Source organism: Pseudomonas lini (assembly GCF_030812475.1).
Lineage (GTDB): Bacteria > Pseudomonadota > Gammaproteobacteria > Pseudomonadales > Pseudomonadaceae > Aquipseudomonas > Aquipseudomonas lini_A.
The window spans coordinates 1-55140 of record NZ_JAUSSR010000024.1 but is presented as its reverse complement, the minus strand read 5'-3'; the positions used below and the strand labels follow the sequence as shown (position 1 = coordinate 55140).

Sequence of the window (55140 nt, the reverse complement as noted above, 5' to 3'; positions counted from 1 at the left end):
TCACCCTCAACGGCCTGACCACCACCACCGACTACGCCTACGAAAAGTGCCCCAGCGCCTTCGCCGGGGAAACCGTGCTGCAAACCACCGAAACCTGACCGGTTTCGACCATGGGGTCGACGGCAAGTACACAAAAAAGGAAGTGACCCTGGAGCACTCGCTGCTGCACGGCGAACCCTTGCTCACCCGCGACGACAACGACGTGGAAATTCGCTACACCTATGACAAGTTGCTGCGGGTCACCTGCGAAACCGTGGCCCCGGGCACCGACTACGTGGCCTCGCGCACTTACCGCTATTTCCTGACCAACGATGATGGCCAACAGGCCAGCCAGGAGGCCACCGACGTCAAGGGCGTGCAAACCCGAACCCTGTTCGATGGCCTGAACCGGGTGATCCAGGAGCAGCGCCAGGACCCCGACCACCGTACCGGCGCCCTGGCGCAGGAGTTTCGCAACACCTATTCCGCCAGGTATGACGCGCTGGGCCAACTGGTAGAGGAAATCGAGCTGGACTGGCGCAGCGCCGACACAGAGGACGATCTGGAGCTGAAAAGCCAGTACCGTTATGACGATTGGGGCGAGCAACGCAGCGTGGTGCGTCCGGACGGGGTCGAGGAACACGAGGTCAGCGACCCGATCAACCAGACCACCACGACCTGGATCGAGGGCATGGGCAAGACCGTCACCCACAACAACCTGTTTGAAAAGCCCGACAAGATCCAGCGGTACAGGGAAGGAGACGATCCGAGCGATGACAAGGTCGTGCCGTACAGCGAGCACCTCTATCACTATGACGGCCTGGGACGTTCCGCCTATGAGTTCGATGCCCAGCGGTACAAGACAGCTTATGCGTATGACGATTTTGACCGTATGGTCCAGAGCACATTGCCAGATGGGGCCGTTGTAGAACGTCGTTATACGCTTCATAGCAGTGAAGACCTGCCCGTCTGGATTGGCGTCAATGCAAAAGAATTGGGCGAGCAAGAGTTCGACGGTCTCGATCGTATGGTCAAATCGATCACCGGGGGCCGTGTAACTACCTATAGTTTCAAACCGGGCGAGACTCAACCCTGTAAAGTCAAACGTCCGTCGCTCGTGGAAGTCAACTACGAATATGTGCCGGCCTTGGGTGAGGAGCCGATTAAACGTACCACCGTCGGTATTGCAGGTAGCGCCGCAGGCATCGCCGCAACCTATACATACGATCTGCAAAATGCTCGCCTGGACTGCAGTGAAGAAGGCGAGTTGAAACTTTCCCGTCAGTACTACACCACGGGGGAGATAAAGAGCGAAACCCGGGAACAGCCAGGCCTCGAGCCGTCCACGATGTTCTATCACTACAGCCGACAAGCCCGACTGTTGAAGTACGTCGATGTACTTGAACAGGATCAAATCTATGACTACGAGAAAAGTAGCGGCCAGCTGATGGGTACGAGCCTGGGCACTACCGCTTCCACGTTCACCTACAACGCCCAAGGCCTGACCGAGAGCATCGAAACCACGGATGGACCGCTGAGCCTGAAAATCAAGCTGACGTACGACGATCAGGGCCGCGAAATATTGCGCGAGTTCGATTTTGGCAAGGACAGTGACGGCAAAGATAGAAAACAACAACTGAGCCAGGCCTACAACGTCGTCGATCAATTGGTCCACCGCACTTTGACGGAAGGTGAGACTGTCTTGCGTGACGAAACCTATAGTTACGATGTTCGCGGGCGTCTTGAACTGTACACCTGCACGGGGACGCAACAACCCCTGGACCCTTACAACAAACCTATCGATATGCAGTTATTCATCTTCGACGAACTTGATAACCTGATACAGGTGCACACCACGTCTCCTGATGGCACCAACGTAGCTGAATACTGCTATAACAATCCGAAAGATCCAACGCAGTTGAGTACTGTGAACAATGATCATGACGATTACTGGCCCAAGGAAATCAAGCTGGTTTACAACGACGACGGCAATTTGGTGTCCGATGAAGCAGGGCGCACACTCGGCTATGACGACCTGGGCCGTTTGATCAGTGTCAGCGGGCTGCCTGGTGAAACGCCGAGTGGTTATACGTACGATCCTCTGGATGTGCTTGCCAGCCAGAATAAAGAGCGTCGATTTTACCAGGAAGGTAACATTCACACGCTGCAGCAGGGCCCGGACAGCAGCACAGTCGTGCAAGCCGGCGGCAGGGTGCTCGCGCACCAGGGCGGTGCTGGCCCAAAGTTCTGATGCTGGCCAGTGATGACAAGAACAGTGTGTTGTGTGAAGCGGGGCCAGGCTTGGTCAATGACTTCGCTTATTCAGCATACGGTCATCGCAGCGGCGAGCACCCGGCGAGTACTCATCTGGGGTACAACGGCGAATTGCGGGAAGCGCAAACCGGTTGGTATGTGTTGGGGAACGGACACAGGGCTTTTAATCCGTTATTGATGCGGTTTCATAGTCCGGACAGTTGGAGTCCATTTGGGGACGGTGGGCTGAATGCGTATTCGTACACGATGGGTGATCCGATTAATTACACGGATCCATCTGGGAATTCTAAATTGGCAGTCTTGTTCGGGGTGCTTATGAATAGTGGTGATGATGTGATGAGGGGATCGCGAGCAATGGCTCAGAGTTCTCGCGGTGTCAGCAGTCTTGCATCAGGAGGAACCTCTTATACACCCGGTCTCGTCAGTCTCGAAGAGTTTCTAAGCCAATACACAGTGTACACCGGCTCTTCATCAGGGCTAAGCGTTCCGACTCAGGTCCCCGCTGGTTTGCCGCGTTCTACAGGCCCACATGGCGTACCGAGTAGATCATCACAGTTCGCATCACCTGCTACACCAGGATCAAGTCGAGGTCCGGACTTGAGTCGGCAACTAACGTTTGCGCCTGAAGAACGCGTCGTACCACGGGTAAAAGAGGCTCCCAAGGCTCAACCTGTTCCCAATATCGCAAAGGCACCCAAAGAAGTTACGGTCAAAAAATATAACAAAATGAATGTGTTTGAGAGGGAAGCCTATGAAAAAAGAGGGGGGATAGTACCTGAAGGTGGGAAATTACACGCGGGACCAAAGAGAACAGCGCTCGACGTGCGCCGGCCTGATAGAGATAAATATAAGTACAACGACTAACCGTTGGCGCGCAGTCTAAAGCAATACCCGATTTGTCGCTGAGCAACTCACGAAATAGCGCAAGACACCACTATCAATACTGGTAGTGGTGCTTGCCGGGAGAACAACCATTAGTGACCGGCAATGGTGGGGATTATGCTGAATTGGATCCGGTACAAGACCATAGGCTTGGTCAGTACGTTTCATCCATTCAGGATTTTCATTATCTCAACCCACTCACCCGCGCAAACTCCACCAACCCACCGTCATGGCCAAGTCCCAACTTGTCCATGGCGGTACGTTTTTGTCGGCTGATGGTTTTCTCGCTGCGGTTCAGTTGTGCTGCAATCTGTCGTCCTGACAACCCCTGGACGAACAACCGCACAACTTCCAGCTCGCGCTCTGAAAGGTTGATCATTGGTTCGGCGGAGCCCGAAGCGGGTAACGACTTGGCATTCAGAATTCTACCGAAGGCAGGGCACAGATATCGACGCCCTTTTGCCACGGTGTATGCCGCCTGTTTCAACTCGCTCAAGGGGCTGCGCTTGTCGAACAGACCGCGAACCCCTGCATTCAGCAATGCCTGCAGCAGCGAAGGGTTGCGCAGCATGGTCATCACAATCAGTGGTATTTGTCCGAAATGGCGTTTGAGGTATCCCATCAATGCCAAACCATCCGGCAATCGCCCGTAGGGCATCGAGTAGTCGCTGATCAGCAGATCGCAGGGAGTGCGATGCAGATGATCGATCAACTCATCGGCGTCGTGCGCTCGGCCAACAATGGAGAATGTGTTGCCGAGGGCCATTTCAGCCCCCAGCAGCACCACGGGGTGGTCGTCGGCGAGGATGATGCGTAGCGCTTTGTCCGGCTGGTGCCTGTGCGTTACCGGCATGTCGTCACAAGCTTTTGCGCGCAGAGGGGTGAAGTCTGTGGTGTGTTCCATATTCATTAAGGGGTCTCAACAGGGTCGTTTAACGCTGACCGCTGCAGAGGAGCCGGTTCAAGGCGTTTGAATCAAGCCTTGCTCCAGCGCCATGACCATGGCGATCCAGCGCGATCTCACGCCGAATTTTCGGCGAATGTTACAAAAGTGATAATTCACACCGGCCTCGGTGCAGTCGACGATCTGGGCAATTTCCCAGGACGATTTTCCAATGGCGCTCCATTGCAAGACTTCCTTCTCCCTGGCGGTGAGCTTGATGGCCTGGGGGTGGTTGCACTCCTGCGGCTGGAAACTTGCCTGGGCAGGTGATGACCGGACTGGAGCGGTGGTTGAGCGGTACATGATTAAGTCTCCCATTCATCATCATTGACGGCGTGGGCGCGGCAGAATCGTCCTACTTTATAAAGGCATGGTTCCCGCGGCCGTCCTTCAGACCCTTGTGGCAGGGCTGTAGGCACGGTCTCCTTATAACGCGATTGGGTCGTCTTGGAACCTGTCACAAATTACAGGTGTGGACTTTAAATGAACGTTGAGGAAAGAGCTGTCAGCTGATGTGACACCGCATGTAGGATTTTTCCACTCATTCCATTTTTCTGCAGCTTTGGAAATCAACATTATGATTTGCCGGGTTTTTTGCGAGAGGTCAAACAGGGAGTAGGCGGTGCAGGCGATGCCGCTGGAAGAGCCGGTACGGCCATCACCAGGCATCGAAAAAAAATCCTGGGAGAATGGATGAATAGAGGGCGGCACCGTCGAATTAGCTGCCAGGGTGGCGCGTTTGGTGATTTGATATAGGGTTGAAATCAGGATTTCGCGCGACTGGAGAACTACATGCGCTATTCAGGCTTGACCCAACGCATCGCCGGTGAAGGCGCTGCGGCCTGGCATATTCATAACCGCGCGCTGGAATTGCGCGAACAGGGCGTCGATGTACTGCTGTTGTCAGTCGGCGATCCGGACTTCGATACACCCTTTCCCATCGTCCAGGCCGCCATCGACAGCTTGCTGGCTGGCGATACCCATTATTCGGAAGTACGCGGCAGTCGGGGGCTGCGCGACAGCATCGCCCGGCGTCATCGACAGCGAAGTGGTCAGCCGGTGGGCGCCGATCATGTGATTGTGATGCCCGGCGCGCAATGTGCGGTGTATTCGGTGGCGCAATGCCTGCTCGATCCGGGCGACGAGGTGCTTGTCGCCGAACCGATGTACGTCACCTATGAAGGCGTGTTTGGCGCGATCGGGGCCAGAGTGGTGCCGGTGGCGGTGCGTCCCGAGAATGGCTTTCGGGTTGACCCCGCGGATGTCTCGGCCCGTATCACGGCTAAAACCCGGGCGCTGGTGCTCAACAGTCCCAACAATCCTTCCGGGGCCAGTTTGTCGCGCAAGCTCTGGCAGCAACTGGCCGCACTCTGTGTTCGCCACGATCTGTGGTTGATCAGCGACGAGGTCTACAGCGATCTGTTGTACGAGGGCGAGCACATCAGCCCGGCCAGCCTGCCGGGCATGGCCGAGCGTACGGCGACGATCAACAGCCTGTCCAAATCCCACGCCATGAGCGGCTGGCGGGTAGGGTGGGTGATCGGGCCGAAACCCTTGGCCGATCATCTGGAACACCTGTCCCTGTGCATGCTGTTCGGCATTCCGGAGTTCGTGCAGAAGGCGGCGCAATTGGCGCTGGACGAAGATCTGCCGCAAGTGGCGATGATGCGCCAGGAATACCGCCAGCGTCGCGACCTGGTGTGCGCGAGCCTGAGCGAGTGCCCGGGGCTGCGGCCGATCCGTCCCGATGGCGGCATGTTCGTGATGGTCGATGTGCGCCAGACCGGGTTATGCGCCCAGGGCTTCGCCGAGCGGCTGCTGGAGGGATACGGCGTGTCGGTGCTGGCCGGGGAGGCGTTCGGGCCGAGTGCGGCGGGGCATATCCGGATTGGGTTGGTGGTGGATCTGGTGAAGCTGGCGGATGCGTGCCGGCGGATTGCGTTGTGTGCGGCGGATCTTCTGGAAGCGCGGCGGGCTTGAAGGTTTTGGGTTGTCAGTGCCGGCCCTTTCGCTGGCAGGCCAGCTCCTACAAAGGATCTGCGGCGTACACAATATCTGTGTTCGATGCAGACCCCTGTAGGAACTGGCTTGCCAGCGAAGACTTATCTCATAAACGCTGGATCCATCAGACCTTCCACGCTCGCACATTCACCAAATTAGCCGGCCGCTCCCCAGCCAGCGCCGCCAGCAGGTTATCCACCGCACACTTCGCCATCGCCTCCCGCGTCTCATGGGTCGCCGAGCCAATGTGCGGGGTGGCCACCACATTGTTCAACTGCAACAACGGCGATTCAGGATTCAACGGCTCGCGCTCGAACACATCCAGCCCGGCCGCGCGGATCTGTCCCGTGCGCAGCGCCTTGATCAAGGCCGCTTCATCCACCACCTTGCCGCGGGAAATGTTGATGAAGATCGTCTGCGCACCCATCAATGCAAACTGTTCAGCGCCGATCAGCCCTTCGGTTTCAGCTGTCAGCGGTAGCGTCAGGCACACGAAATCAGCCTGCTGCAGCAGCTCCGGCAAGCTGCGGTATTGCGCATCGAAGCGCTGTTCCACCGCCGGTTTCGGCGAGTGGCTGTGATAGATGATCGGCATGCCAAAACCAAAGTGTCCACGCTGGGCCAGGGCCTCGCCGATTCGCCCCATGCCGATGATGCCCAGGGTTTTGCCGTGCACGTCGGTGCCGAATTGCCCAGGTCCGACATTACGGGTCCACTCGCCGGCGCGCACCACGTTGGCCAGTTCCACGACTCGCCGGGCAGTCGCCAGGATCAGTGCGAAACCGGTATCGGCGGTGGTTTCGGTGAGCACGTCCGGGGTGTTGCTGAGCAGGATTCGCCGTTCGCTCAGGTAATCAATGTCGTAGTTGTCGACGCCCACGGAAACGCTGGCGATCGCTTCAAGGTGGGGCGCCAGATCCAACAGCCCAGCATCCAGTTTCAGGCTGGCACCGAGCAAACCGTGAGCCCGGGGCAGGGCTTCGCGCAACCGCGCCAAGCCGGTGGCGTCGAGGCTTTCGATCAGGGTCACTTCAGCCTGCGCCTGCAGACGCGCCATCAGCAGCGGCGACAGTTTCTTGTACAGAACAACCTGCTTTTTCATGGTGGTCATCTCAATCTCGATTCAGGAATGGGCCGCGGTAGGGCGTGTCAGTGCGACCCCGGGCCGCTCCCGGTCACTGGCGCCGGGCTTGAGGAAAATCGTCAGCACCACCGATAGCATCAACGCGCCGCTCATCAACAGGTAGGACGCGCCAGGCGAACCGGTGGAGCTGTTCAGGTAACCGACCAGATAGGAACCGCCGAACGAACCGAGGGCACCCATGCTGTTGATCAGTGCCATGGCGCCACCGGCGACGTTGGCGGGAAGGATTTCCGGGACGATGGCAAAAAACGGCCCGTAAGGCGCGTACATGCACGCGCCGGCAATCACCAGCAGGGTGTAGGACCACCAGAAGTGTTCGGCGCCCAGGGCGTAGGAGCCGTAAAACGCAATCGAGGCGATAAGCAGCGGTGGCCAGACGAAGCGTTTGCGTTTTTGCAATTTGTCCGAGCCCCAGGACACTAGCAGCATGCCGATCACGGCGGCCAGGTACGGCAGCGCCGACAGCCAGCCGGCTTCGATCATGTCCATTTGCGCACCGGCCTTGAGGATCGACGGCAGCCATAGCACAAACCCGTAGACGCCGATGCTCCAGCAGAAAAACTGCAGGGCGAGGATGATCACTTTGGGCGAGCGGAAGGCTTCTGCGTAGTTCTTCACCGCCTTGATGCCCACCTGTTCGGCGGCCAGGGCGCTTTCCAGGTCCAGCTTTTCCTGGTCGCTGAGCCACTTGGCCTGGGCCGGACGATCATCGGCCAGGCGCCACCAGATAAACGCCCAGAGCACCGCCGGCAAGCCTTCGATGATGAACATCCAGCGCCAGCTGTAATGCTGCACCAGGTAACCTGACACCACCGACATCCAGAGCATGGTCACCGGGTTGCCCAGGATCAGGAAGGTATTGGCGCGCGAGCGTTCGGCACGGGTGAACCAGTGGCACAGGTACACCAGCATCGCTGGCATCACCGCGGCTTCGACCACGCCGAGCATGAAGCGGATGACGATCAGCCAGTAGGCGTTGGAGACGATCCCGGTCAGGGTCGCCAGGCTACCCCATAGGATCAGGCTGACGAAGATCAGTTTCTTGACGCTGTGTTTTTGCGCGTAGATCGCGCCCGGTACCTGGAAGAAAAAGTAGCCGAGGAAGAACAGCGCGCCGAGCATGGATGACAGGCCGGGGGTGATCATCAGGTCCGCCGCCATGCCGGAGGCGGCGGCGAAGCCGTAGTTGGCGCGGTCCAGATACGCCAGGCTGTAGGTGATGAACACGATGGGCATGATGTACCACCAGCGGCGGGCGGCGAGGGTTGCGGTTTTCATGGTGGTGCTCCTGAGCTTGTTGTTTTTGTCGCAGCAGGTAACGGTTTTAGATGTTCAGTGACTGTGCGGACCTCATCGCGGGCAAGCCCGCTCCCACAGGTTTCGAGTGATGCGCATGAACCTTTGGTTCACCGCAACTATCTGTGGGATCGGCGGTGCGAGGATTCGACTTGCCCGCGATGGCGGCCTCAAATTCAGCGGTTAATTCCAATCGTGTGGGCAACCCCTCCATATCCCCTCGACTCTGCACCGCCCGGCTGCCAATCCAGTTGGCGCGCTTCACGGCGTCGGCAAAGCTGTGATTTTCCAGGAGGGCGCTGATCATCCCGACGGCGAACCCGTCGCCGGCTCCGACGGTATCGACTACGGTCGCCACCGGCACACCCGCGACAAAGCCCTGATCATGATGGGTGCGGTAATACGCCCCGTGCGGCCCCAGCTTGATCGCCACGGCTTCGGCGCCCTGGTCGAGGTAAAACGCCGCGATGTCGGCAGGGTCTTCGAAACCGGTCAGCAGCCGACCTTCGCTCAAGCCCGGCAGCACCCAATGGGCGAGGGCGGCGAGGCGGTTGATCTCGCTGATCATTTGTTGCTCGCTGGCCCACAGGCTCGGGCGCAGGTTCGGGTCGAAGGAAACGCTGCGCCCGGCCTCGCGCATGCGGGTCATCAATTCGAAGGACATTTCCCTGGCGCTGGCAGACAGCGCCGGGGGAATGCCGGTGGCGTGCAGGTGCCGGGCCTTGAGCAGCTCTGGCACGATTGACTGCGGCGACAGGTGACTTGCCGCCGAACCGCGGCGGAAATACTCGACCACCGGGTCGCCGCCGTCGTCGGTGCGGGACTTGAGCTGGAAACCGGTCGGGTGCGCGCTATCGATGGCGACGTTGCTGCAGTCCAGGCCTTCTTTTTCCAGGGTGTCGATGACGAAGCGACCCAGGGAATCGGCACCGACGCGGCTCAACCACGCCACCTTGAACCCCAGTCGCGACAACCCGATGGCGACGTTGTTGTCGGCGCCGGCGATGCGTTTATGGAAATGACCGACCTGAGCCAGTTCACCGTTCTGCTCGGCGACGAACATCGCCATGGTTTCCCCAAACGACAGGATATCGAAGTCAGACATGAGCGCGCTCCAGGCGTGGTTGGCCGAGGCGGGCGAGCGTCGCGACGTGCTGGGTGGTCAGTTGCAACAAATCCTCGCCTTGCAGCGGATATTCCGCCGCCCGCATCACGCCTTGGGCCATGTGTCGCAGCAGTTGTTCCCACAGCTGCAGGTCGCTGGCGCAAGGCGGTATGGCAACCAGCTTGCCGTCGGCGCGGCGCGTTACGGCTTTGCAGTGCACATAACCGACGTGGCGCCCGAGCAGCCGCGCGGCGTTTGCGGCCGACTGATCCTGCCAGTGCCAGTTGCCGACATCGAATGTCATCTTGATGGGCAACTTATGTTGCTCGACTTCAGTGAAAAATCGTTGGAATGGCTCGATTCGGCCGCCGTGCAGGGTTTGATCGTTTTCCACAAACAACCGCACGGCGCTTTTGCCTAGTATGTGAGCCAAGGTCTGAAGGTCGCTGTTATCGGTGAAATAGCCCAGTGACACTTTCAACCATTTTGCGCCAAAGGCCTGGGCGCGTCGCAGGGTGCTGATCAGTTCGGGATTGGGTTTGGACTGGCCGGCCAACCACAGTTCCATCGGCGAGGAATACACGCTTTCGAGGCCTTGGGCCCGGGTGGTATCGGCCAGTTGCACCGGATCTTCGACGGTCAACAGTTCTTCGCGCCATTCGATGCGCGTAGCGCCGGCGGCGGCCAGGATGTCGATGAAACTGCCTTGGCCGCGCTGGCGTACCAGGTCGGCGCCGTAGCTGGACAGGCTGATGGAGACGGGTGGTTTATTCATTGTTATTGACCTCTGAAACCGGTTTCATTTTTGTTCAAAAAAAAGGGCTGCTGAGTCTTGTAGCGTTCTTCAGGGGCCCTTCGCGAGCAGGCTCGCTCCCACAAGGGTCTTCGGTGGACACAGATTTTGTGTACGACAAAAAGACCACTGTGGGAGCGAGCCTGCTCGCGAAGGGGCCCGGACATTCACCAGAAATTTCCAAGCGTCGACCCCCGCACAATCAACCGCGCTGAAAAATCCACAGTCCGCACCGGCCCGTCATCCCCGCGCAACCGCTTGAGCAAACACTCGAACGCACTGGCACCAATCTGCGCCGTTGGCTGGGCGAGGGCGGTGATGCCGCTGCCCACCAGCGGGTACCAGTCCAGGTCATCGAGGGCGATCAGGCCGACATCCTCGAACAGGTTGCACTGCAAATCGCGCAGCGAATGGGTGCTGGCCAGCGCCGCAATACCATTGGCGCAGAACAGGGCTTTCGGCCCGGGGCCTGGGTTATCGAGGAACATTTTCAACTGCGCCGTCAGTTCACTGCCGGTTTCGATAAGCGTGCCGCGAAGGGCTGGACGCCGGGCAATTTGCGTCTTGAAGCTGCTGACCCGCTCGATTCGCGAACTGGTGCCGTCGAACGGTTCGGTGACCAGCAGCACGTCGCGGTAGCCGCGATCTTCAAGGTGCGCGAGCGCCATCTCGACTGCTGCCGGGTTGTCCAGCCCGACCAGATCGCTCTCCAGTTGCTCGACTTTACGGTCTACCAGCACCAGAGGCATTTCCCGATGCAGTTCGCGCAATTCGTCGCGATGATGGCCGAGGGTGTTAACGATCAAACCTTCGATGTTGTAGGAGCGCAGCAGGGCCAGGTGCTGGCGTTCCTGCTCGTCATCGCGGTCAGTGTTGCACACCACCAGGCTGTAGCCATGCTGACGGCAGGCGGTTTCCACCCCGTGCATCACGGCAATCGAATAAGGGTTGCGGATATCGGCTACCAGCATGCCGATCAGGCGGGTGCGCCCGCGTTTCAGACCACGGGCCATTTGGTTCGGGCGGTAGCCCAGTTCGGCAATCGCCTGCTCGATGCGCAGGGCGATCGCATCGGAGAGCAGGGCGCGGTCTTCGCCGATGAACCGCGAGACGCTGGCCTTGGACACCTTGGCATGTTCAGCCACGTCGAGCATGGTCACACGGCTGCGCTGGGCGGCGGAGAAATCGTTCACGGTCTGAAACCTTCTTATTGGATTTATAAGGTTTTGTGCAGAGCACTGAAACCGGTTTCAGAAGACACCAAAAAGGAATCCGCCGTCAAGTGCCTGATTGATCGAGGAGCAAAAAATACTGATGGGTGGCAGTCAGTCGTGTAGTGGCAATGTAGACGCCTTCGCCGGCAAGCCGGTTCCTACAGGGTTTGGCGTGACCCTGTAGGAGCTGGCTTGCCAGCGAAAGCTGCCTCAGGCCAACACAGTCAGCCAGGTCGATCCCAGCAGCAACAAGGCCATGCAACGGTTGAAACGCTGCATCGCTTGTGGCGAGCGCAACCAGCGCGTCGAACCGGCGCCGAGCAATGCCCAGACCCCCAGGCACGGCAGGGAGATCAGGAAAAAAGCTGCGGACAAATACAACACATGGCCAAGGCGCTGTTCGCCGTTCCCGGCGAACACGCTGACAACGGCCAGCGCCATCATCCAGGTTTTCGGGTTGATCAATTGCAGACTGGCGGCTCCCACCCATCCGAGGCGAGCGTCGCTGTCATTCGTTTCGAGGCCTTCAGCGGGGGCGCAGAATGTCTGCCACGCCAGATAACTCAACCAGGTCACGCCCACCCACTGCATCGTCGATTGCACGATGGGCAGCGCGGTCAACGTCGAACCGGCTCCGGTGCCGACCAGCAGCACAATGGTCGCGGCGCTGGCACAGGCGCCGAAGATGATCGGCACCGCCGCTGCCAATCCATATCGGGCACTGTTGCTCAACACCAGGATATTGGTCGGGCCGGGGGTGATCGAGGCCACGAACGCAAATAACAGGAAGGGCAAGAGCGTCGGGAAAGAAGACAACATCGCAGGCAACTCCGGTGAAAATCATTGAACACGATCTTCACAGTTGCCGGGTTATCTGTCTGGAAGATTTGAGCAGCGCTTGCGATACAGTGCGGGCGTCAGGCCGTAGGCGCGCACGAACCAACGGCCCAGATGGCTCTGATCGGCAAACCCCAACTCCATGGCCACCGTCGCCGGTTGCTCACCCCGGGCCAGCATTCTACGAGCTGTAGCCAGGCGCAGTTGCACCAGGTAGGCGTGGGGTGCGATACCAAAAGCTGCCTTGAACGCGCGGGTCAGGCGGAAGCGATCGACGCCCGTTGCCGCAGCCAATTGATCGAGACCGATGTCGTATCGAGCGTTGGCGTGCAGATACTCCCGAGCCCTCTGCGCCACCAACGGCAGCCTTGGATCCTCGCCATAACGAGCCCGCCAGTGCAGATGACCGGTCAGGCGTTCGAGCAGCCCGTCGAGTGCGGTCTGGCGCACGATCTTCAGCTCGCCCTGATGCAGGGCTTCAAATGCCAGGCTTGTGGCATGGGCCAGACGCACGTCAGTGGCCAGGGTATTGGCGAAACTCAATTGACTGTTGTCGGGAGCTTTGTCGAACACCGTAATGAGTTCACGCTGCAACCACTGCGGATCGAGGTACAGCATGCGATAGGTGAAGCCGTCCTCGGTCGGTGCTTCGCCGTCATGGATATCACCGGGTTCGAGCAGAAACACCTTGCCCGGGGTACTTTGATGTTTCGCCCTCCGACAGTGAAACTGCTGAACCCCTTGCTCGGTAACGCCCACCAGATAGCTGTCATGCCAATGGGGGTCGTAGGCGTGGCCTCTGAAATGCGCGCGCAGCGTCTCGATGCCGGTGTCGGCGTCCTGGGCCAGGTCGATCCAGTTGTGAGTGGTCATGCTGCACCTGCGAAACGGATTGCCGGGGTATTGAACGCCTGTGTCGAGGGTGGCGGCTAGAACGTTTGTGCACGGATCAGTTGAACAGGCCTGCCGCGATGTTGATCGAGAAGCCGAGGATGGCCGTATTGAACACAAAGCCGATCAGCGACTGTGCCAGTACGATCTTGCGCAACTCCCGGGTCGCCACCCCTACATCCGCGGTCTGCACCGCCACGCCGATGGTGAACGAGAAGTACAGGAAGTCCCAGTAATCAGGGGTCGTCAAACCTTCGGCAAAACGCAGCCCCGGGTCTTTGCCGTCCCAGGTGTAGAACAGTCGTGCGTAGTGCACGCTGAAGATTACCCCGATCAGCAGCCAGGAGCCAATCACGGTCAGCGCGGTGAAACCGTAGTGCAGCAGCTTGCGGGTGGTTTCCAGGTCCCTGCTGCCGGCCAGTTCGAAGGCAATGGTCGCCAGGCTGGCAATCGCGGCGATGCACACGACGAACAGCACCAGCCCGGCGTTTTCATCCTCGACTTCGGCAATGCGCTTCACGTCGGGCGCTTTGGCGCGCGCGGTGAGCCAGAACATCAGGATCAGGTAGGTCCATACCCCGGCATTCCAGCCGAAGAGGATTTTGCTGATGATCGAATCGGCAGGTGCCAGGATGCCCACGGCGATGCCGAGCGTGGCGGCGGCGGACAGGCGCGGGTGGGTGCGGGCGAGGAGGGGCATGTTTACTCGAAGGGCGAGGGTGTGTAAACACCATAGCACCACAGTCGTGAAGCCCACACACCCCCCTGTAGGAGCTGGCTTGCCAGCGAAGGCGGCCTCAAGAACGATGTGTTCCAGGGCCCCTTCGCTGGCAAGCCAGCTCCTACAGGGGGGGGGGTGTGGGCTAGATATCGTCAGGGCGCTTGCGCACCAGCTTCATCACCACCACGAAAAACACCGGCACAAACAGCACCGCCAGGGTCGCGGTGATCATCCCGCCAATCACTCCGGTGCCAATGGCCTGCTGGCTTGCCGAGCTGGCACCCGTGGCAATCGCCAGCGGCACCACACCGAGGATGAAGGCCAGGGAAGTCATGACGATAGGCCGCAACCGCAACCGCGCAGCCTGCAGCGTGGCGTCGATCAGGTCGTGACCTTCGTCGACCAGGCTCTTGGCGAATTCGATGATCAGGATCGCATTCTTCGCCGAAAGGCCGATGATGGTGATCAGCCCGACCTTGAAGAACACGTCGTTGGGCATCCCGCGCAGGGTCACGGCCAATACCGCACCGAGCACGCCGAGCGGCACCACCAGCAACACCGAGGTCGGAATCGACCAGCTTTCATACAGCGCCGCCAGGCACAGGAACACGATCAGCAACGACAGCCCGAGCAGGATCGGCGCCTGGCTGCCGGACAGGCGCTCCTGCAGCGACAATCCAGTCCATTCCTGGCCCAGTCCCGCCGGGCCAAGCGCCACCAGCCGTTCGATTTCCGCCATGGCCTCGCCAGTACTGTGGCCCGGTTTCGGTTCACCGGAAATGCTGATCGCCGGGTAGCCGTTGTAGCGAGTCAATTGCGCCGGGCCTTGCGTCCATTTGGCCTGGACGAAGGCCGACATCGGCACCATATTTCCAGCGCTGTTGCGCACATGCATATTCAATAGATCGGCGACCTGGCTGCGCTGATCGCCTTCGGCCTGGACCACCACCCGCTGCATTCGCCCCTGATTGGGGAAGTCGTTGATATAGGCGGAACCGACCGCGGTGGACAGCACGCTGCCGATGTCGGCAAAGGACACCCCCAGCGCGTTGGCCTGTTTGCGGTCGACCTCAAGCTGCACCTGCGGCGCTTCGGCCAGGGCGCTTTCGCGCACGTTCATCAGGATCGGGCTTTTTTCAGCGGCCGCTAGCAGCTCGGTGCGCGCCTGCATCAACGTGGCATGGCCGAGGCCGCCGCGATCCTGCAGGCGGAACTCGAAACCGCTGGAGGTGCCGAGGCCATCCACGGGCGGCGGCAGCACGGCGAAGGCCACGGCGTCCTTGACCTGGCTCAATGCGATATTGGCGCGGTCGGCAATCGAACTGGCCGAATCGTCGCTGCCGCGATCGGACCAGTCCTTGAGCGTGGTGAACGCCAGCGCCGCGTTCTGGCCGCTGCCGGAAAAGCTGAAACCAAGGATCACCGTGCTGTCGCCGACCCCGGGTTCAGTGGCGTTGTGCGCTTCGATCTGCTCGACGACCTGCACCGTGCGGTTCCTGCTCGCGCCCGGCGGCAGTTGTACGTCGGTGATGGTATAGCCCTGGTCTTCCACCGGCAGGAACGAGGAGGGCAGGCGACTGAAGCAAATACCCAGGCCGATCAACAGCACGCCGTAGATCAACAGGTAGCGACCGGTGCGTTTCAATGCATAGGCGACCCAGCCCTGGTAACGCAGGGTCAGTTGTTCGAAGCGGCGGTTGAACCAGCCGAAGAATCCGCGTTTTTCATGATGCTCGCCCTTGGCGATCGGCTTGAGCAAGGTCGCGCAGAGCGCCGGGGTCAAGGTCAGGGCGAGGAAGGCCGAGAACAGGATCGAGGTCGCCATCGACAAGGAGAATTGCCGGTAGATCACCCCGACCGAGCCCTGCATGAACGCCATGGGAATGAACACCGCCACCAGCACCAGGGTGATGCCGATGATCGCACCGGTAATCTGCTGCATCGCCTTGCGCGTCGCCTCCTTGGGCGACAGGCCTTCGCTGACCATGATCCGCTCGACGTTTTCCACCACAACGATCGCATCGTCCACCAGGATGCCGATGGCCAGGACCATGCCGAACATGGTCAGCACGTTGATCGAGAAACCCAGGGCCAACATGGTTGCGAAGGTGCCCATCAGCGCCACCGGCACCACCAGGGTCGGAATCAGCGTGTAACGGATGTTTTGCAGGAACAGGAACATCACCGCGAACACCAGCACCATCGCCTCGACGAGTGTGTAGACCACCTTGGTGATCGAGACCTTGACGAAGGGCGAAGTGTCGTACGGGATCTTGTATTCCACATTGGCCGGGAAGTAGCGCGCCAGTTCATCCATCTTCGCCCGCACCAGCGTCGCAGTGCTCAGGGCATTGGCGCCGGGGGACAATTGCACGCCGACCGCGGTGGATGGCTTGCCGTTCAGGCGCGTGCCGAACTGGTATTCCTGACTGCCGATCTCGACCCGCGCCACATCGCCGATGCGCACGGTAGAACCGTCGGGGTTGGCTTTGAGCACGATGTCGGCGAATTCTTCCGGGGTCGACAGCTGGCCCTTGACCATAATGGTCGCGGTGATTTCCTGGGTGCTGCGGGTCGGCAGATCGCCAATGCTGCCGGCCGACACCTGGGCGTTCTGCGCGACGATGGCGGCGTTGACGTCGGCCGGGGTCAGATTGAATCCAATGAGTTTGCGCGGGTCGATCCAGATGCGCATCGCCCGTTCCGCACCGTACAGCTGGGCCTTGCCGACCCCGTCCAGGCGCTTGATCTCGTTCATCACGTTGCGCGCCAGGTAATCGCTGAGCGCCACGTCGTCGAGCTTGCCGTCGCTAGAGGTCAGGGTGATCAGCAGCAGGAAACCGGCGGAGACTTTCTCCACCTGCAAACCCTGCTGAGTGACCGCTTGCGGCAGGCGCGACTCGATGACTTTGAGGCGGTTCTGCACATCGACCTGGGCCATTTCCGGGTTGGTGCCCGGCTGGAAGGTGGCCTTGATCGTGGCGCTGCCAAGGCTGCTTTGCGACTCGAAATACAGCAAATGATCGGCGCCGTTGAGTTCTTCCTCGATCAGGCTGACCACGCTCTCGTCGACAGTCTGCGCCGAAGCGCCCGGGTACACGGCATAGATTTCGATCTGCGGCGGGGCGACATCGGGGTACTGCGCCACCGGCAACTGCGGAATGGCCAGGGCACCGGCCAGCAGGATAAACAGGGCGACCACCCAGGCGAACACCGGGCGATCGATAAAGAACTGCGGCATAAAAAAGCGTCCTGCTTACTGACCAGAAGCCTGGGCAAGGGGAAGAGGGGTGTCGTCGATCTGCACTTTTTCGCCGGGCTTGGCGTGTTGCAGGCCTTCGACGACGATGCGGTCGCCGGCCTTGAGGCCGCCGGTGACGATCCAGCGATCGTTCTGCACGGGACCCAGTTCCACCGGCTGCTGGCCGACCCGTTGTTCGGCGTCGAGCAACAGCACCTGCGCGATGCCGGCGCTGTCACGCTGGATGGCCCGTTGCGGGACGCTGATGCCTTGCTGGTTCACCGCTTGCTCCAGGCGCACGCGAACGAAGCTGCCCGGCAGCAAATCGAGGTCCGGATTGGGGAACTCGCTGCGCAGGATGATCTGGCCGGTGCCCGGGTCGACCGTGATGTCGGTGAACAGCAACTTGCCCGGCAACGGATAGAGGCTGCCATCGTCCTGGATCAGCGTGGCCTTGGCCTGGCCCTGGCCGACCTGCTGCAGTTGGCCGGAGCGGAAGCTGCGGCGCAGGTCGTTGAGTTCACGGGTCGACTGGGTGAGGTCGGCGTGAATCGGGTTCAACTGCTGGATCAAGGCCAGTGGCGTGGTTTCATTCTGCCCGACCAGGGCGCCTTCGGTGACCAGCGCGCGACCGATGCGCCCGGAAATCGGCGCGGTGACGGTGGCGTAGCCCAGGTTGAGTTTCGCCCGCTGCACCGCGGCCTGGTTGGCGGCGACGTCGGCCGCGGTCTGGCGCACGGCCGCCCGGGCGTTGTCGTAGTCCTGGCCGCTGATGGCATTGCCTTCGATCAACTGGGCGTAGCGCTGCTCCTGCAAGCGCGCCTGGAAGGCATTGGCCTGGGCCTTGCGCAACGCGGCCTCGGCACTGTCCAGGTCTGCCTTGAAGGGCGCCGGGTCGATGCGGAACAGCACGTCGCCCTGTTTCACGTCGCTGCCTTCACGGAAGGTCCGTTGCAGCACCACGCCGGCCACGCGGGCGCGGACTTCGGCGATGCGCGGCGCGGCAATGCGCCCGCTCAATTCGCTGCTGATCGACAGCGGCCTGGCTGAAAGGGTCTCGATGCGAACCGTGGCCAGAGGCGCCTGCTCTTCGGCAGTCGGAGCCTTGTCGCAAGCGCTCAGCGTCAATGCCAGTGCGATGAGGCTGAGCCTGGCAAGCAGGTTGTTTGACATGTAATTACCCCAATAATGACCCCGCCATCCTACGGGGAGGCGAGGAGGGTAGCGGTGAAGCTTTGTAGGTGCTGTGTGAAATTGTGTAAGGGTTTTGCACGGGGGTGGGTGAGGGCGTATATCCTTTGCAGCTTGAGACTTTTTAGCGCCTGTCAGGCCGTCTTCGCGAGCAGGCTCGCTCCCACAGCGGTTCAGAGGTGTACACAGAGTTTGTGTCCAATGAGATCCCTTGTGGGAGCGAGCCTGCTCGCGAAGGCGGTCTGCCCGGCGCCACAGCACTTTCTGGAACACCCCCATGCCCAACATCCTCCTGGTCGAAGACGACACCGCCCTCGCCGAGCTGATCGCCAGCTACCTGGAACGCAACGGCTATTGCGTCAGCGTGATCGCCCGCGGTGACCACGTGCGCGAACGGGCCCGGCTCGATCCCCCGGACCTGGTGATCCTCGACCTGATGCTGCCGGGGCTCGACGGCCTGCAAGTCTGTCGTTTACTGCGCGCCGATTCGGCCATGCTGCCGATCCTGATGCTCACCGCCCGCGACGACAGCCATGACCAGGTACTGGGCCTGGAAATGGGCGCCGATGACTACGTCACCAAGCCCTGCGAGCCGCGGGTGCTGCTGGCCCGGGTGCGGACCTTGCTGCGGCGCAGCAGCCTGGGCGAACCCCAGGCCGTCAACGACCGCATTCTCATGGGCAATCTGTGCATTGACCTGTCCGAACGCACCGTGACCTGGCGCGGGCAACTGGTCGAACTGTCCAGCGGCGAATACAACCTGCTGGTGGTGCTGGCCCGGCATGCCGGCGAAGTGCTCAGCCGCGACCAGATCCTGCAACGCCTGCGCGGCATCGAATTCAACGGCACCGATCGTTCGGTGGACGTAGCGATTTCCAAATTGCGGCGCAAGTTCGGCGACTGCGCCGGCGAGGCGCGCAAGATCAAGACCGTCTGGGGCAAGGGCTACCTGTTCAGCCGTTCCGAGTGGGAATGCTGAGCCGATGTTCAGAATCCTCTTTCGCCTGTACCTGGTGACCATCGTCTCGTTCAGCGCGGCGATCTACCTGGTGCCGGACCTGGTGATCAAGGTTTTTCACGAGCGTTTTCTCACCTACAACCTCGACTATTCCCGAGGGCTGCAGACCCTCATCGTCAAACAGTTCCATTCCGTCCCCCCGGCGCAATGGCCGGCCCTGGCGGCTGAGATGGATAAAGAGTTCCAGCCGCTGCATATCGTGTTGAGCGGCAACGACGACGCCGACTTCACCCTCGATGAGCGGCAGCGTCTGCAGCGTGGCGAGAACATCGTGCGCATAGGCGACTGGGGCTGGCGCACCCTGGCGGTGTCGCCGCTGAACGAGCGCACGGTGGTGAAAATGGTGGTGCCGCCGGACCCGACGGACGTCAGTTTGCTGTACTGGAGCATCAACGTGCTGATCGGCGCGACGATGCTCGCCTGCCTGTTGCTGTGGCTGCGCCCGCACTGGCGCGACCTGGAGCGCCTCAAGGGCACGGCGGAGCGCTTCGGCAAGGGCCAGTTGAGCGAGCGCACGCAGATCTCCGCCAGCTCCAACATCGGCAGCCTGGCCAACGTGTTCGACACCATGGCCGGCGACATCGAGAACCTGCTCAACCAGCAGCGGGACTTGCTCAATGCCGTCTCACACGAATTGCGCACGCCCCTGACGCGCCTGGATTTCGGCCTGGCCCTGGCGCTGTCGGACGACCTGCCGGCCGCCAGCCGCGAGCGCCTGCAAGGCCTGGTAGCCCACATCCGTGAACTCGATGAGCTGGTGCTGGAGTTGCTGTCCTACAGCCGCCTGCAAAACCCGGCGCGGCTGCCCGAGCGGGTCGACGTCTCGCTGGATGAGTTCATCGACAGTATCCTTGGCAGCGTCGACGAAGAACTGGAGTCCCCCGACATCGTCATCGACGTACTGCTTCACGGCCAGCTCGAACGCTTCAGCCTCGACCCGCGCCTGACCGCCCGCGCCCTGCAGAACCTGCTGCGCAACGCCATGCGCTACTGCGAAAAACGGATTCAGATCGGTGTGCAGGTTGGCCCGAAGGGGTGTGAGATCTGGGTTGACGACGATGGCATTGGCATTCCCGACGATGAAAGTGAGCGGATTTTCGAACCCTTTTATCGCCTGGATCGCAGCCGGGATCGCGCCACGGGCGGGTTTGGCCTGGGGTTGGCGATCAGTCGCCGGGCGCTGGAGGCCCAGGGCGGAACGCTGACCGTCGAGGCATCGCCGCTGGGTGGAGCGCGATTCAGGTTGTGGTTGCCGACGCCTGTCTGATCGTCGTCTCAACAACCCGACCAAGGGTCTGTCGATGACTTGTGCAGCAGTGATCGACACTATACTGTATATCCAAACAGTACAGGCCTGCTCCCATGGAACTTATCGACAAGCTCGGCATTCTCGCCGACGCCGCCAAGTATGACGCGTCCTGCGCCAGCAGCGGCGCGCCGAAGCGCAGCTCCGAGGGCAAAAGCGGCCTGGGTTCGACCGATGGCATGGGTATCTGCCACAGCTATACCCCGGACGGGCGCTGCGTCTCGTTGCTGAAGATCCTGCTGACCAACTTCTGTCTCTATGACTGCCAATACTGCGTCAACCGGCGTTCCAGCGACGTGCCTCGCGCCCGGTTCACCCCGGAAGAAGTGGTCACGCTGACCATGGACTTCTACCGGCGCAATTGCGTCAGCGGGCTGTTTCTCAGCTCCGGGATCATTCGCTCGGCGGACTACACCATGGAGCAGTTGATTCGCGTGGCCAGGCTGTTGCGTGAAGACCACGAGTTCCGCGGTTACATCCACCTCAAGACTATTCCCGAAGCCGACCCCGCGCTGATTGAGGAAGCGGGGCGTTACGCCGATCGATTGAGCGTCAACATCGAATTGCCAACCGATACCAGCCTGCAACACCTGGCCCCGGAAAAACACCTGGGCTCGATCAAGCAGGCGATGCAAACGATCTTCACCGGTGAACAAACCGTGCTCAACGAACCGCGCGCACCCAAATTTGCTCCGGCCGGGCAGAGTACGCAGATGATCGTCGGTGCCGACGACACCGACGACAGCACCATTCTTCACAGCGCCCAGGCGTTGTACGGCAACTACCGTTTGCGTCGAGTCTATTACTCGGCGTTCAGTCCGATCCCCAATAGCCCGAAGAGCGTGCCACTGGCCGCACCGCCGCTGATGCGCGAGCACCGTTTGTATCAGGCCGATTTCCTGCTGCGCAGCTACGGCTTCACGGCGGGCGAATTGTTCCAGGGGCCTGGACATCTGGCACTCGACATCGACCCGAAGCTGGCCTGGGCACTGGAGCACCGTGAGGTGTTTCCGCTGGACCTGAACCGAGCCGAGGCGTCGATGATCTCGCGAGTTCCGGGGATAGGCCTGCGTACCACCGAACGGCTGGTGGAACTGCGTCGTCAGCGGCGGATTCGCTATGAAGACCTGGCCCGCATGCGCTGCGTGCTGGCCAAGGCCAAGCCGTTCATCATCACCAGCGATTACCACCCGCAACAGGCTGAGGTGACGAGCCACTTGTTGTATCAGCAACTGCGCGACCGGCCGCAACCGCAGCAAATGGGTTTGTGGGGATGATCAGTCTCGATTGCGACGACTTGTTCGACACCTGGCGTACACAGGCTCGTTGGCTGCTCAGCCATGGTGTCGACCCGAGCAGGGTGAGTTGGGCCAATGAAGGCGTGGCCGACTTGTTTGCCAGTGACAATGAACTGCCCGAAACCCAAGGGCCGTATCAGGCGCGCGTTCCCAGAGCGCTGTTAGACACCCTCGAGCGTGCCGCTCGTTATCGTGGCGATCAGCGCTGGAGCCTGTTGTACGAGGTGCTGTGGCGGGTCAGTCACGGTGACCGCTCCGCGATGCTTGCAGGGGACAAGCTGGGAAGTGAATTTAACGGGAGAATCAAGCAGGTACAGCATGAATCTCATCATTTACATGCATTCGTACGCTTCGTCGCGTTACCGGAAAACGATGGTCCGCACTACGTCGCCTGGTACGAGCCGGCCCACGATATTTTGCGCAGTGCCAGTGAGCATTTCATCGGTCGAATGGGCCGACACCGCTGGCTGATTGCAACGCCTCGGGACGGGGTTTATTACGATGGCGAGCAGTTGATCCACCAACGGCAATGCCCGCTCGAATGGCAGCAACTGGCGCAAAATGTCGAGGATCCGCACAGCGACATGTGGTTGACGTATTACAGCCACATCTTCAATCCGGCGCGGCTGAACCCGAAAGTCATGCAGGGGCATTTGCCGGCACGCTTCTGGAAAAACCTGCCCGAGGGACCGCTGATACCGGGATTGATCACCCAGGCGCGGACCGGCAAGCAGCAGGACGGTCAGGCCATTGGCATCAAGGGCAGGGGCGGCAAGCGAATCTCTGCGCGAATCATCGGGGGGTGACCTCGATGCGTAAAAAAGCCCCCCATTGCCAAGGCAATGGAGGGCTTCGATGCAATGGGAGTCAGATCAAACCTTGACGATCCAGCCTGCCGGCGCCTCGACGTCACCGGTCTGTACGCCCGTCAGCTCTTTGTAGAGCTTCTGGGTGATCGGGCCGACGTCGGTTTCGCTGTGGAACACGTGCAGCTTGTCGTTGTAGCTGATGCCGCCGATCGGCGTAATCACGGCGGCAGTCCCACAGGCGCCGGCTTCCTTGAAGTCGGACAACTTGTCGATGAACACGTCACCTTCGATCACTTCCAGGCCCAGGCGCGATTTGGCCAGTTCGATCAACGACAGGCGGGTGATGCCCGGCAGGACCGACGGCGAGTTCGGGGTGACGAACTTGTTGTCGTGGGTGATCCCGAAGAAGTTGGCCGAACCGACTTCCTCGATTTTGGTGTGGGTCATCGGGTCCAGGTAGATGCAGTCGGCAAAATGCGCCTTCTTGGCCTGGGAGCCCGGCATCAGGCTGGCGGCGTAGTTGCCCCCGACCTTGGCCGCACCGGTGCCTTGCGGGGCTGCGCGGTCGTAGCTGGAGATCAGGAAGTTGTGCGGGGTCAGGCCGCCCTTGAAGTAGGCGCCCACCGGGATGCAGAAGATCGAGAAGATGAACTCGGGGGCGGTACGCACGCCAATGTTGTCACCCACGCCGATCACGAACGGACGCAGGTACAGCGCGCCACCGGTGCCGTAAGGCGGGATGAAGCGCTCGTTGGCGCGGACCACGTCCTTGCAGGCTTCGATGAACTGCTCGGTGGACACCTGCGGCATCAGCAGGCGCGCGCAGCTGCGCTGCATGCGCGCGGCGTTCTGGTCCGGGCGGAACAGGTTGATCGAGCCGTCCTTGCATCGATAGGCCTTGAGGCCTTCGAAGCATTGCTGGCCATAGTGAAGGGCAGTGGAGCCTTCGCTGATGTGCAGCACGTTGTCTTCGGTCAGGGTGCCTGCGTCCCACTCGCCGTTACGCCAGTGCGACAAATAGCGCTTGTCTGTCTTGATGTAGTCAAAACCCAGCTTGTCCCAATTGATGCTTTCGTTACCCATGACACCCTCTATCGCTTAACAACCGCCGAAACGGTTCAAGGCTTCTGACGTTTTTCTGATGGGGACAACAATACTTCATTCCGGGGCCTTTTCGCAGCCCGGACTATCGGGTGACTGGCATATAAATGATGTCGCCCTCGAGAATTCGCGAGCAGGCTCGCTCCCACATTCGATCTCTGTAAGCCATAGAGCCTGCAAACACCACAAATCCTGTGGGAGCGAGCCCGCTCGCGAAGAGGCCATCAGCTACGCCAACAATCCCCTTGATTCACAAATGCAGCGCATGCCCCAACGCCCGCAACGCCGCTTCCTGCACCGCTTCGCCCAAGGTCGGATGGGCATGGATCGTCCCGGCGATGTCTTCCAGCCGTGCGCCCATTTCAAGGCTCTGGCCAAACGCCGTCGACAACTCCGACACACCCACGCCGACCGCTTGCCAACCGACAATCACATGATTGTCACGCCGTGCCACGACCCGCACGAAGCCGCTTTTCGATTCCAGTGTCATCGCCCGGCCATTGGCCGCAAACGGAAAGCTCGAGACAATGCAGTCCAGCCCCGCGGCCCTGGCCTCGTCCGGCGTCTTGCCGACCACCACCAGTTCCGGGTCGGTGAAGCACACGGCAGCGATGGCGGTCGGATTGAACTCTCGGGATTTACCTCTGATCAGCTCGGCCACCATCTCGCCCTGGGCCATGGCCCGGTGCGCGAGCATCGGTTCGCCGCTCAGGTCGCCGATGGCGTACACGTTGCGCATGCTGGTCTGGCAGCGGTTATCGATCTTGATCGACGAGCCGTTCATGTCCAGGTTCAGTGCTTCGAGGTTCCAGCCCTGAGTGTTGGGTTTGCGGCCGACAGCCACCAGCACCTGATCGGTTTCCAGGTTCAGGGTGTCACCGTTCGGGTCACGAACTTGCAGCGCATTACCTTGTGAATCAAAGCCTTCCACGCTGTGTTTCAAGTAAAGCTTGATGCCGAGTTTCTTCAGTTCATCCTGCACCGGCTGAGTCAGTTCGCCGTCGTAGGCCGGCAGAATCCGATCCTGCGCCTCGACCACACTGACCTCTGCACCGAGCTTGCGATAGGCGATTCCCAGCTCCAGACCGATGTAACCGCCACCGACCACGACCAGTCGTTTCGGCACGGACGTCGGCGCCAGGGCTTCGGTGGAGGAGATGATCGGCCCGCCAATCGGCAGCATCGGCAGGTTCACGCTTTTCGAACCGGTGGCCAGCACCAGGTGCTCGCACTGGATCCGCGTGTCGCCGACTTCGACCGTCTTGCCGTCGATAACCTTGGCCCAGCCTTGGATCACCTGAACCTTGTTCTTCTTCAGCAGCGCCGAGACGCCAGTGGTCAGGCGATCGACGATGCCGTCCTTCCACTCGACGCTCTTGCTGATGTCGAGGGTCGGCGCCGAAACGCTGATGCCCAGCGCCGAGTGCTGGCTGTGATGCTGAGTCTGATGGAACTGCTCAGCAACGTGGATCAGCGCCTTGGACGGAATGCAGCCGATGTTCAGGCAGGTACCGCCTAGCGATTCGCCTTCCACCAGGATGGTCGGGATGCCCAGTTGGCCGGCACGGATCGCCGTCACATAGCCGCCAGGGCCGCCGCCGATGATCAGCAGCGTAGTGTTCAAATTCTGCATGTCTTACTCCACGAACAAGGTGGCGGGTTGTTCGAGCAAGCCACGAACGGCCTGGATAAATTGCGCCGCGTCCATGCCGTCGACTACGCGGTGATCGAAGGAGCTGGAAAGGTTCATCATCTTGCGGATCACTATCTGGCCTTTGATCACCATTGGCCGTTCGACGATTTTGTTCACACCGACGATCGCCACTTCCGGCAAGTTCAGCACCGGAGTGCTGACGATGCCGCCCAACGCGCCGAGGCTGGTCAGGGTGATGCTTGAACCGGACAGCTCATCGCGGCTGGCCTTGCCAGTGCGTGCTGCTGTGGCCAGGCGCGAGATTTCCGTGGCGCTGTCCCACAGGCTGCGCGCTTCGGCGTGACGCACCACCGGTACCATCAAGCCGATGTCGGCCTGGGTGGCGATGCCCACGTGCACCGCGCCGAGGCGGGTGATGACCTGGGCTTCGTCGTCGTAACGGGCGTTGATCTGCGGGAAGTCGCGCAGGGCGACCACCAGCGCGCGGACCAGGAACGGCAACAGCGTCAGCTTGCCGCGGGTCGCGCCGTGTTTTTCGTTCAGGTGCGCGCGCAACTCTTCCACGGCGGTGACGTCGATTTCTTCGACATAGCTGAAGTGGGCGGCCCGCTGGGTGGCGTCCTGCATGCGCTGGGCGATCTTGCGGCGCATGCCGATCACCGGGATCTGTTCTTCATCGGTACGCTGGATGTAAGCGGCAGCCGCGGACGACTGTGGTTGCTGACCCTGGGCCAGATAGGTCTCGAGGTCTTCGTGCAAGACGCGACCGGCAGGACCGGTGCCACGCACCAGACGTAACTCGATGCCCAGGTCCAGTGCATGTTTGCGCACGGCCGGGGAGGCCAGCGGGCGCTCATGGGCCTCGCGAGCAACCATAGGGCCCTGGCAAACGGCGGCTGGACGCGGCGCCGCAACCGGTTTGCTCTCTGCCACCGCTTCAGCTTTCGGCGCTGCAACCGGCATTTCTTTCACTGCAGCCGCGGCGGGCTGAGCGGATTCTTTAACGTTGCCCGCGCCTTCGACTTCAATGCTGATCAGGATGCTGCCCACCGCCATGACTTCGCCAGGCTGTCCGCCCAGCGCAATCACCTTGCCATGCACCGGGGACGGGATGTCGACCATCGCCTTGTCGGTCATGACATCGGCCAGCACCTGATCTTCGACGACCATGTCGCCGACCTTGACGTGCCACACCGACAATTCAACTTCTGCAATGCCTTCGCCAATGTCCGGCATTTTAATAACGTGCGTGCCCATTCAGACCTCCATGACCCGTTTCAACGCCGCGCCCACTCGGGACGGCCCAGGGAAATACGCCCACTCTTGCGCGTGCGGGTAGGGGGTGTCCCAGCCGGTGACGCGCTCGATCGGCGCTTCCAGGTAGTGGAAGCAGTGTTCCTGCACTAGGGCCACCAGTTCGGCGCCGAATCCGCAGGTGCGGGTCGCTTCGTGAACGATGACGCAGCGTCCGGTTTTCTTCACCGACTTGACGATGGTGTCCAGGTCCAGTGGCCACAGGCTGCGCAGGTCGATGACTTCCGCGTCGATGCCGGTTTCTTCGGCGGCGACTTGCGAGACGTAGACGGTGGTGCCGTACGTCAGGATGGTCACCGCCTTGCCCGGACGGGTGATGGCGGCGACGTCCAGCGGCACGGTGTAGTAACCGTCCGGCACTTGTGCGGCCGGGTGTTTCGACCACGGGGTCACCGGGCGATCGTGGTGACCGTCAAACGGGCCGTTGTACAGGCGTTTTGGCTCGAGGAAGATCACCGGGTCATCGTTTTCGATGGAGGCGATCAGCAGGCCCTTGGCATCGTAAGGGTTGGACGGCATGACCGTGCGCAAACCGCAGACCTGGGTGAACATCGCCTCGATGCTCTGGCTGTGGGTCTGGCCGCCGTAGATGCCGCCGCCGCAAGGCATGCGCAGGGTCATCGGCGCGGTAAACTCGCCGGCCGAGCGATAGCGCAGGCGGGCGGCTTCGGAAATGATCTGGTCCGAGGCCGGGTAGACGTAGTCGGCGAACTGGATTTCGGCCACCGGCCGCAAACCGTAGGCGCCCATGCCCACGGCGACGCCGACGATGCCGCTTTCGGAGATCGGCGCGTCGAACACCCGGGAGGTGCCGTACTTGGTCTGCAGGCCTTCGGTGCAACGGAACACGCCGCCGAAGTAGCCCACGTCCTGGCCGAATACGACGACGTTGTCATCACGCTCAAGCATCACATCCATGGCCGAGCGCAGGGCCTGGATCATGGTCATGGTGGTCGTGGTCATGGCGGTATCCAACTGAATATTGCTGTTGTGATCGTTCATGTCAGATCCCCAACTCCTGGCGCTGGCGCTTCAAGTGCTCCGGCATCTCTTTATAGACGTCTTCGAACATGGTCGCGGCGCTCGGAATCTGGCCACCGGCGAGGGTGCCGTACTGCTCGGCCTGTTTCTGCGCGGCGATCACTTCGGCTTCCAGTTCGGCGCTGACGGCGAGGTGTTCCTCTTCAGACCACTGGCCGATTTTCACCAGGTGTTGCTTGAGGCGCGCAATCGGATCGCCCAGCGGGAAGTAGCTCCAGTCGTCGGCTGGCCGGTATTTGGACGGATCATCGGAGGTGGAGTGCGGACCGGCGCGGTAGGTGACCCATTCGATCATGGTCGGACCCAGGTTGCGCCGGGCACGTTCGGCAGCCCAGGCCGAGGCGGCGTAGACCGCGACGAAGTCGTTGCCATCGACCCGCAGGGAAGCAATGCCACAGCCGACGCCACGTCCGGCAAAGGTCGTGGCTTCACCTCCGGCAATTGCCTGGAAGGTGGAGATCGCCCACTGGTTGTTGACCACGTTGAGGATCACCGGCGCCCGGTAGACGTGGGCGAAGGTGAGGGCGGTGTGGAAGTCCGATTCGGCGGTGGCGCCGTCGCCGATCCAGGCCGAGGCGATCTTGGTGTCGCCCTTGATCGCCGAGGCCATGCCCCAGCCCACGCCTTGGATGAACTGGGTGGCGAGGTTACCGGAAATGGTGAAGAAACCGGCGTCCTTGACCGAATACATGATCGGCAACTGGCGGCCCTTGAGCGGATCGCGCTCGTTGGACAGCAGCTGGCAGATCAGGTCCACCAGCGGCACGTCCCGCGCCATCAGGATGCTTTGCTGGCGATAGGTCGGGAAACACATGTCGTCGATGTTCAACGCCAGGGCCTGACCGCTGCCGATGGCCTCTTCGCCGAGGCTCTGCATATAGAACGACATTTTTTTCTGACGCTGGGCGACCACCATGCGGTTGTCATAGATCCGCGTCTTGAGCATGGCGCGCATGCCTTTGCGCAGGATCTCCACCGGCACGCCTTCAGCCCATTCGCCGAGGGCGTTACCCTGGTCGTCGAGCACGCGAATCAGGCCCTTGGCCAGGTCGGCGGTTTCGGCGGGTTCGATATCGATGGGGGGTTTGCGCGACAGGCCGGCATCGGTCAGACGCAGGTAGGAGAAGTCGGTTTTACACCCTGGACGGCCCGAAGGTTCCGGAACGTGCAGGCGCAGCGGTTCGTACGCTTGGTTCATGGCTTCTACGCTCGATCTTGTGAAATTCTTGTAGTGAGCTGACCTTCATTCCCTGTAGGAGAATTCTTGTCCTACAACAATCATAGGCCGGGCCAAGGAGAATATTTCTCTGTCTTTCGTTGCACTTGCAGTCATTTGAGGATAAAAATTCTTCATAAACATAAAATCACAGGTGTTTTTGTCTCATGCGCAAACTGGACCGTACCGATATCGGCATTTTGAACAGCCTGCAGGAGAACGCGCGGATCACCAACGCCGACCTCGCACGCTCGGTCAACCTGTCGCCGACACCCTGTTTCAACCGGGTCAAGGCGATGGAAGAACTGGGGCTGATTCGCGAACAGGTCACCCTGCTGGATGCCGATCTGTTGGGGCTGCACGTGAATGTGTTCATTCATGTCAGCCTCGAGAAACAGGTGGAGGAGGCCCTGCAGCATTTCGAAGAGGCGATCTCGGATCGCCCCGAAGTCATGGAGTGCTACCTGATGGCCGGCGACCCGGACTATTTGATCCGGGTGCTGGTGCCGACCATTCAGTCGCTTGAGCGCTTCATGATGGATTTTCTGACCAAGGTGCCGGGGGTGGCGAACATCCGGTCGAGCTTTGCGCTCAAGCAGGTGCGCTACAAGACGGCGCTGCCGTTGCCGGCCAATGGGTTAACGCTGGCCAACTGACTGTAAACCACCGGTTCATACAAGACCGCAACCCTTGCCAGCGAAGGCGGCCTCAAGCCTTGCAGCGCCCATGACGACGCCTTCGCCGGCAAGCCGGCTCCTCCACCGGGTCAGAGTGTGTTCAGGGGGATTTTCAGGTAGGTGATGCCGTTGTCTTCTGCCGGCGGCAAGTTCCCCGCTCGCACATTCACCTGGATCGCCGGCAGCAACAGCGTCGGCATGCCCAATCCCGCGTCGCGCTGGTTGCGCATGGTCACGAATGCAGCTTCATCGATGCCGTCGTGGATATGAATATTGCTTTTGCGTTGTTCACCCACCGTCGTCATGCACCGGGACTCGCGGCCCGCGGTGGGGTAATCGTGGCAAACGTAAAGACTGACGCTGGCGGGGAAGGCCAGCAGTTTGCGGATCGATGTGAACATCTGGCTGGCATCACCCCCAGGGAAGTCGCAACGGGCGGTGCCGACGTCCGGCATGAACAGCGTGTCGCCTACCAGAATCAGCTGGCCGTCGACCAGGTAGGCCATGTCCGCCGGCGTGTGGCCGGGCACATGCAGGGCCGTGGCCTTGAGGTTGCCGATCATGAATGACTCGTCCGGTGCGAACAGGTGATCGAACTGCGAGCCGTCGACGGCAAATTCGGCTTCCAGATTGAACAGGGTCTTGAACACGTCCTGAACCTTGCCGATGGACTCACCGATCGCGATCTTGCCGCCCAGTAGCCGGCGCAGATAGGGCGCGGCGGACAGATGATCGGCGTGGGCGTGGGTTTCCAGCAGCCATTGCACCTGCAATTGATGCTGGCGGACGAAGGCGATGAGCCGGTCAGCCTGGGACGTGTCGGTGCGCCCGGCGGCGGGATCGTAGTCGAGCACCGGATCGACGATTGCGCATTGACCGCCGTCGGCTTCGTAAATCACGTAGCTGTAGGTGGACGAGGCGGGGTCGAGGAAGGCTTCAATCAAGGCGGGCATGGTGGTTTTTTTTTGGGAGGACAGACCATGAGGGTAGTTTCATTTTCCCTGGGTTGACCACCCCCGTATTAATTCTGTTAATGAAAAAAGCTGCATGGGCTCTATCCTGTCACTCAATCGATACCGGGCGTTCCCGGCTTTCTTTCGCGGATCATGAGTGCTTTATGCTGTTGGCAGGTTTTTTGGGCGTGGTGATGGGGCTGGTCCTTGGATTGACCGGCGCCGGTGGCGGGATTCTTGCGGTGCCGGCCCTGGTGCTGGGGTTGGGGCTGACCATGACCCAGGCGGCACCGGTCGCGCTGCTTGCGGTGGGCAGTGCGGCGGCGGTCGGTGCCATCGATGGTTTGCGTCACGGTCTGGTGCGCTATCGCGCCGCGCTGTTGATCGCCTTGCTGGGGGCGATTTTCTCCCCGGTGGGCATTTTCTTCGCCCATCGGTTGCCGGAAAAAATCCTGATGATCCTGTTCAGCCTGCTGATGGTCATGGTCGCCTGGCGCATGCTGCGCCGTGAGCGCCAGGAGCCAGGGCCGAGCGACCATGGCCACGCCAACTGGGGCCAGAAGAACTGCATGCTCGATCAGCAGACCGGGCGCTTTTCCTGGACCGCCAAATGCACCGCGACCCTGGCGGCACTCGGTGCAGTGACCGGGGTCGTCTCCGGGCTGCTCGGGGTGGGCGGCGGTTTCCTGATCGTACCGGCCTTCAAGCAACTGACCGACGTGCAAATGCGCGGGATCGTCGCCACTTCCTTGATGGTGATCAGCCTGATTTCGGCGATCGGCGTCTTCGGTGCGTTCCACGCCGGGGTGCGCATCGACGGGTCGGGTGCGGTGTTCATCGTCGCCAGCATCGTCGGCATGGTCATTGGCCGCACACTTTGCGCGCGCGTCCCGGCCCGGCTCTTGCAGATCGGCTTCGCCAGCATCTGCCTGGTGGTCGCCGCCTACATGCTGTTCAAGGCGAGCGCCTAGAGGTACCGGTTCCTGTGGATGCCAGTCGGCTCCACAGGCGTACGTCTTAAGTGGCGAACCTTGCCAGCGGGCAGTCTTACATCGAATTTGCCGTGCTCTACCCGCCACTCCAAAGCATCTGCAAACCAGCGCCAAGGCAGCGTATGACGCCGCCGGTCCACTTTCGATAATCGCCTCCGACATCAAGTCCCCCGTTGCGGAGCGCTCCATGCACAACAATAAGAACTTCAAGCATCGTTACTTGCCTGCCTTTTTCGCCAGCCTGTCGACCCTCGGTTTGAGTGCCATGGCCGAGGCCGAGATCATGCTGTACGACAAGGACCAGACCACGTTTTCCACCGACGGCTACGTCAACGCCTTCTACGTCAATAGCGATGTCGACCGTGCCGGCGAGCAGTACGACCGTCGGCAGTCGCGGGTCAAGATGGGCTTTTTGCCCAACTACCTGGGCTTCAACATGGGCAAGCAGGTCGATGACCTCAAGCTCGGCGCCCGTGCTTCGTTCTGGGTCACCATCAACGATAGCGAAACCAACGGCACCGACACCGCCATCGACGTGCGGCAGTTCTATGGCACGGTGGCCAACCCGCAATGGGGCGAAGTGCTGATCGGCAAGGACTTCGGCCTGTTTGCCCGTTCCAACATCCTGCTCGATGAACTGCTCGCCGGTTATGGCCAGGTCAGCGATACCCTGGGGTTGGTGGACGGTGGCGGGGTGTCGTTCGGCAACATCGGCACCGGTTATCCGTATCCGTTCCCCACTTCGCAGATCACCTACCGCACGCCGGTGATGGACGGCCTGCGGGTGGCGGTGGGGATCATGGACCCGGTGGACACCAACGACAGCAGCCCGACGGGTAAGGCATACCAGGAGAACCCGCGCACCGAGAGCGAGATCACCTATCAGTTCGACCTCGCCGGGGCCAAGATCTACAGCTGGGTCAACGGCAGCTACCAGACCTCGGACAACACCGATTCCACAGTTGAATCGGTCACCTCCAAAGGCGTCGGCTACGGCGTTCAGGCGAAAATGGGCGGTTTGTCGCTGACCGGGTCCGGCTTCCAGGCCAAGGGCATCAACCCGTTCTTCACCAACAACGCCGGCGAGCCGACCCTGCGCAATGTCGACAGCGACGGCTACCTGCTGCAAGGCTCATACAAATTGGGCAAGAACCGCCTGGCCTTGTCCTATGGCAAGACCGAGGACGACGGTAACGGCGTGGTCGGCAGCGGCGCGGATTATGAGACCCGCGGTGTTGCGTTGTTCCATGACGTCAACGACAACCTCAAGTTGGTGGCCGAGTACAACCAGTTTGAAATCAATGGCCATGACACCAGTGACCAGAACGAAGACACCGATACCTTTGCGGTGGGAGCGGTGTTGACCTGGTAACCCAGGAACTGGCATCACGCAGATCCCCTGTAGGAGCTGGCTTGCCAGCGAAGGCAGTGTGTCAGTCAACGAAGATGTTGAATGTTAAGCCGCCTTCGCTGGCAAGCCAGCTCCTACAGGGGATCTGCAGTGTTTTGCAGATCCGGTCTCATCCCATCGAACCGCCAGACCGCTACCCAAGTAGCATAGGTCGCCCCCCGCAGCCTTCGTACACTCAATCCTCATATACACGCACCTGCGGGAGGCGACGATGCAGCAGGTCCAGAATGAAGGTGTGGTCAGTGCCATGTCCCAGGCCACCGATGCCGGGCAGGTGGCCCAGGAGCTGGCGCGGCAGTTGTTGCATCCCCATCTGGGCTTCGTGCTGTTCTTCTGCTCTGCCGAGTACGATTTGCAGGCGCTGGGCCACGCCCTGGAGCAAAGCTTCGGCGGCATTCGCCTGGTGGGTTGCACCAGCGCCGGGGAAATCACCCCCCTGGGCTACGGTCGCAACTGCGTGACCGCGGTGGGCTTCGATCATCGCCATTTTTCCATCGACGCCGAATTGATCTGCGAGATGGAGCGCTTCAGCCTGATCGACGCCCAGCAGATGGTCGAGCGCCTGGTCAGTGGCTGTCGCAGCAACACTGTGGCGCCGATCAAGGGCAACAGCTTTGCCCTGACTTTGCTCGATGGCCTGTCCAGTCGCGAAGAAATGGTCCTCGCGGCCTTGAGCGCGGCCTTGGGCGACATCCCGCATTTCGGCGGCTCGGCCGGCGACGACAACTACCTGACCCACACCCACGTTTATTTCAATGGTGAGTTTCACAGCGGTGCGGCAGTGGTGGTGCTGGTCAATACCTGGCTCGACTTCGAGGTCTTCACCACTCACCACATCCTGCCCCGGGCTGAGAAACTGGTGGTCACCGGGGCCGACAGCGCTTCGCGCCGGGTGTTCGAGCTCAATGCCGAACCCGCCGCCGAGGAGTACGCCCGGCACATCGGCGTCCCGGTGGCCGAACTCGATCACCGGGTCTTCGCCGCGCACCCGTTGGCAGTTCGGATCAACGATCAGTATTACGTGCGGGCGATCCAGCAGGTGCATCCGGACCTGAGCCTGAGTTTCTACTGCGCGGTGGAAAATGGCATCGTGCTAACGGTGATGACCCCGGGGCCGATGCTGCCCAACCTGCAACACCTGTTCGAGGGCTTGCAGGAACGTCTAGGCGACCTGCTGCTGACCATCGGCTGCGACTGTTTTCTCAGGCGCCTGGAGCTGGAAGACGGCGGGCACCTGGAGCAGATCGGCGGCTTTTTGCGTGACCAGCGGGTGATGGGTTTCAACACCTACGGAGAACAGTTCAATGGCATGCACATCAACCAGACCTTTACCGGGGTTGCCATTGCCCGAGACCGGTCCCCTGGACGCCGCTGAACTGCAGGCGCAAATCGCCAGCCTGCAGCATGACAACCACAAGTTGCAGCGGATCAACAGTGCGCTGATCGAACGGATCGAGTCCGGCATCACCCGCGGCAACGACCCGTACGCGGCGTTCCAGCATTCGGTGGTGCTGGCCGAACAGGTGCGCGAGCGCACCGACGCCTTGAACCAGGCCATGGCCGAACTCAAGTCGGGCAACCACTTGCTCAGCGAAGCGCGCCTGCGGGCCGAGACCGCGCACCAGCATTTGATCGATGCCATCGAGAGTATTTCCGATGCCTTCGTGTTGTTCGATGCCGAGCAGCGGATCGTGCTGTTCAACAGTCGCTTCAAGGCGTTCTGGGGCAACAGCCGGGTGCGGATCAACGCCGGCATGCGCCTGGCCGAGGTCAAGCGGCTGATGAGTGCCACCGGGCTGTTCACTGAAGAGCCCCGGGGCCATGCCGATGAAAACCTGCTCTATCGCCTGCAGGACGGCCGTTGGCTGCAAGTCAGCGAACGGCCGACCCAGGAGGGCGGGCGGGTCATCCTGTTCACCGACATTACCGACGTCAAACTCAGCGAGACCATGCGCCGCGAACAAGCCGTGGCGCAGAAATCCCATTTGCTGCAACGGGCGGTCGATAACCTGTCCCAAGGAGTGGCGATGGTCAACGCCGAAGGCATCCTGGAGCTGTGGAACCGGCGTTTTCTTGAGTTGAGCGGTCTGGCCCCGGTGGCAGCCCACCGGCCGTTCGCCGAGGTGATCGCCGACAGCGAGCTGAACCTGCTGACCCCGGCCAGTCGTGATGGCAACGGGCGGCCGGTGCAGGAATGCGAGCAGCGCCTCTATGATGGCCGGGTCTTGGAAATCCGCACCCATCCGTTGCCCACCGGTGGCTTCGTCAACACCTTCACCGACATCACCGAACGCTACCAGCATGCCGAAGCCCTCAGCGAAAGCGAGCGCTGGATTCGCCTGATCACCGACCATGTGCCCGCGTTGATCGCCTACCTCAATGCCGATCTGGTGTACGAGTTCACCAACAAAGTCTACGAAGAGTGGTACTGCTGGCCACGGGGCGTGATGCTCGGTCAGAGCCTGCGCGAAGTGCACAGCGAGCAGCATTACCAGCGCCTGGAAGCCTATGTGGCCCGGGCGCTGGCCGGCGAGAGCGTGACCTTCGAATTTGCCGAAACCAATATCAATAATCAGGAGCGCTACATGCTGCGCTCCTATGTGCCCAATCGCCTGGCCAGCGGCGAAGTGGTGGGGATCTTCGTGCTGATCCGCGACATCACCGAACGCCGGCGCACTGCGGAGGCCTTGCACCAGGCCTATCAGAATCTGGAGCTGAGGGTGCGCGAACGCACGGCGGAATTGACCACCCTCAATGATCAGTTGCTGCGGGAAATCGAGGAGCGTCGGCGGGCGGAGTCACGCCTGCGCGAGGCCAAACTGGAAGCCGAGCAGGCCAACCTGTCGAAGACCAAGTTTCTGGCCGCCGTCAGCCACGACCTGTTGCAACCGTTGAATGCCGCTCGGCTGTTTACCAGTGCGCTGCTGGAGCGCCGCGAACCGGTGGCCAACGCGGTGCTGGTGCGCAATGTCAGCAATTCCCTGGAAGACGTGGAAAACCTGCTCGGCACCCTGGTGGACATTTCCAAGCTGGATGCCGGGGTGATCAAGGCCGACATTGCGCCGTTCGCCCTCTGCGAACTGCTGGAAAACCTCGCGGCCGAGTACACCCAGATCGCCCGCAGTGAAGGCCTGGAATTGCATTTCATCGGGTGTTCGGCGCTGGTGCGCAGCGATATTCAGTTGCTGGCGCGGATCCTGCGCAACCTGCTGAGCAATGCCATTCGCTACACCTACAGTGGGCGGGTGGTGCTCGGTTGCCGGCGTCATCATCAACGGCTGTCGATCCAGGTGTGGGACAGTGGCATGGGCATTGCCGAAAACCGCCTGGAGGAGATTTTCCAGGAGTTCAAGCGCGGCGATGTGCAGCGACCCGACCAGGATCGTGGTCTGGGGCTGGGGCTGGCGATCGTCGAGAAAATTGCCGGGATTCTCGGGCACCGCATTCACGTGCGTTCGTGGCCTGGCAAGGGCTCGATGTTCTCGGTCGAGGTGCCGTTGAGCGCCACGGCCCCGAAGGCGCTGCCGAGCCTGCTGATGAGCGAGCCGATGCTGGAGCGTTTGCGCGGGGCGCGGGTATGGGTGCTGGACAACGACGCGGCTATTTGCGCCGGCATGCGTACGTTGCTGGAAGGCTGGGGTTGCCTGGTGGTCACGGCGCTGTCGGAGCAGGATCTGGCGCGGCAGGTGGACAATTATCACGCCGAAGCGGATTTGCTGATTGCCGACTACCACCTGGATGATGACAAGAACGGCGTCGATGCCGTGGCCCGGATCAACGCCCGGCGTGCTTCAGCGATTCCGGCGATGATGATCACCGCCAACTACAGCAATGAACTCAAGCAGCAGATCCGTGAGCTGGGGCATACCCTGATGCACAAGCCGGTGCGGCCGATGAAGCTCAAGACGGCGATGAGTCATTTGCTCGGCAGGCCTTGAGGCTTGTGGTGTCTGTGCGGGCCTCTTCGCGAGCAAGCCCGCTCCCACATGAGATCTCCAGTGAACACAAATTTTGTGTTCACCCGAGATTAAATGTGGGAGCGGGCTTGCTCGCGAAAGGGACGACTCGGTCTTCCGGTTGCCCCGATGTTCAGCGCCGCAGATAAGACCCGAAATCAATATCCCCGGCACTCAGAATCGCCTGTACCCGATTGTGCACATTGAGTTTGCGCAGAATCGCCGAGACATGCGCCTTGACCGTGGTTTCGGCGATTTCCAGGGTGTAGGCGATCTGTTTGTTCGACTCGCCCTTGGTCATCCGTTCCAGCACCAGCAGTTGCTTGCGGGTCAGGGCCTGAAGCAATTCCGGCGCAAAGCTCGGGGTATCGTTCATCCGCCGATGGGTGCCGCTTTTCTGTGAGCGGATGATGTCCGGCGGCAGGTAGACGTTGCCGTTGAGGATCTGCTGGATGGCCTCGGTCATCTGCACCCGTGGCGAAGACTTGGTGATGAACCCCACCGCGCCATAGGTGATGGCCTGCAGCACGATCTGTTTGTCCTGCTCGGCGGAGACGATCACCACCGGAATGGTCGGCGCCTCGTTGCGCAGGTTGATCAGGCCGTTGAGGCCGTGCATGCCGGGCATGTTCAGGTCGAGCAGGATCAGGTCGAGGTCATCATGTTCCTGGGTCAGCGCCAGGGCGCTGTCGAGGTCGGCGGTTTCCATGACCTCGCTGCCCGGGAAGCCATCGCTGATGACGTTATGAATGGCTTCGCGAAACAGCGGGTGATCGTCGGCAATCAGAATTTTGTACATGGCCTTTCACCTCATTATTTTGATTAGGGTGCGGCAACAACACGCAAGCGTAAAGATCAGGGAAAGGGTTCGGGTCGGGCAGGCACAACGGGCAGGTTCGCCGCTTGCCAGGCATCCAGGCCGTCGCGGTACCAATACAATGTCTTATAGCCCATGGCGGCGGCACGCCTGACCGCGTTCCAGCTCAGCCAGCAATCGGAACGGCAATAGAAAACCAGCGGTCGCGCAAGATCACCGGCGGTCAATGTGTTCAGGTTACGCGCAAAATAGTCCTGCCAGGCGGGTAACAGATCACCGTCACCGGTATTGGCCAGCCAATGGCTGCCGGGCAGATTTTCGTGGGGCTGATCTTCGATGAAACGGCCTTGCAGCCATTGGCGGCGGTAGACGTCTATCAGTAGCGGGGGCGGCGTTTGGCTGAGCAGCGTTTGCAGGCCCGGCGTGTCGACGATGGACGCGCCCGGCAGTTGATTCGGGGTCGGGCTGCGGTAGAGACCGATGCGATAGCCATCGGCGGAGAACAGCGGCGTTTCGGCCTGGGCGACGCCCAACAACAGGCTCAGCGACAGCGCAACAAGAGACGGACGTAGCAGAAAGGGTCGGGCACGCGGCATGTGGTTCGATCCTTATAGTTATGAACCCATTACATGCCAGTGGCGGTGCGATTGAAATGCGACGATAGGCAGGTAAAGCAGTACTAAAGTAGTAATTTCTGCTCCTGTGCTCGACACAAACCCCCTGTAGGAGCTGGCTTGCCAGCGAAGGCGGCGTAACTGACACACCACGTTGTCAGGATCGATAGCGAACCTGTAGGAGCTGGCTTGCCAGCGAAGGCGGCGTAACTGACACACCACGTTGTCATGATCGATAGCGAACCCTGTAGGAGCTGGCTTGCCAGCGAAGGCGATGGTGGCCGTGATGACGCCTTCGCTGGCAAGCCAGCTCCTGCAGGGGGGGGTGGTGTCAGGTGGATTTGCGCAGGGCGGCGTGTTGCGGGTTGAAGGTGATGACGGCGAGGAGCGTGAACATCAGCGTCAGCCCCAGGCACACCGCCAGCGCCAATGCGTTGAAACGTTCATACAACGCAAACCGCACCAGCTCCACCGCATGGCTGAACGGATTCAACGCGCACAACCAGTACAACCACTCACTCGACTCGCGCATCTTCCACAACGGATACAACGCCGACGACAGGAAAAACAGCGGGAAGATCACGAAGTTCATCACCCCGGCAAAGTTCTCCAGCTGGCGAATCGCATTGGACAAAAGCAACCCCAGCGCGCTGAGCATCAACGCCACCAGCAACAGCGCCGGCAGCGCCATCAGCAGGCCCATGGTCGGCGGTTGCACGCCGTACACCCAGGCGATCGCCAGAAAGGCATACACCTGCAGCAGCGAAATCAGTGAAGTAGCCAACAGCTTGCTGCACAGGAGAAAAGTCCGGGGCAGGGGGCTGGTCAGCAGTACGCGCATGCTGCCCATTTCCCGATCGTAGACCATCGACAGTGAGCCTTGCATGCCATTGAACAGCAGGATCATGCAGGCAAGGCCTGGGACGATGTAGACCTCATAGGGAATGTAGGTGTCGTAGGGCGCGATGATCGCGATCCCGAGCGCTGCGCGAAAGCCGGCGGCGAACACCAGCAGCCACAGCAGCGGCCGCACCAGGGCACTGAGAAATCGCGTACGCTGGAGGACAAAACGCAGCCATTCGCGCAATACGATGCCGCTGAAACATTGCCAGTAAGCGTTCATCCGGTCACTCCGGGGGTGGTCAGGCGAGCGAAGGCCGACCCAAGGTCGCCACCATGTTCCAGGCTCAGGACATCGGCCTGCCCGCTGGCTACCAGCCGTCCCTGATGGAGAATCAGCAAATCGTCGCTGGCGTGCACTTCATCCAGCAAATGGGTGGTCCAGAGCACGCTGAGGTGCTGCTCGCGGCACAGGCTGCGGATGTGCTGGTTGAGCGCCAGGCGGCTGGCCGGGTCGAGCCCGACGCTGGCCTCATCGAGCAGCAGCAGGCGCGGTTCATGCAGCAAGGCCCGGGCGATTTCCACCCGGCGCCGATGGCCGCCATTGAGTTCGCGTACTCGCTCCCGACGGCGTTCGGTCAGGTTCTGCCGGGCCAGTTCGGCGTCGACACGCAGGCCAGTCTGACGCTTGGACATCCCATGGAGCGCGGCGTGATAACGCAGGTTTTGCTCGACGCTGAGGTCCAGGTCGAGGGTGCTTTGCTGGAATACTACGCCCAATTGCTTGAGCGCCGGGCGCGCCGCGTCGCGCAGGGAACAACCGCCGACCCGGATGTCGCCACGCTGCACATCATAGAGCCGGGTGAGCAGCGCAATCAGTGTCGACTTGCCGGCGCCATTGGGTCCCAGCAGCGCCGCAAATCGCCCGGGTGCCAGGCTGAAACTGACTTGGCGCAACGCTTCCCGCGCGCCATAGGAAAAACTCAGATCGCTGACCTCCAGGGCGTTCATGGGGTCACCACCACGCCCCATGGGTAACGGCCGACCTTGACCGATTTGACCACCTTGAGGCTGTCGACATCGATCACCGACACATCGCCGCTGACGCCATTGGTGGCCAGCAGTTGTTTTTGATCCGGGGTAAACGCCATCTGCCAGACCCGTCGCCCGACCAATAGATAGTCGAGAATCTCAAAGGTCTTGGCATCGATCACTGCGACATGATTAGCGGGGCCGAGGGCGACGAAACCGTACTTGCCGTCGGCGCTGAGCTTGATCCCCACCGGCTGGACTTTATCCGGGTGCACGCCCTTGATCTGGAAGGTCAGTGTCTTGAGGACCTGGCGGCTGGCGACGTCGAGAATCGTCACTGTGCCGCCGATCTCCGCCGAGGCCCAGAGCCTGGAGCCGTCGGGCGTGAATTCGACGAAGCGCGGCCGCTGATCCACCAGGGTGCTGTCCGCCAGGGTCTGGGTGCTGGTGTCGATCCAGTGCAGCATGTTGGTGGTTTCGCTGGTGTTTACCGCCCACTTGCCGTCGGGGCTGACGGCCATGCCTTCGGGCTCTACGCCGACGCTGATCTGGCTCAGCACCTTGGAGGTTTCAGTGTCGATCACCGTCACCAGCGCGTCGTCTTCGTTGGAGACATACAGCCAGCGATTGTTCGGGTGCAGGGCGAACTGCTCGGGGTCTTTGCCCGAGGGCAGCTCCTTGATGATCTTGCGCGTGGCGACGTCCATCACCTGGACCCGGTCCGAGTCGCTGGCGCAGATGTACAGCAGCTTGTTGTCGTGGGACAGCAGCAAGCCGCGCGGACGCTGGCCGACGGCCAGGGTGTCGGTGACTTGCAGGGTTTGCAGGTCGATCAGGCTCAGGCTGTTGTCTTTTTCGTTGGAAACCCAGGCGGTAGTGGCGCCAGCGTGCCCGGCGGCGAGCAGCAGGGCCCCAGAAAGCAGGGAACGGCAGAGCAGGGTGCGACGCATGGTGGATTCCTTGTTGTTGTGGTTTTTGTGGAAAGCCGAATCAGGGAAAGCGGCAGCTGACCTCGGGCTTGTCATACCCAAGGCTGTCCATTTCGTTGAAGGGGTGAAGGAAACCATCTTGCGGCGAGGTACTGACCAGCGCCCGGGGCTGCACGATGGGGATCGGCTGGCGCAATTGGCCGTTCCATGGGCGATAACTGAGCTTGCGTCCCTTGAAGCCGTCCAGGGGCAATTGATCGCCGGTCTCAAGCGTACGGATCGCCATCGGATCGACCTGGCGCAATTTGCTCACGGCGCTGGCGATGCTGCGCACGGCGATCCACGCGGAGAAATCGCGGTCGTTCATCCAGCGTCCGGCCAGCGCTTCAAAGCGTTTCTGCAACTGCGCGGCGCCGTAGGTTTCCACAGTCTTGTGCCAGCCCACCGGGGTCAGGCCCTGGGTGCCGGCAACGGGCCGCGGGTACCAGGTCTGGTACGGCACGTATTCGCCGAAGTCGCCGCGTTCATCGGCCACCAGCACCACGTCGTATTCGGCGGTCTGGGTGAACAGCGGCATGTCGGCCTGGGCGCTGCGGCGTTGATCGTTATCGAAACTCCAGGCTTTTTCCGCCACCAGCTTGAGGCCGAAACGTTTGGCGGCACGCCGCAGGGCGGCGGCATAGGCTTGATCGTCCGGGGTCGGGCCAACGATCAGCAACGCCCGTTGCCATTTGCGCACCACCAGAAATTGCGCCAGCGCATCGGCCAGCATCGCCCGGCTCGGCAGGCTGTGCAGCACGTTCGGCAAGCAATCGGTGCTGCGCAGGCTGTCGTCGGGGCTGCCGGCGTTGAACAGCAGGCTGTCGGGCAGGGCGGCACTGAGTTGGCGCAAGCTGGCGGCCGGAGCATTCACCACAAACAGGCGCAGGCCTTGTGCGTGTTGGGCTTTGGCCGCGTCGAGCAGGGCTTGCGGGTTGTCGACGTTGGCGCCGGCCAAAAGGTAGCTGTGGTTGAGAAAACGCCCGGTGCTGTTGCTGTCGGTGATCGCCAGCTCGGCGCCACGCAGCCCGGCATCGAGCGGCTCGGGAATGACGTTCGACAACAGCGGGCCCGGGTCGGGGCGATAGCCCAGATAGCCGATCTGCACCTGCAACGGCACGTCCGCGGCCTGGCTTTGGGTGGCCAGCCCGGCAGCACAGGCAACTGCCAGCAGGTAGATCAGGGCGTAAGGGGCAAGCTGGCGCATAGGGCACTCCTTTACAGGTAGCGCCAGCATAGGAAGCCTGCGAGGCAGAAGGAAATATGCAGAAAGTACCAGTGAGGCAGTACCAAGGTAGTAACCTGCTCCGGACGGCGCGGTTCTAGCATGGGCAGTAACGGCCATCATCCTGGAGGACTTCGACCATGCGTATTCTCAAGGCGCTGCTCCTGCCGTTGCTGCTGATCCTGACCCTGATCGGTGTCGACAAGCTTCACGGCCCGCGCCCGGCACCGTTGTCGGTGATGCCCGCGACACCGGGGCGCTAGGCATGTCGGCCCTGTGGCGGATCAACCTGTGGGTGTGCGGATTTTTCGCCCTGGTGACCCTGGCGTGCATGGGCTTGCTGGTGCACCAGGCGCTTGCGGATGTGGAGCGAGAGCTGCAATCGGCCGAAGCGGTGGTGGAGTACTTGAGTGAAACCGCCGAGCGCGACCCCGCCAGCTTGCAGCCAAGGCTCACCAGCAGTTTGCGTCATGTGCGGGTGCGCTGGCTGGAGCCGGGTGAGGTCGCGCGGCTGCCGGACCGCAACGGGCCTGATGCCTGGCTCGGGGGGCTGTTATTCGCCCAAGCCCGGGACAGTTCGCGGGTGGTGGATCTGCGCGATGGCCGGCGCGTACAGATTGCGGTCGATCCGCGGGATGAAATCGACGAAGTCCGGGACTCGCTGCAACAGTTGCTGAGCCTGTGTGGCCTGGCGTTGTTGTTGAGTCTGCTGACCATTCGCTGGGCCGTGCGCCGGGGCATGGGCCTGCTTGACGACTTGCTGCGGGCGTTGCAGCAGGTGTCCGGTGGCCAGCTGAACGTGCGGTTGCGCGCCGAAGGCCTGCCGGAGGCACGGCAACTGGCGCTGCATTTCAATCACATGACCCAAGCGTTGGAACAGGCGCGCGGCGACAATACCCGACTGACCCGAACCTTGCTGGCGGTGCAGGAGCAGGAACGCACTTATCTGGCGCAAACCCTGCACGATGACCTCGGTCAGTATCTGGCCGGCATTCGCGCCCAGGCCTGTCTGTTGCGTCTGGTGGCGGATCAACCGGTGGTGGTGGAACGCACGGTGCGCGAGCTTGAGCACAATTGCGAGCACCTGCAGCACGGTTTTCGCGCGCTGGTGCACGACCTTTATCCAGTGGTGTTGCAACACCTGCCACTGGCCGAAGCGTTCGGCCTGCTGGTGGAGCAATGGCAGGGTCGGCAGGGCATCGATTGCCGGTTACGCGTCAGCGCGCAGTTACCGGCATTGCCCGGGCCAGAGAAAACCCATCTCTACCGTCTGTTGCAGGAAGCATTGACCAACGTCGCCCGACACGCCGACGCCAGCCAGGTGAGGGTGCGCCTGCAACATCGCGGCAGGCATCTGCGCTTGCTGATTCGCGACAACGGTCGCGGTGCACAACAGCCCCAGCGGCCAGGTGTCGGTTTGTATTCGATGTTCGAGCGCGCCCGCAGCCTGGGTGGCGAGCTGCGGATCATCAGCCATCCCGGTGCCGGTTGGGCACTGGTGTTGAGCATGCCTTTGGAGGCGTCATGAATATATTGCTGGTCGATGACCATGCGGTGGTCCGTCAGGGTTATGCGAGTCTGTTGCGGGCGTTGCTGCCGGCGATGGAAGTCCGTGAGGCGGCCACAGGTGAAGAGGCGCTGGCGCGGGTACAAGAAGCCGTGCCGAACCTGGTGATCATGGATTTTGGCTTGCCGGGAATCAGTGGCCTGGAAACGACCCGCCGATTGCGCCAGCGCTTGCCGCAGCTGCGGGTGTTGTTTTTCAGCATGCACGATGAGTTGCCACTGGTGCGCCAGGCGCTGGATGCGGGGGCTTCGGGTTACCTGACCAAAAGCTCGGCCCCCGAGGTGTTGATCGAGGCTGTGCGGCGGACCCTGGCCGGGCATGCCTATATCGAACAGCCCCTGGCCACCCAATTGGCGTGCCATCCACAACAGGACGCCAGCGGCGATCCGCGGTTGCAGAGCATGACCCGGCGCGAGCTGGAGATTTTCGTGATGCTCGCCAAGGGGACCCCGGCGCGGGTGATTGCCGAGCAGTTGAGCATCAGCAGCAAGACGGTTTCCAATCACCTGACGTTGCTCAAGAGCAAATTGCAGGTCAGTTCCCATGCCGAACTGGTGCATCTGGGGATTGATATGGGGGTGGTGCGGGTGGCGAATTGATTCAATCAATCCACCGCATGACCCTGTGGGAGCGAGCTTGCTCGCGATGGTCGTCAACGATAACGCGGGTAGCCTGACACCCAGTGGCGTTCTCAGGTGCATCGCGAGCAAGCTCGCTCCCACAGGGTTATCCGTCAACCGGTAGAACGGGTCACCTATTCCAGCTGGTCGGACACCCCGTACACCCCTCCATGTTCGCATCCTGAAAGTTCGCGTAATGCTGGCGCGAACCGCTGAGGTTCGCCTGTTCCAGATTGCTCTCACCGAACTTCGCCTCCTGCAGGTTGGCATCGCCGAGGTTGGCGCCCTTGAGATCGGCCTTGCTCAGCCAGGTCATTTCCAGATCCGCAGCGCGCAAATCGGCGTTGTGCAACCGGGCCCCGGAGAAGCGGGCGAATTGCAGGTAGGCGCCACTGAGGTTGGCATCCTGGAACTGCGCGCCCTGGGCGAACAGCCCCCAACCCTGGATCGCCATCAGCGTCGCGCCGGTGAAATCGGCCAGGCGCAGGTTGCTTTGTTGCAGACTGGCGCGGGTCAGGTTGGCGCCTTGCAGCTGGGCTTGTTCCAGGTTGGCAAGGTCGAGGCGGGCGTGACGCAGGTCTGCACCACGCAGATCGGCGCCGCTGAGGTTCATGTTGCGCAGGTCCTGATTGCTCAGGTTCGCGCCTTTGAGATTGGCGCCGGGGCATTGGCTGTGGTCGGCGATAGTGCAGCCGTTGATGATCAGTGGGGTGTCTTGGTCGGTGTCGGTGTCGGTGTCGGTGGCGAACGCTGGCAAGGTAGTCAGCAACAGCACAAGAGGCAGGTATTTCATGGTGGGTTCTCGTCGTTTGGGAGGGCGTTTCGCCGGCAAGCCGGCTCCTGCAGGGGGACGCACCCTCCTGTAGGAGCCGGCTTGCTGGCGAAGGCGTTTTTATGGGCGGTGCAAGGCTCAAGGCCGCCTTCGCTGGCAAGCCAGCTCCTACAGGAGGGTGCGTACATCTGTAGGAGCCGGCTTGCCGGCGAAGGGGGTATCAGCGTTTCGCAGTTTGCTGATCCCAACTCGGAATCTTGAACACCCAGAACGACCCGCCCTGAGCCACCGGCTTGGTCAGTTCGGCCATGTCGCCGCCCCACAACGGCACTGCGCCGCCGTAACCGACGGTCACACCCACGTATTGCTCGCCATCCTGTTCCCAGGTGATCGGCGGCGAGACGATGCCGCTGCCGGTCTGGAACTTCCACAGCTCGGCACCGGTTTTCGCGTCGAAGGCCTTGAGGAAACCGTCGCCGGTGCCGGTAAACACCAGGTTGCCCTTGGTCGCCAGTACGCCGGCCCACAGTGGCAGCGCTTCCTTGTGTTCCCAGATCACTTTGCCCGTGGTGGGGTTCATGGCCCGCAGGCTGCCGACGTGATCGTCGTACATGCGCTTGATGCGAAAGCCCATGCCCAGGTAGGCCGAACCTTTCTTGTAGTTGACCTCCTCGGTCCAGTACTCCTCCTTCCACTGGTTGCCCGGAATGTAGAACAGCCCGGTGTCCTGGCTGTACGCCATCGGGTTCCAGTTCTTGCCACCCAGGAAGGGCGGCGACACTTCCACGGATTTGCCCTTGGTTTCGCCCGGCAAGGGTTTGGCCGGACGCTGGCCCGGATTCTCCACTGGCTTGCCGGTCTTGAGATCAATGTGGCTGGCCCAGGTGATGTTGTCGACGAAGGGGAAGGCGTTCTGCAGTTTGCCGTTGTTGCGATCGACCACGTAGAAGAAACCGTTGCGGTCGGCATGGCCGGTGGCCTTGACCGTCTTGCCGTCCTTGTCCTTGTAGTCGAACAGCACCAGCTCGTTGTTGCCGGAGAAATCCCAGGCGTCGTTCGGCGTGTGCTGGTAGAACCATTTCACCTCGCCGGTGCTCGGGTCGACGCCCACCTGGCCCGAGGTGTAGAGGCTGTCGTAGTCGTGGGGATTGCCGTCCTTGGACGTGCGCGCCCAGGTATTCCACGGGCCGGGGTTGCCGGCGCCGACGATAATAGTGTTGGTGTCCGGATCGAAACTGGCGCTCTGCCAAGGGGCTCCGCCGCCGTGGCTCCAGGCTTCGACCTTGCCGGTTTCGGTGGTCGGATCATCCGGCCAGGACGGCGCCTTGACGTCACCGGTGGGGGTGCTGTCCTTGCCGTTCAAGCGGCCCATGTGCCCCTCGACGAAGGGCCGCATCCAGACTTCTTCACCGGTGTCCGGATCGCGGGCGAAGAGCTGCCCGACCACGCCGAACTCGTCGCCGGAGCTGCCATGGATCAGCAGCACTTTGCCGCTGGTCTTATCCTTGATCAGCACCGGGGCACCGGTCATGGTGTAGCCGGCGGCGTGGTCGCCGAACTTCTTGTTCCACACCACTTTGCCGGTGTTCTTGTCCAGGGCGACCAGGCGCGCGTCGAGGGTGCCGAAGTAGATCTTGTCGCCATAGATGGCGGCCCCGCGATTGACCACGTCGCAGCACGGGCGAATGTTGTCCGGCAGGCGATGGTTGTAGGTCCACAGGCGCTTGCCGGTCTTGGCGTCCAGGGCGAATACCCGGGAATAGGAACCGGTGACGTACACCACGCCGTCGCTGACGATCGCCTGGGATTCCTGGCCGCGCTGCTTCTCGTCGCCGAACGAATAGGACCAGGCCGGCGTCAGCTTGAACACGTTCTTGTCGTTGACCTGGGCCAGCGGGCTCCAGCGCTGGGCGTTGGTACCCATGCCGTATTGCAGCACGTCCTTGGTGGTCAGGTGATCGTTGGCGATGTCTTCCCAGGTCACGTTGCGGGTGGCGGCCGCAGGAGCGGTTGCGGCGTAGCTGGCAGCGCCCAGGGTCAATGTGCCCACCAGCAAAAATGCCTGCACGGCAAGGGTCAGCGGTGAAAGGGCGGGTAGCGATCTTATTGTCATGGTGGCAGTTCCCAGTGGAGGTTTTGGCCTGCACAGGGTGGTGCGCCCGATGGGTTGCCGGATACGGAAAAAGTCCCGCCGTTGCCGGGAAAAATTCCCATCGGGCACCTGATTTGGGCGTGCGCCACTAGCCCTACTACCAAGGTACCGGGTGGCGGACACCAAAGCAGCATGGGGCGTGCGCCAAGCCTGTCCCAAGATGGGTGCCATAGCCTCTTGTAAGAGGTTTTGCGTGCAATCCAGAGGGCATAACAATGACAACAAAACGCAACGCCTTGCTTGTTGCCGGGCTACTGGCCGGTTTTATCAGTGCAGGTTCCGTTTGGGCCCACGGCAATGTGGTACCCCAGGCCGTCGCAACCCAGGGCCTGACCCCGATCAAGGACGCCGGCGTGCAGGTCGATGCCGATGGCTGGGCGGCGGTGAACCCCTATCGCACCTCCCCCGAACACGACAAGGCACTGGAAATAGGCTCTTCGGCCTACAACCAGAACTGTGCGGCCTGCCATGGCCTGGAAGCCAAGTCCGGCGGCATCGCTCCCGACCTGCGCATGCTCGATGTCGGCGAGGCTGGAGATGAATGGTTCGTCGAACGGGTCCGCAACGGTGCCGTGCGCGATGGCCGGGTGTACATGCCGAAGATGGCCGACTACCTGAGCCAGGAAGCCTTGTGGGCGGTGCGCACTTACCTGGACAGCGTTCACGTCGAGGAATGACCCATGCGCCTGCTCGCGGTGTTGATCAGCGCTGTGTTGCTGTGCTGCCAGGTGGCGCAGGCGCAGATCCGTACCTATGACGAAATGATCGCCGCCGGGGAGCTGAAAGTGGCGGTCTACAAGGATTTCGCCCCCTACAGTTTCGAAGACACCGGCCAGCCGCGCGGGGTCGACGTCGAACTCGCCCAGGCCTTGGCCAAGGCGCTTGGCGTGCGCCTGGCGCTGATCTGGGCCCCGGCCGGCGAGAAGCTCGACGACGACCTGCGCGACTACATCTGGCGCGCGAGCCAGTTGCACGACCTGCAACTGGCCGACCTGATGATGCGCGTGCCTTATGACCAGGACTACGCCCGTAAACGCAACGAGCTGGGCGAACTGGAGAACGGCCATGTGGTGATGTTCGGGCCGTATCAGAACGAACAATGGCAGGTTGCCTATGACCGCCGGCGGCTGGACAAGGTGGGCAGTGTCGCCGTGTTCGAGCACCACCCGATCGGGGTCGAAGTCGACAGTGTGCCGTCCTTCTACCTGACTTCGGTGTTCAACGGCATGCTCGCCGGCAAGACTCACCACTATCCTGGCGTGCCACAGGCGTTCGCGGCCATGAAGGCCGGTGAAGTCGATGCGGTGATGGCCATGCGCGGCGAAATCGACTGGCAAGTTCACCAGGCGGCGGACCCGCAGGTGGCGCTGGCGGAAAACGCCTACCCGAACATGGGCAAGCAGCTCTGGGAGATCGGCATGGCAGTGCATGAAAGCAACCGGCAGTTGGCCTATGCCGTGGAGGAAGCGCTGGAAGCCTTGATTCGCGACGGTTCGGTCAAAGCCATTTATGGCCATTATGGGCTGCGCTATGACGTGCCCGAGATGTATCAACAGTGAACTGGCGAGCGGGTTGTCTGCTGGCCTGCTGGCTGCCGATGGCCGCGCACGCGGTTAGCATCGAGCCGGGCAAGGACCCGGTGCCCTCGGTGATGTGGGCTTTCTATCACAAGCAACTGCTCGGCGACGCGCCGTTCGTGTTTGACGATCGGGTAAAGCTGCTCGCGCCGCCGTTCGCCGAAGACGCCCGGCAAGTGCCGCTGGAAATCGACGCCCGGGCGTTCAAGGGCGAGGTGGTGAAAATCCTAGCCTGGGCCGAACTCAATCCCTTGCCGAAGATCGTCGATTTCCAGCCGCTGGACCGGGTGCTGCCATGGCTGTCGCTGCGCATCCGCATCGAACAGGCCACGCCCCTGCGCGCCGCGGTGTTGACCCGTGACGGGCTGTGGCATGTCGGCTCGACCCTGATCGATGCGGCGGGCGGCGGCTGCACGGCGCCAAGCGTGGTGCGCACCCAGCCGGGTTGGGAGGAGCACATCGGTGAAGTGCTCGGCGGTCGTTATCCCCGCGGCGAATTCAGCCGTTTGCGCCTGCAGGTGGCGCACCCGATGGACAATGGCATGGTCAGCGGCATTCCCGAATTCTTCATCAACCATGCGGAACTGCGCGACGGTAACGACCAGCTGCTGGCTCGTCTCGAGTTGTTTCCCGCCGTCAGCGAAAACCCCAACCTGGCTTTTGATATCCAAGGGGCAGGGCAGACGCGCCTGTTGCTGCGCGACAACAGCGGCAATCAATTCGATGCGGCCATACCCTGAACCCAAGGAGCGCATCATGCGCTGGATGCTGCTGTTGTTCATGGGCCTGGGCCTGCCGGCCCTGGCCGACCTCGATTACTCGCTCAAGCCCCGGCAGATCGCCGAAGACACCTGGTTGCTGGAAGGCAGCACCGACAATTTCGCCAAGGCCAACGGCGGCAACATCGTCAATACCGCGTTCATCGTCACCGAAGCCGGGGTGGTGGTGATCGACACCGGGCCATCGAAACGTTACGGCGAGGCGATGCGCAAGGCCATAGCCGCGATCACTGACAAACCGGTGGTCCAGGTCCTGCTGACCCATCACCACCCCGACCATGTGCTGGGCAACCAGGCCTTCAGTGACGTGCCGATCGGCGCGTTGGCCGGCACCACCGAGCTGTTGCGCCAGCAAGGCGAGGCGATGGCCGAGAACATGTACCGACTGGTGGGCGACTGGATGCGCGGCACTGAAGTGGTATTGCCGACCCGGACACTGACGCCCGGGGTGCAAAGTTTTGGGAATCACGATCTGCACCTGCTGAGCCTGGGTGGGCACACGGGTGCGGATCTGGCTATTCTCGACCGGAAAACCGGCGTGCTGTTTGCCGGGGATCTGGTGTTTTATCAACGGGCGCTGACCACCCCCAACAGTCCGGGGCTGGCTGTCTGGCTGTCGGACATTGCGACCCTGCAAGGCGCGCCCTGGACGCTGATCGTGCCGGGGCATGGCCCCGTGGCCACAGATGCAACGCCGTTCGAGCAAATGCGCGACTACCTGACCTGGCTCGATCAGCTGATGCGCGACGGCGCCGCCAACGGCAGCGACATGGCCGAGATGATCCGCAGCCCCATTCCCGAACGGTTTGCGGGGATCAGCCTGAGCCGCTATGAACTGATCCGCAGTGTCAGTCATCTGTATCCGCGCTATGAACGCGCACAGATGACCCGAGTCGATTCCACCGCAAACAAATGACCAACCCCGGCCCCCATGTAGGAGCGAGCTTGCTCGCGATGGACGCAAGAGCGCCGCGTTTAATCAGTGAGCACGCGTTAGCGTTAACGACCATCGCGAGCAAGCTCGCTCCTACAGGGGGGCGGGTTGATCGCAAATCCGGTGCTCGTACCCTGCGACCCGGTACTAAGGGATTAGCAATCTAGGCACTGCGGGCAATTGTTGCCAGGCCGTCGGCGGCGAAGAATCTGCACCAGACCGGGAAAATTTCCCGGGTATAACAAAAACCGCAGAGGCAGCCGTCATGACCCAACCCGCACGTCGCCAACCATTCGTCTTGAGCCTGTTGCTCAGTGCCATGCTGTTATCCGGCCCGGCATTGGCCGCCGTCAGCGACCAGGACATTCTCCAGGACCCCAAGAACCCGGAGCAGATCGTCACCAACGGTCTGGGCGTCCAGGGTCAGCGCTACAGCCCGCTGGACACCCTCAACGTCAATAACGTGAAGGACTTGCGGCCGGTCTGGGCGTTCTCGTTCGGTGGCGAAAAACAACGCGGTCAGCAAGCCCAGCCGATGATCAAGGACGGCGTGATGTACCTGACCGGTTCCTATTCGCGAGTGTTCGCGGTGGATGCGCGCACCGGCAAGAAACTCTGGCAATACGATGCGCGCCTGCCCGATGACATCCGCCCTTGCTGCGACGTGATCAACCGTGGTGTCGCGCTGTACGGCGACCTGGTGTTCTTCGGCACCCTCGACGCCAAGCTCGTGGCCTTGAACAAGGACACGGGCAAAGTCGTCTGGAGCAAGAAAGTCGCCGACCACAAGGAAGGCTACTCGATCAGCGCCGCACCGTTGGTGGTCAACGGCAAACTGATTACCGGGGTGGCCGGTGGCGAGTTCGGGGTGGTCGGCAAGATCGAAGCCTACGACCCGAAAAACGGTGACCTGCTCTGGAGCCGCCCAACCGTCGAAGGCCACATGGGTTACGTCTACAAGGATGGCAAGGCGGTAGAAAACGGCATCTCCGGCGGTGAAGCCGGCAAGACCTGGCCCGGCGATCTGTGGAAAACCGGCGGCGCCGCCCCTTGGCTCGGCGGTTACTACGATCCGGAAACCAATCTGCTGCTGTTCGGCACCGGCAACCCGGCCCCGTGGAATTCGCACCTGCGCCCTGGCGACAACCTCTATTCGTCGTCGCGCCTGGCGCTCAACCCGGACGACGGCACCATCAAGTGGCACTTCCAGAGCACGCCTCACGACGGTTGGGACTATGACGGCGTCAATGAGCTGGTCTCGTTCAACTACAGCGAGGGCGGCAAAGAGATAAAAGCGGCCGCCACGGCAGACCGCAACGGTTTCTTCTACGTGTTGGACCGCACCAACGGCAAATTCATCCGCGGCTTCCCGTTCGTGGACAAGATCACCTGGGCCACCGGCCTCGATAAAGAGGGTCGGCCGATCTACAACGAAGCCAGCCGCCCAGGCGCCCCAGGCACCGAAGCCAAAGGCAGTTCGGTGTTCGTCGCCCCGGCGTTCCTCGGCGCGAAAAACTGGATGCCGATGGCCTACAACAAGGACACCGGACTGTTCTACGTGCCGTCCAACGAGTGGGGCATGGACATCTGGAACGAAGGCATCGCCTACAAGAAAGGCGCGGCGTTCCTCGGTGCCGGGTTCACCATCAAGCCATTGAATGAAGACTACATCGGCGTGCTGCGCGCCATCGACCCGAAAACCGGCAAGGAAGTCTGGCGCCACAAGAACTTCGCGCCGCTGTGGGGCGGGGTGCTGACCACCAAGGGCAACCTGGTGTTCACCGGTACGCCGGAAGGTTTCCTGCAGGCATTCAATGCCAAGACCGGGGAAAAAGTCTGGGAATTCCAGACCGGTTCCGGCGTACTCGGCTCGCCTGTGACCTGGGAAATGGACGGAGAACAGTACGTCTCGGTGCTCTCGGGTTGGGGTGGTGCTGTTCCGCTGTGGGGCGGCGAAGTGGCCAAGCGGATCAAGGACTTCAACCAGGGCGGGATGCTCTGGACCTTCAAGTTGCCCAAAGACCTGGTCGTGGCCAAACACTGACCCAAATCCACCGCATAGCCCCTGTAGGAGCGAGCCTGCTCGCGAAAAACCTGAGAGCACCGCGGGGTGTCAGGTAGCCAGCGTTATCGTTGACGACCATCGCGAGCAAGCTTGCTCCTACAAAGACTGCGTTGCGCTATTTGAACAGCACCCTTTACCCCTGTGGGAGCGGGCTTGCCCGCGAAAAACCTGAGAGCACCGCGGGGTGTCAGGTAGCCAGCGTTATCGTTGACGACCATCGCGAGCAAGCTTGCTCCTACTACCAAATAACGAGAATCCCCCTGCCAACGGCGCATTCGTCTGGCACGCGGGGCTCTCTACTATCGATCCATCGCCTGTTTGTCCGACAGGCATCGACCCAGACAGAGGCCCACCATGATCTACGCACAACCCGGAACACCAGGCGCCGTCGTGACGTTCAAGGCGCGCTACGGCAACTTTATCGGCGGCGAGTTCGTCGCGCCGGTCAATGGTGAGTACTTCACCAACTCTTCACCGGTCACCGGTGAAGTGATCGCCGAATTCCCGCGCTCCAGCGCCGCCGATATCGAAAAAGCCCTCGACGCGGCGCATGCCGCCGCCGATGCCTGGGGCAAGACCTCGGCGCAGGACCGCTCGTTGGTGCTTCTAAGAATCGCCGACCGCATCGAGCAGAACCTGGAAATTCTTGCCGTCACCGAAACCTGGGACAACGGCAAGGCGGTACGCGAAACCCTCAACGCCGACGTGCCCCTGGCCGCCGACCATTTCCGCTACTTCGCCGGGTGCATCCGCGCTCAAGAGGGCGGTGCCGCCGAGATCAACGAGCTGACCACGGCCTATCACTTCCACGAACCGCTGGGCGTGGTCGGCCAGATCATTCCGTGGAACTTCCCGCTGCTGATGGCCGCCTGGAAACTCGCGCCGGCCCTGGCCGCCGGCAACTGCGTGGTACTCAAGCCCGCGGAACAGACGCCGCTGTCGATCATGGTCTTCGCTGAACTGATCGCCGATTTGCTGCCAGCGGGTGTGCTGAACATCGTCCAGGGTTTCGGACGCGAAGCGGGTGAGGCGCTGGCCACCAGCAAGCGCATTGCCAAGATCGCCTTCACCGGCTCGACGCCGATTGGTGCGCACATCATGAAATGCGCAGCCGAGAATATCATTCCGAGCACTGTCGAACTGGGCGGCAAGTCGCCGAACATCTTCTTCGAAGACATCATGCAAGCCGAACCGCAGTTCATCGAGAAGGCTGCCGAAGGCCTGGTGCTGGCGTTCTTCAACCAGGGCGAAGTCTGCACCTGTCCATCGCGGGCACTGGTGCAGGAGTCGATCTATGACGACTTCATGAAAGTGGTGATGAAGAAGATCGTCAAGATCAAGCGCGGCAACCCGCTGGATACTGAAACCATGGTTGGCGCCCAGGCGTCCGAGCAGCAGTACGACAAGATCCTCTCGTACCTGAAAATCGCCCAGGAGGAGGGTGCAGAACTGCTCACCGGCGGCGCGGCCGAGCGTCTTGAGGGGGACTTGTCGACGGGCTATTACATCCAGCCGACCCTGCTCAAGGGCCACAACAAGATGCGCGTGTTCCAGGAAGAAATCTTCGGCCCGGTGGTGGGTATCACCACCTTCAAGGACGAAGCCGAAGCCCTGGCCATTGCCAACGACAGCGAATTCGGCCTCGGTGCCGGCCTGTGGACCCGCGATATCAACCGCGCCTACCGCATGGGCCGGGCGATCAAGGCCGGGCGTGTCTGGACTAACTGCTACCACCTGTACCCGGCCCATGCGGCGTTCGGTGGCTACAAGAAGTCCGGTGTCGGTCGTGAGAACCACAAGATGATGCTCGACCACTACCAGCAGACCAAAAACCTGCTGGTGAGCTACGACATCAATCCGCTGGGCTTCTTCTTACGGGGGGGCGGGGGCGCGGCCGGGGGGGGCGGGGCGCCGGGGGCA

Annotated in this window: 47 protein-coding genes and 1 pseudogene; 21 read left to right on the top strand and 27 right to left on the bottom strand. The window is 61.4% G+C overall.

Annotated elements, in window-relative coordinates:
• Positions 1–142: 142 nt before the first annotated feature.
• On the top strand, positions 143–2230 hold the full coding sequence (locus J2W17_RS30250) for a hypothetical protein (protein ID WP_307343759.1): 2088 nt from the start codon (positions 143–145) through the stop codon (positions 2228–2230).
• Positions 2230–3117 carry an RHS repeat-associated core domain-containing protein gene (locus J2W17_RS30245; RefSeq protein ID WP_307343756.1) on the top strand — a complete coding sequence of 296 codons (888 nt, stop codon included), beginning with the start codon at positions 2230–2232 and terminating at the stop codon, positions 3115–3117. Before J2W17_RS30250 ends, J2W17_RS30245 begins: the two co-directional genes overlap by 1 nt.
• A 202-nt stretch (positions 3118–3319) precedes the next feature.
• Here J2W17_RS30245 and J2W17_RS30240 read toward each other — a convergent pair whose 3' ends face one another.
• Together J2W17_RS30240 and J2W17_RS30235 are read right to left on the bottom strand one after the other, a co-directional pair.
• Complete coding sequence (locus J2W17_RS30240; protein WP_307343753.1) at positions 3320–4045, bottom strand: response regulator transcription factor; 726 nt, start codon at positions 4043–4045, stop codon at positions 3320–3322.
• Between the two features lie 51 nt (positions 4046–4096).
• On the bottom strand, positions 4097–4381 hold the full coding sequence (locus J2W17_RS30235; protein ID WP_307343750.1) for a LuxR family transcriptional regulator: 285 nt from the start codon (positions 4379–4381) through the stop codon (positions 4097–4099).
• Positions 4382–4870: 489 nt separating this feature from the next.
• Here J2W17_RS30235 and J2W17_RS30230 point away from each other — a divergent pair, with 489 nt between their 5' ends.
• Positions 4871–6058, top strand: coding sequence for a pyridoxal phosphate-dependent aminotransferase (locus J2W17_RS30230; RefSeq protein WP_307343747.1), 1188 nt, complete (start codon positions 4871–4873; stop codon positions 6056–6058).
• A gap of 145 nt (positions 6059–6203) precedes the next feature.
• On the opposite strand, the gene J2W17_RS30225 is transcribed toward J2W17_RS30230, so the two are convergent.
• The 10 genes from J2W17_RS30225 to J2W17_RS30180 all read right to left on the bottom strand — a co-directional run bounded on the left by J2W17_RS30225 (position 6204) and on the right by J2W17_RS30180 (position 18494).
• Positions 6204–7181 (bottom strand): 2-hydroxyacid dehydrogenase, encoded by a 978-nt coding sequence (locus J2W17_RS30225; protein ID WP_307343766.1) that lies wholly within the window; start codon positions 7179–7181, stop codon positions 6204–6206.
• A gap of 21 nt (positions 7182–7202) precedes the next feature.
• Positions 7203–8501: an MFS transporter gene (locus J2W17_RS30220; RefSeq protein ID WP_307343744.1), complete on the bottom strand. Its 1299-nt coding sequence runs from the start codon at positions 8499–8501 to the stop codon at positions 7203–7205.
• A gap of 46 nt (positions 8502–8547) precedes the next feature.
• Positions 8548–9624, bottom strand: a complete 1077-nt coding sequence (locus tag J2W17_RS30215; RefSeq protein ID WP_307343741.1) for a sugar kinase — start codon at positions 9622–9624, stop codon at positions 8548–8550.
• Positions 9617–10399 (bottom strand): sugar phosphate isomerase/epimerase family protein, encoded by a 783-nt coding sequence (locus J2W17_RS30210; protein ID WP_307343738.1) that lies wholly within the window; start codon positions 10397–10399, stop codon positions 9617–9619. The genes J2W17_RS30215 and J2W17_RS30210 overlap by 8 nt, the downstream gene beginning before the upstream one ends.
• A 185-nt stretch (positions 10400–10584) precedes the next feature.
• Positions 10585–11610 carry a LacI family DNA-binding transcriptional regulator gene (locus tag J2W17_RS30205; RefSeq protein ID WP_307343735.1) on the bottom strand — a complete coding sequence of 342 codons (1026 nt, stop codon included), beginning with the start codon at positions 11608–11610 and terminating at the stop codon, positions 10585–10587.
• Positions 11611–11841: 231 nt separating this feature from the next.
• Complete coding sequence (locus J2W17_RS30200; protein ID WP_307343732.1) at positions 11842–12450, bottom strand: LysE family translocator; 609 nt, start codon at positions 12448–12450, stop codon at positions 11842–11844.
• 51 nt (positions 12451–12501) lie between these two features.
• A complete protein-coding gene (locus tag J2W17_RS30195; RefSeq protein WP_307343729.1) occupies positions 12502–13341 on the bottom strand; it encodes an AraC family transcriptional regulator in 840 nt (279 codons plus the stop codon).
• Between the two features lie 76 nt (positions 13342–13417).
• On the bottom strand, positions 13418–14059 hold the full coding sequence (locus J2W17_RS30190; protein WP_307343726.1) for a DUF1345 domain-containing protein: 642 nt from the start codon (positions 14057–14059) through the stop codon (positions 13418–13420).
• Between the two features lie 163 nt (positions 14060–14222).
• Positions 14223–17321, bottom strand: coding sequence for an efflux RND transporter permease subunit (locus J2W17_RS30185; protein WP_307343723.1), 3099 nt, complete (start codon positions 17319–17321; stop codon positions 14223–14225).
• Between the two features lie 15 nt (positions 17322–17336).
• Entirely contained in the window at positions 17337–18494 is a 1158-nt protein-coding gene (locus J2W17_RS30180; protein WP_307343720.1) for an efflux RND transporter periplasmic adaptor subunit, read from the bottom strand.
• Between the two features lie 295 nt (positions 18495–18789).
• On the opposite strand from J2W17_RS30180, the gene J2W17_RS30175 reads away from it, so the two are divergent.
• The 4 genes from J2W17_RS30175 to J2W17_RS30160 all read left to right on the top strand — a co-directional run bounded on the left by J2W17_RS30175 (position 18790) and on the right by J2W17_RS30160 (position 22940).
• The gene (locus J2W17_RS30175) at positions 18790–19491 is read left to right on the top strand and encodes a response regulator transcription factor (protein WP_307343717.1); all 702 of its coding nucleotides are present in this window, start codon (positions 18790–18792) and stop codon (positions 19489–19491) included.
• A gap of 4 nt (positions 19492–19495) precedes the next feature.
• Positions 19496–20797, top strand: coding sequence for an ATP-binding protein (locus J2W17_RS30170; RefSeq protein ID WP_307343714.1), 1302 nt, complete (start codon positions 19496–19498; stop codon positions 20795–20797).
• Between the two features lie 95 nt (positions 20798–20892).
• Positions 20893–22113, top strand: coding sequence for a putative DNA modification/repair radical SAM protein (locus J2W17_RS30165; RefSeq protein ID WP_307343711.1), 1221 nt, complete (start codon positions 20893–20895; stop codon positions 22111–22113).
• A complete protein-coding gene (locus J2W17_RS30160; RefSeq protein ID WP_307343708.1) occupies positions 22110–22940 on the top strand; it encodes a TIGR03915 family putative DNA repair protein in 831 nt (276 codons plus the stop codon). Before J2W17_RS30165 ends, J2W17_RS30160 begins: the two co-directional genes overlap by 4 nt.
• Before the next feature lie 66 nt (positions 22941–23006).
• On the opposite strand, the gene J2W17_RS30155 is transcribed toward J2W17_RS30160, so the two are convergent.
• From J2W17_RS30155 to J2W17_RS30135, 5 genes are all read right to left on the bottom strand, one after another.
• The gene (locus J2W17_RS30155) at positions 23007–24026 is read right to left on the bottom strand and encodes a branched-chain amino acid aminotransferase (protein WP_307343705.1); all 1020 of its coding nucleotides are present in this window, start codon (positions 24024–24026) and stop codon (positions 23007–23009) included.
• 268 nt (positions 24027–24294) lie between these two features.
• Positions 24295–25677, bottom strand: a complete 1383-nt coding sequence (lpdA, locus tag J2W17_RS30150; RefSeq protein ID WP_307343702.1) for a dihydrolipoyl dehydrogenase — start codon at positions 25675–25677, stop codon at positions 24295–24297.
• 3 nt (positions 25678–25680) lie between these two features.
• Complete coding sequence (locus J2W17_RS30145; protein WP_307343699.1) at positions 25681–26955, bottom strand: dihydrolipoamide acetyltransferase family protein; 1275 nt, start codon at positions 26953–26955, stop codon at positions 25681–25683.
• Complete coding sequence (locus J2W17_RS30140) at positions 26956–28014, bottom strand: alpha-ketoacid dehydrogenase subunit beta (protein ID WP_064678038.1); 1059 nt, start codon at positions 28012–28014, stop codon at positions 26956–26958. It abuts the gene before it with no gap.
• Position 28015: 1 nt separating this feature from the next.
• Entirely contained in the window at positions 28016–29251 is a 1236-nt protein-coding gene (locus J2W17_RS30135) for a 3-methyl-2-oxobutanoate dehydrogenase (2-methylpropanoyl-transferring) subunit alpha (protein ID WP_307343694.1), read from the bottom strand.
• 185 nt (positions 29252–29436) lie between these two features.
• On the opposite strand from J2W17_RS30135, the gene bkdR reads away from it, so the two are divergent.
• Complete coding sequence (gene bkdR / locus J2W17_RS30130; RefSeq protein WP_017339472.1) at positions 29437–29925, top strand: Bkd operon transcriptional regulator BkdR; 489 nt, start codon at positions 29437–29439, stop codon at positions 29923–29925.
• Between the two features lie 110 nt (positions 29926–30035).
• Here the strand turns inward: bkdR and J2W17_RS30125 are convergent, their stop codons facing one another.
• Positions 30036–30899 (bottom strand): MBL fold metallo-hydrolase, encoded by an 864-nt coding sequence (locus J2W17_RS30125; protein WP_307343678.1) that lies wholly within the window; start codon positions 30897–30899, stop codon positions 30036–30038.
• Positions 30900–31063: 164 nt separating this feature from the next.
• On the opposite strand from J2W17_RS30125, the gene J2W17_RS30120 reads away from it, so the two are divergent.
• From J2W17_RS30120 to nahK, 4 genes are all read left to right on the top strand, one after another.
• Positions 31064–31870 carry a sulfite exporter TauE/SafE family protein gene (locus J2W17_RS30120; protein ID WP_307343675.1) on the top strand — a complete coding sequence of 269 codons (807 nt, stop codon included), beginning with the start codon at positions 31064–31066 and terminating at the stop codon, positions 31868–31870.
• 208 nt (positions 31871–32078) lie between these two features.
• Positions 32079–33263: a porin gene (locus tag J2W17_RS30115; RefSeq protein WP_307343672.1), complete on the top strand. Its 1185-nt coding sequence runs from the start codon at positions 32079–32081 to the stop codon at positions 33261–33263.
• A gap of 250 nt (positions 33264–33513) precedes the next feature.
• On the top strand, positions 33514–34677 hold the full coding sequence (gene nosP / locus J2W17_RS30110; protein WP_307343669.1) for a nitric oxide-sensing protein NosP: 1164 nt from the start codon (positions 33514–33516) through the stop codon (positions 34675–34677).
• On the top strand, positions 34646–37240 hold the full coding sequence (gene nahK / locus J2W17_RS30105) for a hybrid sensor histidine kinase/response regulator NahK/ErcS' (protein WP_307343763.1): 2595 nt from the start codon (positions 34646–34648) through the stop codon (positions 37238–37240). The genes nosP and nahK overlap by 32 nt, the downstream gene beginning before the upstream one ends.
• A 151-nt stretch (positions 37241–37391) precedes the next feature.
• Here nahK and J2W17_RS30100 read toward each other — a convergent pair whose 3' ends face one another.
• The 6 genes from J2W17_RS30100 to J2W17_RS30075 all read right to left on the bottom strand — a co-directional run bounded on the left by J2W17_RS30100 (position 37392) and on the right by J2W17_RS30075 (position 42736).
• Positions 37392–38057, bottom strand: a complete 666-nt coding sequence (locus J2W17_RS30100; RefSeq protein WP_307343666.1) for a response regulator transcription factor — start codon at positions 38055–38057, stop codon at positions 37392–37394.
• A gap of 56 nt (positions 38058–38113) precedes the next feature.
• Positions 38114–38671 (bottom strand): PQQ-dependent catabolism-associated CXXCW motif protein, encoded by a 558-nt coding sequence (locus J2W17_RS30095; RefSeq protein ID WP_307343663.1) that lies wholly within the window; start codon positions 38669–38671, stop codon positions 38114–38116.
• Positions 38672–39020: 349 nt separating this feature from the next.
• Positions 39021–39812, bottom strand: a complete 792-nt coding sequence (locus J2W17_RS30090) for an ABC transporter permease (RefSeq protein WP_307343660.1) — start codon at positions 39810–39812, stop codon at positions 39021–39023.
• On the bottom strand, positions 39809–40540 hold the full coding sequence (locus J2W17_RS30085; RefSeq protein ID WP_307343658.1) for an ATP-binding cassette domain-containing protein: 732 nt from the start codon (positions 40538–40540) through the stop codon (positions 39809–39811). Before J2W17_RS30085 ends, J2W17_RS30090 begins: the two co-directional genes overlap by 4 nt.
• Positions 40537–41511 carry a YVTN family beta-propeller repeat protein gene (locus tag J2W17_RS30080; protein WP_307343655.1) on the bottom strand — a complete coding sequence of 325 codons (975 nt, stop codon included), beginning with the start codon at positions 41509–41511 and terminating at the stop codon, positions 40537–40539. The genes J2W17_RS30085 and J2W17_RS30080 overlap by 4 nt, the downstream gene beginning before the upstream one ends.
• Before the next feature lie 40 nt (positions 41512–41551).
• Entirely contained in the window at positions 41552–42736 is a 1185-nt protein-coding gene (locus J2W17_RS30075; protein ID WP_307343652.1) for an ABC transporter substrate-binding protein, read from the bottom strand.
• Between the two features lie 158 nt (positions 42737–42894).
• Here J2W17_RS30075 and J2W17_RS30070 point away from each other — a divergent pair, with 158 nt between their 5' ends.
• From J2W17_RS30070 to J2W17_RS30060, 3 genes are read left to right on the top strand one after another with little or no spacing between them, the layout of a single operon-like run.
• Complete coding sequence (locus tag J2W17_RS30070; RefSeq protein WP_307343648.1) at positions 42895–43017, top strand: hypothetical protein; 123 nt, start codon at positions 42895–42897, stop codon at positions 43015–43017.
• A gap of 2 nt (positions 43018–43019) precedes the next feature.
• Positions 43020–44282, top strand: coding sequence for a sensor histidine kinase (locus J2W17_RS30065; RefSeq protein ID WP_307343645.1), 1263 nt, complete (start codon positions 43020–43022; stop codon positions 44280–44282).
• A complete protein-coding gene (locus J2W17_RS30060; RefSeq protein ID WP_307343642.1) occupies positions 44279–44920 on the top strand; it encodes a response regulator transcription factor in 642 nt (213 codons plus the stop codon). The genes J2W17_RS30065 and J2W17_RS30060 overlap by 4 nt, the downstream gene beginning before the upstream one ends.
• 151 nt (positions 44921–45071) lie before the next feature.
• Here J2W17_RS30060 and J2W17_RS30055 read toward each other — a convergent pair whose 3' ends face one another.
• Both J2W17_RS30055 and exaA read right to left on the bottom strand, forming a co-directional pair.
• A complete protein-coding gene (locus J2W17_RS30055) occupies positions 45072–45734 on the bottom strand; it encodes a pentapeptide repeat-containing protein (protein WP_307343640.1) in 663 nt (220 codons plus the stop codon).
• 199 nt (positions 45735–45933) lie between these two features.
• Complete coding sequence (exaA, locus tag J2W17_RS30050) at positions 45934–47826, bottom strand: quinoprotein ethanol dehydrogenase (protein WP_307343637.1); 1893 nt, start codon at positions 47824–47826, stop codon at positions 45934–45936.
• A 254-nt stretch (positions 47827–48080) separates the two neighbouring features.
• Between exaA and pedF the strand changes: the two genes are divergently transcribed.
• The 5 genes from pedF (at position 48081) to J2W17_RS30025 (ending at position 53199) form a co-directional block, all read left to right on the top strand.
• Positions 48081–48542, top strand: coding sequence for a cytochrome c-550 PedF (pedF, locus tag J2W17_RS30045; RefSeq protein WP_307343634.1), 462 nt, complete (start codon positions 48081–48083; stop codon positions 48540–48542).
• A 3-nt stretch (positions 48543–48545) separates the two neighbouring features.
• Positions 48546–49424 (top strand): substrate-binding periplasmic protein, encoded by an 879-nt coding sequence (locus J2W17_RS30040; RefSeq protein WP_307343631.1) that lies wholly within the window; start codon positions 48546–48548, stop codon positions 49422–49424.
• A complete protein-coding gene (locus J2W17_RS30035; RefSeq protein ID WP_307343629.1) occupies positions 49421–50182 on the top strand; it encodes a quinoprotein dehydrogenase-associated SoxYZ-like carrier in 762 nt (253 codons plus the stop codon). The genes J2W17_RS30040 and J2W17_RS30035 overlap by 4 nt, the downstream gene beginning before the upstream one ends.
• Before the next feature lie 16 nt (positions 50183–50198).
• Positions 50199–51137, top strand: coding sequence for a quinoprotein relay system zinc metallohydrolase 1 (locus J2W17_RS30030; RefSeq protein WP_307343626.1), 939 nt, complete (start codon positions 50199–50201; stop codon positions 51135–51137).
• 283 nt (positions 51138–51420) lie between these two features.
• Positions 51421–53199, top strand: coding sequence for a PQQ-dependent methanol/ethanol family dehydrogenase (locus J2W17_RS30025; protein ID WP_307343623.1), 1779 nt, complete (start codon positions 51421–51423; stop codon positions 53197–53199).
• Positions 53200–53221: 22 nt separating this feature from the next.
• Here the strand turns inward: J2W17_RS30025 and J2W17_RS30020 are convergent.
• Positions 53222–53299 (bottom strand): annotated as a pseudogene (locus tag J2W17_RS30020) (outer membrane lipoprotein carrier protein LolA); the annotation flags it as partial.
• A gap of 275 nt (positions 53300–53574) precedes the next feature.
• Here J2W17_RS30020 and exaC point away from each other — a divergent pair.
• The coding region (gene exaC, locus J2W17_RS30015; protein WP_307343620.1) for an acetaldehyde dehydrogenase ExaC at positions 53575–55140 on the top strand (1566 nt) is incomplete at its 3' end.

Coding starts and splice junctions, on each gene's coding strand:
- J2W17_RS30245 (WP_307343756.1), top strand. CDS start 2,230: ATGCTGGCCAGTGATGACAAGAACAGTGTGTTGTGTGAAGCGGGGCCA.
- J2W17_RS30200 (WP_307343732.1), bottom strand. CDS start 12,450: ATGTTGTCTTCTTTCCCGACGCTCTTGCCCTTCCTGTTATTTGCGTTC.
- J2W17_RS30100 (WP_307343666.1), bottom strand. CDS start 38,057: ATGTACAAAATTCTGATTGCCGACGATCACCCGCTGTTTCGCGAAGCC.
- J2W17_RS30175 (WP_307343717.1), top strand. CDS start 18,790: ATGCCCAACATCCTCCTGGTCGAAGACGACACCGCCCTCGCCGAGCTG.
- bkdR (WP_017339472.1), top strand. CDS start 29,437: ATGCGCAAACTGGACCGTACCGATATCGGCATTTTGAACAGCCTGCAG.
- J2W17_RS30240 (WP_307343753.1), bottom strand. CDS start 4,045: ATGAATATGGAACACACCACAGACTTCACCCCTCTGCGCGCAAAAGCT.
- J2W17_RS30070 (WP_307343648.1), top strand. CDS start 42,895: ATGCGTATTCTCAAGGCGCTGCTCCTGCCGTTGCTGCTGATCCTGACC.
- J2W17_RS30145 (WP_307343699.1), bottom strand. CDS start 26,955: ATGGGCACGCACGTTATTAAAATGCCGGACATTGGCGAAGGCATTGCA.
- J2W17_RS30080 (WP_307343655.1), bottom strand. CDS start 41,511: ATGCGTCGCACCCTGCTCTGCCGTTCCCTGCTTTCTGGGGCCCTGCTG.
- J2W17_RS30155 (WP_307343705.1), bottom strand. CDS start 24,026: ATGGGTAACGAAAGCATCAATTGGGACAAGCTGGGTTTTGACTACATC.
- J2W17_RS30165 (WP_307343711.1), top strand. CDS start 20,893: ATGGAACTTATCGACAAGCTCGGCATTCTCGCCGACGCCGCCAAGTAT.
- J2W17_RS30125 (WP_307343678.1), bottom strand. CDS start 30,899: ATGCCCGCCTTGATTGAAGCCTTCCTCGACCCCGCCTCGTCCACCTAC.
- J2W17_RS30095 (WP_307343663.1), bottom strand. CDS start 38,671: ATGCCGCGTGCCCGACCCTTTCTGCTACGTCCGTCTCTTGTTGCGCTG.
- J2W17_RS30075 (WP_307343652.1), bottom strand. CDS start 42,736: ATGCGCCAGCTTGCCCCTTACGCCCTGATCTACCTGCTGGCAGTTGCC.
- J2W17_RS30170 (WP_307343714.1), top strand. CDS start 19,496: ATGTTCAGAATCCTCTTTCGCCTGTACCTGGTGACCATCGTCTCGTTC.
- J2W17_RS30065 (WP_307343645.1), top strand. CDS start 43,020: ATGTCGGCCCTGTGGCGGATCAACCTGTGGGTGTGCGGATTTTTCGCC.
- pedF (WP_307343634.1), top strand. CDS start 48,081: ATGACAACAAAACGCAACGCCTTGCTTGTTGCCGGGCTACTGGCCGGT.
- J2W17_RS30215 (WP_307343741.1), bottom strand. CDS start 9,624: ATGTCTGACTTCGATATCCTGTCGTTTGGGGAAACCATGGCGATGTTC.
- J2W17_RS30180 (WP_307343720.1), bottom strand. CDS start 18,494: ATGTCAAACAACCTGCTTGCCAGGCTCAGCCTCATCGCACTGGCATTG.
- J2W17_RS30160 (WP_307343708.1), top strand. CDS start 22,110: ATGATCAGTCTCGATTGCGACGACTTGTTCGACACCTGGCGTACACAG.
- J2W17_RS30135 (WP_307343694.1), bottom strand. CDS start 29,251: ATGAACCAAGCGTACGAACCGCTGCGCCTGCACGTTCCGGAACCTTCG.
- J2W17_RS30195 (WP_307343729.1), bottom strand. CDS start 13,341: ATGACCACTCACAACTGGATCGACCTGGCCCAGGACGCCGACACCGGC.
- J2W17_RS30115 (WP_307343672.1), top strand. CDS start 32,079: ATGCACAACAATAAGAACTTCAAGCATCGTTACTTGCCTGCCTTTTTC.
- J2W17_RS30060 (WP_307343642.1), top strand. CDS start 44,279: ATGAATATATTGCTGGTCGATGACCATGCGGTGGTCCGTCAGGGTTAT.
- J2W17_RS30230 (WP_307343747.1), top strand. CDS start 4,871: ATGCGCTATTCAGGCTTGACCCAACGCATCGCCGGTGAAGGCGCTGCG.
- J2W17_RS30025 (WP_307343623.1), top strand. CDS start 51,421: ATGACCCAACCCGCACGTCGCCAACCATTCGTCTTGAGCCTGTTGCTC.
- J2W17_RS30090 (WP_307343660.1), bottom strand. CDS start 39,812: ATGAACGCTTACTGGCAATGTTTCAGCGGCATCGTATTGCGCGAATGG.
- J2W17_RS30120 (WP_307343675.1), top strand. CDS start 31,064: ATGCTGTTGGCAGGTTTTTTGGGCGTGGTGATGGGGCTGGTCCTTGGA.
- J2W17_RS30220 (WP_307343744.1), bottom strand. CDS start 8,501: ATGAAAACCGCAACCCTCGCCGCCCGCCGCTGGTGGTACATCATGCCC.
- J2W17_RS30190 (WP_307343726.1), bottom strand. CDS start 14,059: ATGCCCCTCCTCGCCCGCACCCACCCGCGCCTGTCCGCCGCCGCCACG.
- nosP (WP_307343669.1), top strand. CDS start 33,514: ATGCAGCAGGTCCAGAATGAAGGTGTGGTCAGTGCCATGTCCCAGGCC.
- J2W17_RS30030 (WP_307343626.1), top strand. CDS start 50,199: ATGCGCTGGATGCTGCTGTTGTTCATGGGCCTGGGCCTGCCGGCCCTG.
- J2W17_RS30185 (WP_307343723.1), bottom strand. CDS start 17,321: ATGCCGCAGTTCTTTATCGATCGCCCGGTGTTCGCCTGGGTGGTCGCC.
- J2W17_RS30040 (WP_307343631.1), top strand. CDS start 48,546: ATGCGCCTGCTCGCGGTGTTGATCAGCGCTGTGTTGCTGTGCTGCCAG.
- lpdA (WP_307343702.1), bottom strand. CDS start 25,677: ATGCAGAATTTGAACACTACGCTGCTGATCATCGGCGGCGGCCCTGGC.
- J2W17_RS30225 (WP_307343766.1), bottom strand. CDS start 7,181: ATGAAAAAGCAGGTTGTTCTGTACAAGAAACTGTCGCCGCTGCTGATG.
- J2W17_RS30235 (WP_307343750.1), bottom strand. CDS start 4,381: ATGTACCGCTCAACCACCGCTCCAGTCCGGTCATCACCTGCCCAGGCA.
- J2W17_RS30140 (WP_064678038.1), bottom strand. CDS start 28,014: ATGAACGATCACAACAGCAATATTCAGTTGGATACCGCCATGACCACG.
- J2W17_RS30210 (WP_307343738.1), bottom strand. CDS start 10,399: ATGAATAAACCACCCGTCTCCATCAGCCTGTCCAGCTACGGCGCCGAC.
- J2W17_RS30085 (WP_307343658.1), bottom strand. CDS start 40,540: ATGAACGCCCTGGAGGTCAGCGATCTGAGTTTTTCCTATGGCGCGCGG.
- exaA (WP_307343637.1), bottom strand. CDS start 47,826: ATGACAATAAGATCGCTACCCGCCCTTTCACCGCTGACCCTTGCCGTG.
- J2W17_RS30055 (WP_307343640.1), bottom strand. CDS start 45,734: ATGAAATACCTGCCTCTTGTGCTGTTGCTGACTACCTTGCCAGCGTTC.